Source organism: Stenotrophomonas sp. 115C5 (genome assembly GCF_056861055.1).
The window spans coordinates 116,384-172,360 of sequence record NZ_JBSPUQ010000002.1 but is presented as its reverse complement, the minus strand read 5'-3'; the positions used below and the strand labels follow the sequence as shown (position 1 = coordinate 172,360).

The window sequence follows — 55,977 nt, the reverse complement described above, 5'->3', positions numbered from 1 at the left end:
CAGCGCGATCCTGCCATTGCCCTGATGCGCTTGACCTACAAGCCCCACGGTGCCGATCCGGAGGGATGGAATCACTATGTCGATGCCACCATCGCCTTCCTCGATGATGATCTGCCGGCACTGAAACGGGCACGTGCGCGGCTCGCGAAACTCCCGATGCCCGCAGGCAGCGCGCGTGAGCAGGGCGATGATCGGCGATCCGCATGGCCACCGCGACTGCAGATCGTGGATTCACTGATCCGCTGCATGTACCAACCCTACGCGCTTGCCTCCCAATCCTGCCCGGAAGCCTAGTATCCGCCAGGCATGGCCCGGCGCTACCCGTGCGCCTCAGCCGATCACGCGCTTGAACGGCGGCAGCGCGTCGATGATGCGCTTGCCGTAGCGGCGGGTCAGCAGCCGCGAATCGAGGATGACCACGCGGCCGGTGTCGGTGGAGGTGCGGATCAGGCGGCCGGCGAACTGGGTCAGCGTGCGCAGCGCGTGCGGAATGGCGATCAGGTTGAACGCATTGAGCCCGCGTCCCTCGAACCATTCGCTGAGCGTGGCGGTCTGCGGATCGGTCGGCACCGCGAACGGCACCTGGGTGATCACCACCGTGGTGCAGGCCTCACCCGGCAGGTCGAGGCCTTCGCCGAACGAGTTCAGGCCGAACAGCACCGAGCCCTCGCCCGCCGCAACACGGCGCAGGTGTTCGTCGATCAGCCGGGTCTTGGACATCTCGCCCTGCACCAGCACCTGCTTGCGGCGCGCGGCCGACATCAGGCCGGCCACCTTCTCCATCTTCCAGCGCGAGGTGAACAGCACCATCGAGCCCTTGGCCCAATCCAGCTCGGTGTCGAGGTAGCGTGCCACTTCGCGCGGATGGCCTTCGCGGTCGTCCGGGGTGACCGGGAACCTGGGCACGATCAGTTCGGCCTGGTTGGGCAGGTCGAACGGCGACGACAGCGAGACCATCTCGGCCTCTTCGGGGATGCCGTTGTCGATCGCCAGCGACTGGAAATCGCCGCCGCCGGTCAGCGTCGCCGAGGTCATCACCACTGAATCCACTTCATCCCACAGCAGCTTGCGCAGCACGTGCGCGGCCGACACCGGCGAGCCGTGCAGCACCAGGTCGCCGTCGCGGGTGGCGGTGACCCAGCGCGCCATCGGCGGCGCGCCGTCCTTGTCCTCGCGGCGCCAGGCCTGCCACAGGTTGTACTGCTGCTCGATCATTTCCAGCGCCATGCCCAGGTTGCGCTGCAGGCGCTCGCGCGCGGCATCGTCCGGCTTGCCCTTGGCGACCTGCGCGGTGGCGGCATGCGCCCAGTTGTAGAGGCTGCGGGTATCGTCAGCCAGCGCCTCGATCGGCTCGCGCCAGGCCTCGGGCAGTCGCCCATTGGCCGCGCGCCACATCGGCTCTTCGTCCGCCGGCGCCGGCATCCACACGCGCTCGATATGATCGCGGAACGCGCGCAACTGCTTGGCCACGTTGCTGGCCACTTCGATCGCTTCGTTCGGCAGCAGGTTGCCGAGGCGGTCCTTGTCGACCGCTCGGTAGGCACCGGCGATCAGGATCTGCAGGCGGCCGGTGCGCTTGGCCATTTCATCCAGCGCCAGGCTGGCCGCGCCCTGGTCGATCGCCACGTTGCCGATGTGATGGCCTTCGTCCAGCACCAGCAGCATGTCCGACGGCGGCGCGATCAACGGCTGGCCGTTGTCGCTGTCGCCGATCGACAGCGCCGACAGCAGCAGCGCGTGGTTGGTAACGACGATCTGCGCATCACGCACGGTGTTGCGCGAACGCAGCACCGCACACTGCGCCGAATAGGCACAGCGGCGCCCGGCGCAGCCCGAGGCCGGCGTGGTGATGCGGCTGCGCAGGCCGGGGCTGATGGTCTCCGGTGCGTTGTCGATGTCGCCGTCCCAGCTGCCGTCGGTGAAGGCATCGGTCAGGCGCTTGGCGATGTCCATCTCGATCGGCGCCAGCGGCCGGTCGAACAAGGGCGCGTCGTCCTCGAACATGCCGCCCTGCGCGCCCTCACCCTGTGCCTCGGCAGCATTGCGCGTGCACAGATAGCGGGTGCGGCCCTTGGCCAGCGCCACGGTCGCTTCCAGGCCGGTGGCCTTGAGGAAATTCGGAATGTCGCGCTCGACCAGCTGCGACTGCAGCGCCACGGTGCCGGTGCTGATCACCAGCTTTTTCTTGCTGGCCAGCGCGATCGGTACACCTGCGGTGAGGTAGCCCAGGCTCTTGCCGACGCCGGTGGGCGCCTCGACCACGCCGACGCCGCCACTTTTCGACAGCGCACGCGACACCACACCGATCATCTGGCTCTGCGAGCGGCGGGTGGAGAAGCCGGGAGTATTGGCCTGCAGCGTGGTGTACGCCTTGCGGATCGCGTCCTTCAAGGCGTCATCAAGCGTGCGCGGAGCGGCGACGGTTTCGGTCACGCCGGGAAGTACCGTGGCTGGATCAGGCCGGTCATTGTCGCATGGCCAGCCACGTTCACCGCCGCTGGCACCCTGAACGGGCCAGCGACGACGTCTGGCGGCGGTCACGGTCCGGTAGCCGGACCGCCCAAGGGCCAGATACGCCGGGCATGGCCCGGCGCTACCGGTCAGGCCACCGGGATCGTACGGCTACGCAGCAGGCGCACCAGTGCCCACACCAGCAGCACCACGCCGATGGCCTCGACCATCGCCAGCGCGAAATGCAGCACGCCGAGGATGGCGCCCATGCCCGAGATGGCGCTGAAGTTGCCACTGCTGACCAGCCACATCGGCAGGATGCCCGCCGCCAGGCCGCCCAGGCTGGACAGCAGCAACAGCACCAGGCCGACCAGGGCGCCGGTGCGGGTGGCATCGCGCGGTGCGCCGACCACCCAGACCAGGCCGATGCACAGCGCGATCAGTACCGGCAGGCGCACGCCGACCATGCTCAGCACGGTCACCATCAACGTTGTGCTGTCCATCGATCAGTCCTCGCCGGCCAGCACCGCCGAGCCCTGCCGCAGCGACTGGTAGATCTCGTCGGTCTGCGGGCGCACGCCATGCCACTGCAGGAAGCTCTCGGCCGCCTGTTCGACCAGCATGCCCAGGCCATCCACGGTATTGCGGCAGTTCGCCGCACGCGCCCAGGCCAGGAAGGCGATGGCGGCCTCGCCGTAGTTCAGGTCGACGGCGGTGGTCATCGAATTGACCAGCGACAGCGGCAGCTTGAACTCGACGTCGCGGTCGCGGCCGGCCGAGGTGGCATTGACGATCAGTTCGAAGTCGCCCAGGTCACGCAGGTCTTCCCAGTAGCGGCTGATCGCGCGGCCCGGTTCGCCCATCGCGTCGATCAGTTCATCGGCGCGTTCCGGCGTGCGGTTGACCACCATCAGCTCGGTGATGCCGGCATCGAGGAAGGCCGGGGCGACGCTGCGCGCGGAGCCACCGGCACCGATCAGCAGCATGCGGCGGCCACGCAGGTCCAGGCCATGACGGTCGGTGAGGTCACGCACCAGGCCGATGCCATCGGTGGTGTCGCCATGCCAGCGGTCGCCCTTGCGCAGCAGCGTGTTGACCGAGCCGGCGCGGCGCGCACGTGCGGTCAGGGTGGTGCACACCGAGAATGCGGCTTCCTTGTGCGGCGAGGTGACGTTGGCGCCGACACCGCCGTCGGCGGCGAAGGCTTCCAGGCCGGCCAGGAACGCATCCGGGGCCAGGTCGATCGCGCGGTAATCCACCGCGATGCCTTCCTGGCGACCGAACGTCGCGTGGATCTGCGGCGACTTCGAGTGGGCAACGGGGTGTCCGAAGACGGCGTAACGGTCGGTCATGGAATCCTCAAGCTGGCTAGACTGATGCTCTTTCGTGCACGGACCCGGATGATGCGCATCACCCCGCCCCTGCTGGTGCTTGCCGCCAGTCTACTCTCTGCCCCCGTGGCGATGGCGTTGAACGAGTACGGCATCGAAGGCATGGGCGTGGTCTCCACCCGTGCCGACGAGGGCCGCGCCACGATCAGCGCCGATGGCCAGCGCATCGTCTTCGCCCGCCGCAGCGAAGCTGGCTGGGGCCTGTGGGAGGCGCGCGTGGTCGACGGCCGCTGGCAGCAGGCGCAGGCCTTGCCGGTAGGTGTGGCCGGTGAGGCCCGTGATCCCTACTTCAGCCGCGACGGCCGCTGGCTGCTGTTCGCGGCCGGCCGCGAGGGCAAGCTGGCGCTGTATCGGGCCGCGCTGGCCGCCGATGGCCAGCTGGACAGCGCGCAGGCCCTGGCCGGTGATGGCGGGCGCCGGGAAGAGCGCGGGCCGGCCCTGAGCGCGGATGGCCAGCGGCTGTTGTTTGCTCGGCAGCAGGGCGGTAGCACCGGCTGGGACCTGTTCGTCGCGACGTTGGATGCGCAGGGCCTGCGTGGCCCGGCCATCGCACTGACCACATTGAACAGTGCAGACGACGAGACCGACGGCGACTGGCTGGGCCAGGATGGCGCCGTGGTGTTCAGTCGTGGCAGCGGCGCGACCGCGCAAGTGTGGAGCAGCGGCTGTGCGTGGACCGGCGCGGCGCTGCAGCCATTGGGGCTGTCATTCAACCAGGCCGGCGGCTGGACCGGCGCGCCGGTGATCGACAACGCCAAGCCGGGCGAGATGATGGTCGCCAGCAGCGCGGCGAAGGCACCACGTGCCGGTGGCGTGGATGTGTACCGGCTGGCGGTGCCGAAAGTGGCGGCGGTTGCGGGGTGCGTGCCTGCCGCTCGGTAGATGCCAACCTTGGTTGGCATGCAGGAAAGTGCCAACCAAGGTTGGCACCCACCCGTCAGCGCGACAACACCTTGGCGCGCAACTGTTCGTATTCCAGTTCGCTCAGCTGGCCGTTGTCCTTGCGCTGGTTCAAGGCGGCCAGCTCGGCCTGAACGCTGTCCGGCAGGGCCTGCTCACGGGCCACGTGGCGGGCGGCGGAGAGCTGCTCCGGCGGGCGCTTGCCAGCCCGCCAGGCGGCGATGAAGACACCGACGATGATGGCGCCGAACACCAGCGTACCGATGCCCCAGATCAACCATTGCATCCATCCCAGTTCGGGTCCCATCGCGTATTCCTCCGTCTATCGTGGCGCTATTGTCAGCGCTCGCGCAGCCATCGCGCCACCTGCGGCGCGAAATAGGTCAGCACGCCATCGGCACCGGCCCGCTTGAAGCCCAGCAGCGACTCCAGCACGCAGGCGCGCTCGTCCAGCCAGCCGTTGGCGAAGGCGGCCTTCATCATCGCGTACTCGCCACTCACCTGATAGGCGAAGGTCGGCACGCCGAAGGTTTCCTTCACCCGGCGCACCAGGTCCAGGTACGGCATGCCCGGCTTGACCATCACCATGTCGGCGCCCTCTTCCAGATCCAGCGCGATCTCGCGCAGGGCCTCGTCGCCGTTGGCCGGGTCCATCTGGTAGGTCTTCTTGTCGGCCTTGCCGAGGCTGGCCGCGCTGCCCACCGCATCACGGAACGGACCGTAGAACGCCGAGGCGTACTTGGCCGAGTACGCCATGATGCGCACGTTGATGTGGTTGCCGACATCCAGCGCACGGCGGATCGCGCCGATGCGGCCGTCCATCATGTCCGACGGCGAGACGATGTCCACACCGGCCTCGGCGTGCGACACCGACTGCTTGACCAGCGCTTCGACCGTGATGTCGTTCAGCACATAGCCCTTGTCATCGATGATGCCGTCCTGGCCGTGGGTGGTGTACGGGTCCAGCGCCACGTCGGTCATCACTCCCAGCTCCGGGAAGCGCGACTTCAGCGCGCGGATCGCACGCTGCGCCAGACCGTCCTCGGCCCACGCCGCCGACGCATCCAGCGACTTCAGCGACGGGTCGATCACCGGGAACAGGTCGATCACCGGAATGCCCAGCTCCAGCGCTTCTTCGGCCACCTTCAGCAGCTCTTCGATCGACAGCCGCTCCACGCCCGGCATCGACGGCACCGCGGTGCGGCCGGCCAGCTCGTGCACGAACACCGGGTAGATCAGGTCGTCGGTGGTCAGCGTGTTCTCGCGCATCAGGCGGCGCGAGAACTCGTCATGGCGCATGCGGCGCGGGCGGTAAAGCGGGTGGGACATGGCAGGCTCCGAGGAGTGGCTATTGCAACAGGTAACCCTGCGGCAGCAGGGGTTCGGGCAATGGGCGTTCGCCGAGCGCGTCGAGCTGGTCGATCTCGATCGTGCGCACCAGCGCGTCCAGCGGCAGGTCGTTCGGCTCCAGACCGAACGGGTCTTCCATTTCTTCGCCCAGCTGGTCCAGGCCGAAGAAGGCATAGGCCAGCACCGCCGACAGCACCGGTGTGCCCCAGCCCAGCGAACTGGCCAGGCCGAACGGCAGCAGCACGCAGAACATCCACGCGCAGCGGTGCAGCAGCAGGGTGTAGGCGAACGGCAGCGGGGTGGTGAGGATGCGCTCGCAGCCGGCCTGGATCGACGACATCGCGTGCAGGCGCTCTTCCAGCTGGGTGTAGAGGATGGGATCGAGGTCACCGGCGCGCAGGGCCTGGGCCAGCTCGGCCGCGATCATCGACAGCAGCGCGTCGGGCACGTTCTCACGCTGCCCGAGTTGTTCGCGCTGGCGCTTGTCCAGCCACGGCAGGGCCATCAGCGCCACGATGCGCCCGCGCAGGCGACCGGCCAATGCATGGGCGAAGGCGGTGGTGAGGTAGGCGATGCGGCGGCGACGGCCGGTGTCATCGGCCAGCAGCAGGTTCACCTGGCGGGCCAGCGAACGCGATTCGTAGACCAGCTGGCCCCACAGCTTGCGACCTTCCCACCAGCGCTCGTAGCAGGCGCTGTTGCGGAAACTGAGGAAGATCGACAGCACCAGGCCAAGCAGGGTGAACGGCGTGACCGACACGCGTTCGATGCCGGTCGGGGGTGCCAGTTCCACCACCGCAGCCACGGCGATGGACAGGATCAGGATGGCCAGCACCTTGGGCGCGATCGCTTTGACGATCGAACCGCGCAGGATGTACAGCAGTTGCCAGCCGTGGGGACGGGGTCGGATGATCATGGGGCAGCCGCGCCGGGCGCGGATTCACAGGCACGCGGGGGGCTCGCGCAGCCATTCATTGTACGCCCCTGCCCGGCCATCGGCCGTGCGCCTGCGACGCCCTGTCGCACCCGGGCGCAGGCTCAGATCACGCCGCCACCCAGGCCGAGGCGGAGGATGCCGACCACCACCACGATGCCGTTCAGGACCAGGCCGGCCCAGGCCCGGCCACGCTTGCTCGGGTGGGTGAACAGGATGCCCAGCGCGGCGATGACCGCGCCCACCGCAGCGAACGGGATCAGGAACCAGTTGCCCCAGCCGAGCAGTGGAATCAGCGCCAGGATCATCCACAACAGCGCCAGTACGCCCCACAACAGACTGATCACACCCATGCCGCTCTCCCGCAGTTGGTTCCTGCCCCAACCATAGACGTTCCCGCCGCCGCCGCCTACTGCCATTGGCGGAGCTGTCACCCGCACCGTGCTAGCGTGCTGCGGTGCGTGCCCTGGCCCGGGTGTTGGCGCCGATTCAGAGTGGCCCGCCGATGATCGCAACCAGTCCTACAGGGGTCGTGCCATGAACATCCGTTGGGCCGCGTTGGCGGCCATCCTGCTGGTCGCCGCTGGCTGTGCCAGCACCTCCAAGGTGATGCTGGGCCGCGCCCGCGCACCGATCGATCCGGCGCTGGTGCAGATCTACTCGACGCCACCGGCCGGTTCCCAGGAAATTGCCCAGCTGGAATCGGCGTCCGCCGTCGGCTTCGGCACCCAGGGCCAGACCGATGCCGCTGTGGCACGCCTGAAGCGTGAGGCCGCCGCGCTCGGCGCCAACGGCGTGGTGCTGATGGGCGTGGGCAGCAGCGGCTCGCCGGTGGGCATGTCGGTGGGCGCCGGCACGTTCGGTTCGCACGTCGGTGGCGGCGTCGGCATCGGTATTCCGACGACGCAGAAGCGCGCCGCCGGCGTCGCGATCTGGGTGCCGAATCCGGCACCGCCGGCGCGATTGCCGACACAGGTGATCACCCCGCAGCGGTGACGCGGCAGCGTCACCGCGGGTAGTGCCGGCCAGCGGCCGGCATTACCCGTAATGCTCAGCGCTTGTACTTCGGCACGAACACCTTGTTCACCGCATCGGCCAGCTGGTCCGGCGGCAGCAGGCCCTGGTCGAGCAGGAAGTTGTTGAACGCCAGGCGGTCAAACTTCGCGCCCAGTGCCAGCTCCGTCTGCATGCGCAGCTCCAGGATGCGGGTGTAGCCGTAGAAGTAGCTGCCGGCCTGGCCCGGCATCCGCACCATGTAGCGGTCCAGTTCCTGGGTGGCCATCGCCTTGGACAGGCCAACCTGCTCGATCAGTACACGCTCGCCGTTGGCGCGGTCGGTCAGGCCGAGGTTGAGCATCGGGTCCAGCATCGCGCGCGCGGCACGCAGCAGGCGGAACTGCAGGGCGATCATCTGACCGTCCAGCGGCTCGTACGGCACCATCTCGGCCTCGGCATACAGCGCCCAGCCTTCCACGTTCACCGAATTGAACGCGAACATCGTGCGTGCCAGCGACACGCCACGTTCGACCATGGCGGTGAACTGCAGCTCGTGGCCGGGGCGGCCTTCATGCGCGCTCAGCGTCCATGCCGCCGCACCGAAGTTGAAGTCGTCGTATTGTGCGCCCGGTCCTGCGGCTGGGTTGCCCAGCGGCAGCACGAAGGTGCCCTGCTGCCCGGTGTTGTTGACCAGTGGCGCCGGCAGGAAATGCGGGGCCGGGCTGGCCGCGCTCTCGGCGGCCGAACCCAGGCGCATCTGCATGGCACGCTTGGGTACGTCGACGATGGCGTGTTCACGGATCAGCGGGTCGATCGCATCGATCACCTTGCGGTAGTGGCCTTCCAGATGGTCGTCGGCGATCTTGTCGGCCTTCAGTGCGCGGATCACCGCTACCGGATCGCTCGGGTCGGCCACCTTCAGGCCCTTGTCCTTCGCCACCAGCGGCGCCAGCTGCTGCATCGCCGAGCGGGTTTCCATGAACTCCAGCTGCGCGCGCTGCATCAGCAGCTTCGGATCGATATCGATGCCGACCTGCTTGAGCTGGTAGGCATACAGCGGCGCCGGCAGGCGTGCGTCGGCACGCGCCTTCGGCAGCACCTCCTTGCGGGTCCAGGCGGCGTAGTCCTTCATCTGCCCGGCCAGGGTCTTCATCGCTTCATCGGCACCGGCAATCTGGTACTTCTTCAGCAGCGACTCGATGCCGGTGATGTAGGTTTCGACATTATCCAGCGACTGCTGCACTTCGATCTTCGTCGGCTGCAGCAGGCTGCTGTCCTTCAGCCGTTCCTCGTAGCGCTGGCGGGCCAACGTGGTGAAGGCGGTGCCGCCCGGCTGCAGGCCGGCATAGGCCTTGAGGCGGTCGAGCGCCTTGGCCCGGCGCTCGGCCGGCACCTGGTCGGACAGCAGCAGGTTGAGGCCGCTGAACACGGTCTGCGGCGCATCACTCCACGGCAGCAGGTATTTCTCGTTGAGCTCGCTGCCTTCGATGTTCTGGCTGGCGGCGTGGATCATGATCTCCAGGTCCTGGCGGACGTTGGGATCCTTCTCGGTGACCAGCTTTGCCTTGAGTTCATCGCGGGCTTTGGCCATCGCGGCGCGATAGCGCTTGCCGTTGTCCGGGCCAAGGTCTGCGACCTTGTCGTCGTAGCCGGGAACGCCGAAGAAGCCGGTTTCCTCCGGCTGGAACGGGCCTTGTGCATCGAGCAGGATCTGCGCCAGCGCATTGCTGCGGGCAACCCAGGCCGGGCTGGCCGGAGTAGTGGCCTTGGCAGCCGGCGCAGCCAGGGCCGGCGGTGCGGACAGCAGAGGTGCGGCAGTCAGGGCCAGGGCAACGGCCAACGCGATTGGCTTCATGGTGCATTCCAGGACAGGGTTGCCCGCACCCTACGCGCTCTCGGCGATGCCGACAATCGGCTGGAGGTCACGGGCGGACCGGCATGAATGCGCCCGCCCGCTCGGGTATCCGGTCATGGCTCGGGGTAGAAATTGGCAATCACCCCTCGGGTCTCATTCAACACTCTGACGTTGTGATGGGTCTCTTTCGTCCCTGCGGGCAAACCGTTATGACTGAGGTCAGGTGACGACCAGAGATTTATCCGTCCACATGGTGCTCCGGAGCATTCATAGGACATCAGTGTCCTCCATCGTCCAGGCGCATTTTCCGGCGCCTTATAGCCATGGCCATAAGAAAATCTCGGGGGACGTACGGTGGCGTTCGCGGGCTCATGATCTGCACCGAACAGGTGCCCGATCTCGTGGGCAAGGCTGCTGGTCGTGGCACCGAGACAATTCCGTTCCACTACCGCGAATGCGGTTTCCTTCGTCGCAAGCACGCGCTGCGATTGCCCACAGACCGACCGTGACGGACCGGTATCAATGATCATCAGCACGATGTCTGCCTTCTCAATATCACGAACCTGATGCATGACGCCGAGTGCGCCTCTTCTTCCGGCAACCAGATCGTCAAGCGTCTGAGTAACACCGGTTTCCTGATAGCCGGAAAGGACGTTGGCGGCGCGCTCGAGTTCAACCTTGATTCCGCTATGAGAGAAACTCTCGTTGGCTAAACAGACGGCCTCCCGCATTTCTGCGAAGACCACCTCGCGGTCATCGCCGAGGGCCGTAGTTCCGTAGCCAAACAGAACACGTACTGTCGATTTCGCCTCTTGCTCAACGTCGTCAGAACTGACCGCATCGAGTGCATCCGGGCTGACATCGCGAACCGGTGCCTCGCGTGGAAGCCGGCGAAAATCCTTTCGAATCAGCACACCGTCTTGCAGTTCGTATCGAAAGCTCCCAATGTCAAAGATGGCCCTTAGTTGTCCGTCAGCAGCCTCGGTGATCCGAACCGCTCTCTCCGCATCCACGCACGAAGACGGTGCCTTAGATGTAGAAGTAGATGTAGATGTAGATGCCATCGTTCCGGTCCAACGAAGCCGGGCAGAGGGCATCGCGGCCACTGCTCCTGCATCCGTGCCCGCCGGGACATAGACCGGGTCTGGAGCCGCATTCAATCGCGGGCCTGCAGTGCGCTTCAATCGCACGATTGCATCGAAGAGATCCACTTCGATCACATTGTCGGACAATGCCTCTGGGTGAACGTCGACACGGCGAATCCAGTCGACAATGCTATCCTCGTGCTGCTTACGAATCTGCATACCGGGATCCCATCCGCCGACAGGAATCTCAATGAACTTGGATGCCGCCTGCGCAGGCCAGGATGCGCTACTGAATAGCACGGCGGCCAGAGAGAATAGAGCTGTTTTCATGATCTACTCGTAGTATCGGTGCCACATGGCATGACGAACGCTACGGCCTTGCTACTGACCACTTGGAGACTTTCGTCACATAGGCTGTGGGAGACAGCGATGTCGAGTAGCATGCGACAAAATCTCCCTATGCAAGCTCAGGATTGGTCAGATCTGAAGCGCTGAAATTCGGCCTCGCCATGCCAGCGATACTCAAATAACTGGCGCTTGCGACACCTGATAGTCTGGCCGCCGGTCCCTCACATCATTGCGCTCATTGAACACAGCGCGGCGCGTATCGCGCTTCACCAGCTGATCATCGTTGAGGGTATAGCGCCAGACGCCGTGCCTGAACCCCGCGCGTGCGCCCGAGGCACTCAATCTGATGCTTATGCGCTGCGGCTGGCTGAGCTTGGGTTTGCATCCGGGGACGTGCTTTTCGCCGTTCCCGTCCATTGCACGCTGGACATCGTGACAACTTCGCGATGGACGCCCTGCGCACCATCAGGGCGGTACATGACCTCTTCCGCGGTTTCGAACAAAGGGACGGAAGGATCGCGGACAAGGTGGAGAACAACGTCATACAGGTTGACGGTAATCTCGTCTGCGGCCGACGCAAGCTCATTCACTCGAACCAGACGCACCCATTCCACGGTGTCGCCACTCGCACGCAGGCGCTGCTCTGCCTGTACCACCGATGTATCGGCAAGCGCCTCCACGAATGGCTCAGCGGCCATGGTCTGCGAGAGCCATACCGGCGTGTAGAGCTGCAACGCCGCCAGCATCCTGATCGCTTCTATTCGAATTGCATGGACCTCCGGGACAGGACCGACGTCGGCTGCCTGGGGCAGCACGATACGTTTCGATCAATCTCTAGAGGAATGCGGGCAAGGTCGCAATGGTCAACCGCGACAGCCCCAGCCAAGCATGTGTGGCAGGGCATTCTCACGGCTCAGCACCCCGATGTAGGAGGTCCCGCTTACGACACGGCGACCAAGCCAAAGCCCCGCGCTGCGCGCGACAGTCGACTGACGGTCGGCGCTACTCCCGCCGCTTCAAGCGGAGGTCACAACGCCGCGGTCAGCGGGCATTCGCCGCGATCACGGCAGGCCTGCAACTCGCACTCTCCCGCAGCCTCGTCGTCATCCAGCGCGGTCAGATCGAAGGTCTGCTTGTCTTCGGCCAGTACATACATCACCGGGTAATCCCAGACTTCATCGCGACGGCTGCCCTGCACGAACAACCGGCCGTGCGCATGCGGTCCTTCCAGGGCCACGGTCAGGCCGACATCGCGCTGGCCGTTGATCGCGGTCTGCATGCTGCCCAGCGGCATCGATTCGATATGCAGCGGCTCGCCGAAGGCTTCCACCAGTTCGATGCTGCAGCCCGCGCGACGCAGCGCTTCGCGCATCGGCGGGCTCTCGCGTGCCGCCTCGCTCCAGCGCAGCACGCTCCAGGTCACCACGCCACCTGCGCCGCCCAGCACCAGCACCACCGTCAGCGGCATCGCCCAGCGCCAATGACGGCACCACCAACCGGCGGACGTCTGTCGATGGGCGGGAATCGGTGGTGGCAGGGTCATCGGCGGGCTCCTTCCCGGCTGCGGATCAGGGCTTCAGGCAACGTCCCAGGAAGGCTTCGGCCACGCGGTAGCGATGCAGGGCATCGGCGCCGGACAGGCCATGCTTGGCACCCGGGTAGGTCATCAGCTCGAACGGCTGTGCACGCTTCTGCAACGCGCTCATCAGGCTGGTCGAATTGGTGAACAGCACGTTGTCGTCGGCCATGCCGTGGATCAGCAGCAGCGGCGAGCGCAGGCCGTCGATATGGGTCAGCACGCGCGCTTCGCGGTAACCCGCTTCATTGCGCGCCGGCAGATCCATGTAGCGTTCGGTGTAATGGCTGTCATACAGGCCCCAGTCGGTCACCGGCGCACCGGCCACGCCACAGGCGTACTGGTTCGAGGCCTTGGCCAGCAGCATCAGGGTCATGTAGCCACCGTTGGACCAGCCCTGCACGCCGATGCGCGCCGGGTCCACCCACGGTTGCTGCTTCAGCCAGGTCACGCCGCGCAGCTGGTCGGTCACTTCCACCGTGCCCTGCTTGCCATACAGCGCACCACCGAAGTCGCGGCCACGTCGCGGGGTGCCACGATTGTCCAGCGAGAACACCACGTAGCCCTGCTGGGCCAGATACTGGTTGAACAGGTGGTCGCCACGGCCGGGCCAGCTGTCGGTGACGGTCTGGCTGGCCGGGCCGCCGTAGACGTACACCGCCACCGGGTAGCGCTTGGACGGATCGAAGCCGGCCGGCTTGATCAGGCTGTAGTTCAGCGGGGTCTTGCCATCGGCAGCCGTCAACGTGCCGAACTCGACCGGGCGCTGCGCATCGCGGTAGCGCGCATACGGATGCTTGGGATCGGCCAGGTCGTTCTCCACCAGCGTAGCGATCTTCTCGCCGTTGGCGCGGAACAGTTCAATCTGCGGCGGCGTAGTGCTGTTGGACCAGCTGTCAACGTAGACGCTGGCATTGCGGGCGAACGTGGCGCTGTGCATGCCCGGTGCCTTCGACAGGCGCTGCGGCTCGCCGCCCTGCAGCGACACCGCGTAGATCTGGCTTTCGCGCGAGGTCTCGATGCCGGCACGGAAGTAGGCCTTGCCGGCCTTTTCATCGACCGCCAGCAGTTCGTCCACCGGCCAGTTGCCGTGGGTCAGCGCGGTGGCCTTGCCCTTGCCGTCGATGCGGTACAGGTGCTGGAAGCCGGTGCGCTCGGACGACCACAGCACGCTGCCGTCTTCCAGGAAGCGCAGGCTGTTGTGCAGCGGCACCCAGGTCGGGCTGGTCTCGTGGGCGAGCACGCGCTGACGGTTGGAATCGAGCGCCACTTCCACCAGGTCCAGCTGCCTCTGGTCACGCGACTGGCGCTGGAAGCTCAAGTGCCGCGCATCGCGCCAATCGACGCGGGCCAGATAGATGTCCTGTTCCTTGCCGAGGTCGACCCAACGCGGCTGCGCGTCGGCGGCCGGTGCGATCACGCCCAGCTGCACGCGCACGTTGGCGTCGCCGGCGGCCGGGTAACGCTGTTCGATCACATCGGTGCGGTCGGCGTAGACCTCGTAGCGCTTCTGCACCGGCACCGGTGCCTCGTCGATGCGGGCGAAGGCGATGGCCGAATCATCCGGTGCCCACCAGTAGCCCGTGTGGCGGTCCATTTCTTCATCGGCGACGAACTCGGCCACGCCGTTGCCGATGGTGGTGCTGCCATCACGGGTCAGCTGCAGCTGCTTGCCACTGGCCAGGTCGATCACCCACAGGTTTCGGCCGCGGATGAAGCTGACAAAGCCGCCCTTGGGCGACAGCTTGGCGTCGGTGGCGAAACCTTCACCGTGAGTCAGCTGGCGTACCGCGGCCTGGCCCTGCTGCTTGAGGTCGTACAGATACAGTTCGCCGCCCAACGGGAACAGCAGGCGCTGCGCGTCCGGCGACCACTGGTAATCGACGATGCCGGTCATCGCGGCGATGCGCTGGCGCTCGCGGCGTGCCTTTTCCTCATCGCTGAGGGTCTCGGTGCCGGGCAGCACCACCTTGGAATCGACCAGCAGGCGGGTCTGGCCGCTGCCGATGTCATAGGTCCACAGGTCCAGCTGGTTGCGGTCGCTGTCCTTGCCACGCAGGAAACTGACCTGCGAACCATCGGGCGCCACCTTCGGCTTCATCAGGGTCGGGCCGGACAACGGCAGCGGGCCGGTGATGGCTTCCAGGGTCAGCTTTTCAGCGTGGGCGGCGGTTGTGGTGGCGAGCATGAGGGCGAGCGAAGCGAACAGGTGGCGCATGGAGGATCCCGGCAAACGGCAGGTCCACCCCGGCTCGGAGCACGGGGCGGTCGTTCCCCATCCTAACCAAGCCCGTGCAGGAAGGCAGCATGACCTTTTGCCCATAAGGCGTGCTGACGAGTGCCGACCAACGGTCGGCACCCACCGTACCGGGTCAGCGCTGGCCGAACAGGTGCTTGCGCTCTTCGTCGCTGAGCGGCTTGCCGGCGTTGGGGTTCACCTGCTGGCGCAGGGCATAGGCGCGCTGGGTGGCCGGGCGTGCGGCGATGGCGTCGTGCCAGCGCTTGAGGTTCGGGAACGCGGCGAAATCCACCGGCAGCTTGTCGTAGGCGCCGATCCACGGATAACTGGCCATGTCGGCGATGGTGTACGCGTCGCCGGCCAGGAACGCGTGCTGGGCCAGGCGCTTGTCCATCACCCCGTGCAGGCGGCGCACTTCGTTGTCGTAGCGCTCGATGGCATACGGGATCTTTTCCGGCGCGTACACGTTGAAGTGGCCCATCTGGCCGCTCATCGGGCCCAGGCCGGCCATCTGCCAGAACAGCCATTCCAGGGTGGTCACACGGCCGCGCGGGTCGCTGGGCAGGAACTGGCCGGTCTTTTCGGCCAGGTACAGCAGGATCGCGCCGGACTCGAACACGCTCTGCGGGGCGCCGCCATCGGCCGGGGCCTGGTCGACGATGGCCGGCATCTTGTTGTTGGGCGAGATGGCGAGGAATTCCGGCTTGAACTGGTCGCCCGAGCCGATGTTGACCGGGTGGATGCGGTACTCCAGGCCGGCTTCTTCCAGCAGCAGGGTCACTTTGTGGCCGTTCGGGGTGGGCCAGTAATACAGGTCGATCATGGCGGCGGCTCGGGGTGCGGAAAGGAACCTGAAGTCTAGTGCGTGAGTTGGGTTGGCACCGTCACGGCAGGCCGGTAACCTCGCCTCTCCCCCGCAACGCAGCATCCTCCGCATGAGTGCAAACCGCCCGCCGCTCTCCCCGCTGTCCACGCTGATCTTCGCCTCGCGCTGGCTGCAGCTGCCGCTGTACCTAGGCCTGATCGTGGCGCAGTGCGTCTATGTGTTCCTGTTCGGCAAGGAACTGTGGCACCTGATCTCGCATTCGGCCTCGATGGGTGAACAGCAGATCATGCTGATCGTGCTGGGCCTGATCGACGTGGTGATGATCTCCAACCTGCTGGTGATGGTGATCGTCGGCGGCTACGAGACCTTCGTCTCGCGCCTGCGCCTGGAAGGCCACCCGGACCAGCCGGAATGGCTGAGCCACGTCAACGCCAGCGTGCTGAAGGTGAAGCTGGCGATGGCGATCATCGGCATCTCCTCGATCCACCTGTTGAAGACGTTCATCGCCAGCGGTGCGCTGGGCGGCATCCCGCTTTGCACGCCGGAGCAGATGAGCGTGGCCGCTGCCAACATCGGTGTCGCCCGCTGCTCGATGCTGACCCAGGACGGCGTGCTGTGGCAGACCATCATCCACTGCGTGTTCATCCTCTCGGCGATCGGCATCGCCTGGACCGACAAGCTGATGTCCAACAGCCACAGCAAGTCGCACGACCACTGATGCGGCAACCGGCAGCGGCGCTTCGCCACTGCCCCGTGCCGGCCACCGCCCCTTGTACGCGGCGGTGGCCGGGATGCTAGATTGCACCCTCGCCGTTGCCGGCGGTGGCGTCGGGAAACGTCATCGTTCCGCGCCCGGACCCCAGGTCCCGGCCATGCGTATCAATGATTTACGTCACGTCGTCTTCTAGAGGGGAGCAGGATGTCGCACGTCTCAACGATCACCGCCGCGCGCCGGTGGCTGCCGGTTGCCCTGGCACTGGCACTGGCCGCCTGCTCGGGCAAGGAAGAATCCGCAGTGCCTGCTGCCGCCACGGCGCCTGCCGCTGCTGCACCCGCCGCACCGGTGGTCGCTGCCAAGGTGCAGTCGATGGGTACCGAGCAGCTGCGCGAGTCGGCCAGCCAGGCGCTGCGCGAGAACCGCATGTATGCACCGGCCGGCGACAACGCCATCGAGTACTACCTCGCCCTGCGTGACAAGACGCCGGACGACGCTTCGGTGAAGAGCGCACTGACCGATCTGCTGCCCTACACCCTGATCGCCGCCGAGCAGCACCTGGGCCGCGAGGACTACACCGAGGCGCAGCGCCTGGTGGCACTGATCGAGAAGGTGGATGCCTCCGCCCCCGCCCTGCCGCGCCTGAAGGAAGGCCTGGCCAAGGGCGTGGAAAACGCGGCCAAGCGCACCGAGACCGAAGCCGAGAAGGCAAAGAAGGACGCCGAGGACCGCAGCAAGCAGCAGATCGAACAGCAGCGCCTGGCCGAACAACGCACCAAGGAAGCCGACGCGGCCAAGCAGATCGCGGCGCAGCAGGATGCCGCACGCCGCGACAACGAGCGCCAGGAGGCCGAGCGCCAGGCCGCGGCCCGTCGCGATGCCGAACAGAAGCAGCAGCAGGCCGCCGCCCAGCAGGCCAGCGCCGCGCGCCAGGCAGCCGCCGTCGCAGCTCCCACCCTGCGCCCGGTCAGTACGCCAGCGCCGCGCTATCCGGCCGAAGCCCTGCGTTCGGGAACGTCGGGCGAAGTGCTGGTGGAGATCACCGTCGGCACCGACGGCTCAGTGGTCAGCGCCCGCGTGCTGCGCGCGACGTCCGGACGGACCTTCGACCGCGAAGCCCTGAACGCGGTCAAGCGCTGGCGCTTCGAGCCGGTCAACGCGCCGGTCACCACCCGCCGCACCCTGGTGTTCGCGCCGGGCGGCTGACCGCAAAAAAGGGGACGGAGGGGATTAAGTCGTTTCTGCCGCCTCCATGACGCCAAGGCCCGGTCCGTCCGGGCCTTGTCCGTTTCAGGCCGCGCCATCAATCAGGCGCTGCAGGGCAGGATCGCGCGCGACCAGCACCTGGAACAGGCCCAGCGCATGCAGGCCCGGCAGCAACGCACGCAGGTCGGCTTCGGCAGTGGCGCGGAAGGCGGGATCGCTGGACGGATCCCGCCAGTCACGAACGCTGGCCAGGAAAGCACCCACGCTGCCCTTGCGCACGGTGACGCCGTTCGCCTGCACGTCGTTCTGATGGTCGGGAAGAATGTCCTGTGGCTGCATGGGGAAGCGCTCCGTTGAAGTAGGCTCCAGTGTCGGGACGCGGACGCGACGTTTCTGCCGTATAACTGCCAACTGATATGGCAGATCAGACAACCACCGGATTACTCGACCCCGCGTTGGCCGAAACCGCCGACGGACCGGTGGTGCTGGCGGCCGGGCTGCGCCAACGCGGTATGCGTCGCACAGCCCGCCACCGGCATGCCCGTGGGCAGCTGCTGGGTGCGCATCAGGGGCTGCTGCGGATCGCCGCCGACGACCTGCACTGGCTGCTGCCCGCAGGTCACGTCGCCTGGATACCGCCCTTGCTGCCCCACGCGCTGCTGAGCGCAGACGGGTTCGATGGCTGGAGCCTGTACTTCAACGCCGAGGCCTGCCTGGACCTGCCCGCCACACCGCGCATTTTCCAGCCCAATGCACTGCTGCAGGCGGCGACAACACGTGCGCTGCGATGGCCCCATCAGCCACTGGATGCTGCACAGGCTCGACTGGCCGGTGTGATCGCCGATGAGATTGCCGCCAGCAGGCCCCTGCCGCTTGCCCTGCCACAACCGCGTGACCGGCGACTGCAGAAGATCGCCGCCGCACTGGCGCGCGCACCCGAAGACGGCCGCAGCATCGAGGACTGGGCCGCCAGCAGCGGCCTGTCCGGCCGCAGCCTTGCCCGCCATTGGCTGGCCGAGACCGGTCTGTCGCCAAGCCAGTGGCGGCAACGCCTGCGCGTGCTGCTGGCGCTGCCACACCTGCTGGCGGGCGAGCCGGTGATCAGCGTCGCGCTGTCGATGGGCTACGAGACGCCCAGCGCCTTCATCGCCGTGTTCAAGCGCGAGATGGGCGTGACGCCTGCGCGGTACTCCGGTAGCTGACGCATTCGACGCTCCCGCTGTCTGCCCTCTCGACCTAAGCTATTTGCGGAATTCAGGAGGAGAACAGATGAAGTACGACGACGCCAGTTGGCATTCCGGGGGTGACTTCCCTTCAGATCTTCCGGCTGAGGCCGGTGCCACTCACATCGGTATGTACCTGGCATGGCTGCTGCTACAGGGCATGGCAAGCGAAGAGCTCGCCGAGGACGCAGAAGAAGACCTGCAGGCGCTGCGGGAACGTAGTACGACGCCGGGCCTGTTCCTGCTTCAATGCAGCGACGGCAAATTCGTCGATGACCTGGTCAGCGATGAAGCCAACACGTTCACTGCTGTGTACTACGACCTCGAGAATGGCCAGTATCTCGAAGACTATGAGGAACAGCTGGGGGCCGAGCTCCTTTCGCTGTACCACGTCGCCGATACCTGGGAGAACTTCGATCGACTGGCACCGGCGATCGCCCAGCGCTTCGCCGCTTGGCAGGCAACGCGAACCTGAGAACAACGAGGCCCAGAATGACCGGGCCTCGTTTCATATACGCCGGCCATGGCCCAGCGCTACCCGTGGCGGTCAGCCGGAGATCGCCAGACGCTCATTGTGGTAACGCCGCACCGCGGCGAACCACAGCAGTGCGGCCAGGCCGAGGCTGGCGCCCAGGTAGATGGCCCAGACCGCCGGCGTGATCGTCTCGTGGCGGATCACCTTCAGCAGCATCTGGTTCTGCGACAGGAACGGCACGGCGTACTGCCACAGCTCGCTCTTCAGCGGGTAGGCCACCAGCGCGTAGCCGGGCATCATCGGCAGCAGCATCAGCCAGGTCATGTGGCTCTGCGCCTCCTTCATGCTCTTGGCCGCGGCCGACAGGAAGGTCAACAGCGAGGTGCCGATCATCAGCATCGGCAACATCACCAGCAGCATCTGCAGCATCGAACCGACATTCATGTTGAACTGGCGGCCGATGTTGCCGGGCGCGATATGTGCGCTCACCTTGAACGCGACCAGGGTCAGCAGCAGCGACACGAACCCGACCACGCAGGCGGCGGCGATCTTGCCGCTGACGATCGCGCTGCGCGAACCCGGCGTGGCCAGCAGCGGCTCCAGCGACTGCCGCTCGCGCTCACCAGCGGTGGCGTCCATCACCAGGTAGGCGCCACCGATGAACGAGGTGAGCGTGAGCAGCACCGGCAGCAGCATCGACAGGATCATGCCGCGCTTGGCTTCGGCACTGGCCAGGTCCTGGCGCGCCACGTCCAGCGGCCGCGCGACCTGTGCGTCGATGCCACGCGCCATCAGGCGCAGCGCACCGACCTGGCCATTGTAGGTCGCCAGTGCCGCCTCCAGGCGTGCGCTGGGCACTTCTGCGGCGCGACGGGTACTGTCCTTGATCACCTCCACCAGCGCCGGCTTGCCGTCGGCCCAGTCCTTGCCGAAGTCATCGCTGATGCGCAGTGCCACGTCGATCTGCTGGCTGCGGATGGCCTCGGCCAGGTCCTTCGGTGCCGGTGCGGTGTTCAGTCCCTGCGCGGCAAGGAAACGCACCAGATTAGGGGCGTTGTCCGCACCGATGGTCGGAATCTGCAGCGGTTGTTCAATCTGGGTGCGTACCCGGCTCTCGGCCAGCTTGCCCATGCCCAGCAGCAGCACCGGGTACAGCAGCGGCCCGAACAGCAGGGTCAGCAGCAGCGTGCGGCGATCACGGGAAAGATCGCGCAGTTCCTTGCGCATCACCGTCATCAGGGTCGACATCATGCTCATGCGTGCAGGCCCTCTTCGCTGCCGATCAGTTTCACGAACGCATCTTCCAGGTTGGATTCGCCGGCCTGCGCACGCAGTTCATCGGCGCTGCCGGCAGCCATCACCGTGCCCTTGGCAATGATCACGATGTGATCGCACAGCGCGGCCACCTCCTGCATGATGTGGCTGGACAGGATCACGCAGCGGCCCTCTTCGCGCAGACCCAGCAGGAAGCGGCGCAGTGCGCGCGTGGTCATCACGTCCAGGCCATTGGTCGGCTCATCGAGAATGACGTTGCGTGGGTCGTGCACCAGCGCGCGGGCAATCGCGGTCTTGGTGCGCTGGCCCTGCGAGAAGCCATCGGTCTGGCGGTCGAGGATATCGCCCATGTCGAGTGCATGTGACAGCACCTCGATGCGCTCGCGGATGCGCTCGGCCGAGAGACCATGCAGTTCGCCGAAGTAGGCGATGTTCTCGCGCGCGGTCAGGCGCTTGTAGACACCGCGCGCGTCGGGCAGCACGCCAAGGTGGCGGCGTACTTCCACCGGATTGCGCGCAGCATCGACACCATCGACGCTGATGCTGCCCTGGTCGGGGGTCATCAGCGTGTACAGCATGCGCATGGTGGTGGTCTTGCCGGCACCATTGGGGCCGAGCAGGCCGGTGATGCGGCCATCCTCGGCGCGGAAGCCGACGTTGGAGACCGCCTGGATGCGGCCCGTGCGGGTGTCGAAAGCCTTGTGCAGGTTGTCGGCGACGATCATGGTTCCCATCCGTTGAACGAGGTGAACGCCGGCACGTAGCTCAGCGTGTCCAGGCAGCCGGCATCCAGCGCCTTGGCATCGGTCTTGTCGATGAACTGGCCGAGCAGGCGCGGCATGCAGCCGGCGGTCAGCGTGCCGTGGCCCTGGCCGCGGGCGACCAGCGCGCGGCCATTGGGCAGGCCCTTGAGCACCTGCTCGGCATAGCGCGGCGGCGTCACCGGGTCCAGCTCACCGGACAGCAGCAGCGCCGGTACGTCACTGCGCAGCGGCACGGCATTGCCTGCCGGTGCCGGCCGGTGCGGCCATACCGGGCAGGCGGCGAAGAAGGCACTGGCCACGTCGTTGCCGAACAGGCGCTCGGGATCTTCGGCCGGTGCGTGGTAGCGCGGCGCATCTTCGCTGCAGATCACCGACCACTGCATGCCACGATTGATCTGGAAATCCATGCTGCGGTTCGCACCACGTGCCAGCGACGCCAGCGGTGCATAGCGGCCATGCGCGGCTTCATCGAGAACCAGCGGCAGCAGCGAGGAATACTGCGGCACATAGGAGAAGGCGAACGCCAGGCCGATCACGCTGTCCGGACTCAGTACATCCTGCCGGGTCTGGTTGGTGCCGGGGTCGCGATACTCCACCGAGACCGGCGCACGGCGCAGGGTCTCGACCACGCTGCGCAGCTGCGCGCGGGTGTCGGTCGGGAAGCGCTTGCTGCAGGCGGCATCCTTGCGGCACTGCGCCGATTGCAGGGCGATCGCATCCTCGAACGTCGTGGCGAAATCACCGCCCACCACCAGCTCATTCGGCACTACGCCATCGATGACGATGCTGCGCGTGTGCTGTGGATAGGCACCTGCATAGCGCTGGGCCACGCGCGTACCGTAGGAGCCGCCGACCAGGTTGATACGCTCGACGCCCAGCGCCTGACGCACCGCATCCAGATCAGCAATCGCCTCGGTGGTGGTGTAGAAGCGCGCATCGGCCCGCCCCTGCAGCGAAGCGGCGCAGCGCTCGGCGTAATCGCGCAACGACGCTTCAGTGGGTGCGGCATCCTCGTCCATGGCCAGGTCCTTGCCATCCGCGCCACGGCAGTTGAGGGGATTGGAGCCGCCGGTACCGCGCTGGTCGACGAGGAAGACGTCGCGCTGCTTGCGCACCTGGCGCAGCGCCGTATCGACGATGACCGCCACTTCGCTGGCGGCCTGGCCCGGACCACCGGCCAGGAAGAACACCGGATCTGGCTGGCTGGAGCCGCTGCTGCCCGATTCCAGCCAGGCGATGCGCAGGCCGATGCGTCGGCCATCGGGCCGGGCCCGGTCCTCCGGCACCTGCAGGGTGGCGCACTGCGCCTCCACGTTGGCGCTGGCGCCTTCGGTGGACAGCGTGCAGGGCTGGAAATCGATGCTGCCGAAGCGGCGGCTGGGTGCATCGCTGGCGCCTTCGGCGCCGGGTGACGGTGACTGGCTGCAACCGGCAAGCATCAGGCTGGCCAACGCTGCGGCCAACGCGAGGTGGTGTCTTTGCATCGTGCTCGTTTCCCCTGGAGGACGTTCCTGGCAACCACGACGGGCTGCCGCGGAAGATGTGACCCAACTTACACGGGCACGGCGTCGTCGGCGATGGGCAGACGCGAAATCTCCGCCGGCGTGGCGCAGGCCAGGCGATCGCGGCCCGCGGCCTTGGCCCGGTACAGCGCCGCGTCTGCCGCTGCCAGCAGCGTGGACAGGTCGCCGTGGCCGTCGTCCATGGCCAGGCCGATGCTGGCGGTGACCGCCACCGGCCCGGTGGTCAGCCGCGCCGGCTTCTGCTGCAGAGCGGTACGGATCGCCGCAGCCCACGCCATCGCTTCGTCCTGCGTGCTGCCGGCCAGCACCAGCACGAACTCCTCGCCCCCGTAGCGGCCCAGCAGCGTGTCCTGGCCTTGCAAACCGTGCTGCAGCAGCGCAGCGAAGTGGCGCAGTACCTGGTCTCCGGCCAGATGGCCCCAGCGGTCGTTGATCTGCTTGAAGTGATCGACGTCGACCAGCAACAGGGCCAGTGGCCGGCCCTGCCGACGCAGCCGCTGCAACTGTGCCTGGCCATCGGCCAGCACCGCGCTGCGGTTGAGCAGCCCGGTCAGCCCATCGGTGCGCGCCGCACGCCGCAGATCGACCAGCATGCGTTCGACCAGCAGCAGCACCATCGCAAAGCACCGCGCCAGTTCCAGCATCACGCCGGCAAGGTAGGTGACGAACATCGGTGTACCGGTGCGCATGATGTCCTCGCCGGCATCGGGTGCCACCGGCAGGAACAGGCGCACCGCGTACAGGGCCGCCTCGGCCAGGAACACCGCCGCCGCCAGGCGGCAGCTGGTGCGCTGCTGCACGGGGGCATGCCGCAGCAGCAAGCACGCGATCCAGCCATCGACCAGCAGCGTGAACACACTGAACACCTGCAGGCGCACGCCCAGGTCCGGCCACAGCACCAGGAAGGCGAAGATGCCGGCCATGAAGGCGGCCGCCATCAACAATGGACGCCACAGCGGCAGCGGCTGTTCCAGATGCAGCGCCACGCCGCGCAGCATCAGCACCGCGCAGCCGGCCATCGCCGCGTTCCCGGCCAGTATGGCCGGCGCCAACAGCAGGTAGGGTCGCAGCGCCAGCAGGGTCACACCCAGGGTCAGCAGCCACAGGCTGGCGGTCCACAGGCGCAGCACCGGTTGCCCGCGCAGCACCACCAGCAACAATGAGAACCCCACGGCAATGCCGATGCAGAGCAGGAAGCCAAGCACGGTAATGGTCGGGAAATCCAGGGACATGCGGCGCTCATCGGCCGGGGCGGCGCGCGCATCTTAGCGCCTTGTGGTGCGATCCCCCCGGCGCTTCCCGCCCCGATGGCGATGCGGGGTCTGAAAACGGCGAGCACGGCGGCCGGCGTATGCGCAGAATCCGCGGAAAACCAAGGAGACGCTCATGCAAGCGTGGTACCTCGGTGGCATCGACCACCGCCCGTTCCTGCACCTGTTCGAGAAGAGCGACACCGCGCTGGCTGCGCTGGGCATCCAGCGTCGCTGGGCCGGCGAAACAGGAGGACACCCCTGCCGGATCAGCCTGAGCGATCCGCCCGGTGGCAGCGAGCTGCTGCTGTTGTCCCATGTGCACCTGCCCCTGCACTCGCCCTATCACGCCTCGGGCCCGATCTTCGTGCAGCGTGGCGTGACCCGATGCGTGCTGCCGCCAGGTGAAGTACCGCCGTACGTACAGCGCCGGATGATCTCGTTGCGCGCCTATGACCAGGCTGCATGGATGCTGGCCGCAGAGATCAGCGCGGGCACGGACGTCTCCGCTCGGCTGGACGCGCTGTTTGCCGATCCTGCCGTGGCCTTCGTGCAGCTGCACAACGCGGCGCACGGCTGCTTCTCATGCCAGGCGGATCGCGTGGGCATGGCGCCGACGTAGCAGGATCTCCACGACGTGATCGTTGCCACGCCGAAGACGTGATCGTCAGCGCATCCGTTCAGTCCCGCGTGAAGCCTGCGGGAAGGGCTTCACACCCACAGTCACGGATCGGCATTTCCATGGTTCCGCACCCTGCGCTGCGACTCGATACTCGCCGTGGTGCCGCCGAAAGTCCGCCGTGCAGCGCAGCTCCTGCGGTCACCGCTCTCTTTCGACGACCACAAGGAAGCGCCATGTCATTCCGATCCACACCGCTGTTGCTGGCCACTTCACTGGCCGCCGCTGGACTGCTGCTGGCCGGCGATACATTTGCCCATGGCACCATGACCACGCCGATCAGCCGCGTCTATGCCTGCTTCCAGGGCAATCCCGAGAACCCGACCAACCCGGCCTGTGCCGCGGCCAAGGCCATCGGCGGCTCACAGGCGTTCTACGACTGGAACGGCATCAACCAGGCCAACGCCAACGGCAACCACCAGGCCGTGGTGCCCGACGGCAAGCTGTGCAGCGGCAACAACCCGACCTTCCGTGGCCTGGATGTAAACCGCAGCGACTGGCAGACCACGCCCATCCACGCCGATGCCAATGGCAAGTTCACCTTCGTGTTCAAGGCGACCGCGCCACATGCCACGCGTGACTGGCGCTTCTTCGTCACCCGCGAAGGCTGGCAGCCGGGCAGCCCGCTGGGCTGGGCCGATCTGCAGGAGTTCTGCACCCTGGGCAATACGCCGCTGTCGGCCGATGGCACCTACAAGCTGCAGTGCACGCTGCCGCAGCGCACCGGCCAGCATGTGATCTACAACACCTGGCAGCGCTCGGATTCGACCGAAGCGTTCTACACCTGCATGGACGTGCGTTTTGAAGGCGGTGGTGGTACGACACCGGCACCGCAATGGCAGGATGCTGGCCCGGTCACCGCACGCGGCGACCTGCCGGTGGGAACGACGCTCGCACTGCGCGTATTCAACGCCAACGGCAACGATGTCGAACGTGTGGAAACGACCTTGGGCAGCGGCCAGACGTCTGCCACGCAATGGCCATTGATTCTGGCGCGCAAGGTCAATGGCAGTGCACAGCATGCGCGTGTGGGCGTGCTTGCCAATGGCGTGATCACGCCGTCGGCGTCGGCCACCGACAATCGCGTGTACCTGAAGGACGGCAACCGCTTCCAGCTCGATACCAGGGTGCCGGACCCGGGTACGCCGTCGCCGGGCGGTGATTTCGACCACGTGTACCCGGCGGGCATCGGCAGCTATGTACCGGGCCAGACGGTGGTGAAGAGCAGCGACGGCAAGCTGTATGCCTGCCGTCCGTTCCCGGAGGGCGCGTGGTGCAACGTCAACGCCGAGGCGTACCGACCGGGTGTGGGTGCCGCCTGGCGCGATGCCTGGATCGCGTACTGAGACCGGGTACAGGGAACGGTGGCAGAGCGCCGTTCCCTGCATAGCGTGAGACGCGCCAGCGCGTGAGTGTGAAGCCGTTCCCATACGGAACCACGCGATGCTTTTTTCAAAGTAATCCGATGGATGCGGGCGGGCGGGATGCCGAGACTTCGCGGGGTTTCACCACCCACAGGAGATCTCCATGCATCTGTCACATCGGACTGTCATCGCGCTGTCTGTGATCGCAGGCATTGCCACCGCTGGCAGCGCTTTCGCCCACGGCACCATGTCCAAACCCTCCAGCCGCGTCTATTCCTGTTACCAGGGCAATCCCGAAAATCCGACCAACCCGGCCTGTGCCGCCGCCAAGGCCGTCGGTGGCGCCCAGCCTTTCTACGACTGGGCAGGCGTCAATCAGGCCAACGCCAATGGCAACCATCAAGCGGTGGTTCCAGATGGCGAGTTGTGCAGCGGCGGCAACAGCAAATACCGCGGCTTCGATCTGAACCGCAGTGACTGGCCGACCTCACCGATCCGCGCCGATTCGCGTGGACGCTACACCTTCGAGTTCAAGGCACCGGCCCCGCATGCCACCCGCGAGTGGAAGTTCTACGTGACCCGCGACGGCTGGCAGCCGGGCAGCCCATTGCGCTGGGCCGACCTGCAGGAATTCTGCACGGTGGGCAACGTGCCGGTCTCCGGCGACGTCTACAAGCTGGATTGCCCGCTACCCAAGCGCAGCGGCCAGCACATCATCTACAACACCTGGCAGCGCTCGGATTCCGGTGAAGCGTTCTATACCTGCGCGGACGTACGCTTTGAGGGGGGCGGTGGTGTGACCCCGCCGCCGCAGTGGCAGGATGCCGGCCCGGTCACCGCCCGCGGTGCGCTGGACGTGGGCACCACCGTGACCCTGCGCGTGTTCAACGCCCAGGGCAACGATCTGGAGCGCCCGGAGATCACCCTGGCCGCAGGTCAGACCGCTGCGAACCAGTGGCCGCTGGCGCTGGCCCGCAAGGTCAACGCCAGTGCACAGCAGGCGCGCGTAGGCGTGATGAAGAACGGCGTGATCACACCGGTCGCCTCGGCCACCGAGAACCGCGTCTACCTGAAGCCGGGCAACCTGTTCCAGATCGATACCCGTGTGCCGGGCCCGATCGATCCGCCGCCGGGCGACGACTACGACTTCGTGTATCCGGCCGGTATCGGCAGCTACACGCCGGGCGAAACCGTGGTCAAGGGCACCGACGGCAGGCTCTACGCCTGCCGCCCGTTCCCGGAAGGCGCGTGGTGCAACATCAATGCCGATGCCTATCGCCCGGGCACGGGCTCTGCCTGGCGTGATGCCTGGATCGCGTACTGAGGCAGGTTCCGGGGGCGGCCTGTGGCCGCCTCCGGTTCATCGGGTTGCCGGCCGGCGGCCGGCACTACCCGGGTTTATTTGCTGCTGACGTACTTCTCGCGGCGGATCTGCGGGTTGCCCAGGCCAGCCGCCTTGAGCAGCTCGGCGCAGGCATCGACCATGTCCGGGTTGCCGCACAGGTAGGCGATGTCGGTGGCCGGGTCCGGCGTGAAGGCGGCCAACGCCTGCTGCACGTAGCCATGCTGCACGTCCTGGTGAGCATCGGCCGGCAGTTCCCGCGACAGGCACGGAACATAACGGAAGTTCGGGTGCTTTTCGGCGAAGCTGTAGAAGTCTTCGCTGTACAGCAGCTCACCCGGGCTGCGCGCGCCCTGCAGCAGCACGATCTGCACGCCCCGTTCGGCCATCGCCGTTTCCAGCAGCGGCAGCATCGAGCGATACGGGGTAACGCCGGTACCGGTCGCGATCAGCAGGTAGCGGGCGTTGTGGTCGCCGGGGTTCAGGCAGAACCGGCCATAGGGACCGGACGCACTGATCTGGCCGCCCTGCTCCAACGCCTCGAACAGGGCCGTGGCGGCGCCACCGGGCACGAAACTGACCGCGATATCCACCGCCTCGCCCGGGCCCAGCGCGTGGTCGTGGATGGTCGCCAGCGAGTAGCTGCGCTTGGTTTCGGTGCCGTCGGCGTAGCTGAAATGGACCTGGATGAACTGGCCGGGCTGGAAATCCAGCGGCTGTCCATCGTCACGCACGAACTGGTAGTGGCCGACGGTCGGGGCCAGCATGCGGCAGCCGACCAGCTTGAGGGGGAATTGAACAGGCACGACTTTTCGGGACAGTGTGTAGCCGGGGCAAGCCCTCGGGGTCTTCTATAATAGCCCCTCCCCGCCCCTCTCCAGCGCCAGCCCATGGGCGCGAAGGCTTCGAGCTTGGCATCCCAGAACGATATGGCGCCCGCCCTGCGCGTGCGCGACCTGCGCAAGACCTACGACAATGGCACCCAGGCCCTGAAGGGGGTTTCCCTGGAAGTGGCCCCGGGCGACTTCTTCGCCCTGCTCGGCCCCAACGGCGCCGGCAAGTCGACCCTGATCGGTATTATCAGCTCCCTGGTCAACCTCAGCGAGGGCCAGGTGGAAGTGTTCGGCAGCGACCTGGTGCGCAACCGCAGCGCCACCATGCGCCTGATCGGGCTGGTGCCGCAGGAAATCAACTTCAACCTGTTCGAGAAGCCCTTCGACATCCTGGTGAACTACGGCGGATTCTACGGCGTGCCGCGCGAGGAAGCCGAGCAGCGCGCCGAAGAGGAACTCAAGCGCGCGCACCTGTGGGAAAAGGCCCAGGTGATGAGCCGCACGCTGTCCGGCGGCATGAAGCGCCGGCTGATGATCGCCCGCGCGATGATGACCCGCCCGCGCCTGTTGATCCTGGACGAACCGACCGCCGGCGTGGACATCGAGATCCGCCGCGACATGTGGCGCGTGCTGAAGGAGATCAATGCCGCCGGCACCACGATCATCCTCACCACGCACTACCTGGAAGAGGCCGAGTACCTGTGCCGCCACCTGGCGATCATCAACCATGGCCAGATCGTCGAGCAGGGGCCGATGCGCGCCCTGCTGGCCAAGCTGGACGTGGAAGGCTTCCTGCTGGACATTGACGGTGAGCTGCCGGCGCAGCTGCCGGTGATCGAAGGCGCGACGCTGACCGCGCCGGACCCGCACACGCTGGATATCGACATGCCACGCGCGATGGACCTCAACCGCGTGTTCGCCACGCTCAACGAGGCCGGCATCCGCGTGCGTTCGATGCGTACCAAGAGCAACCGCCTGGAGGAGCTGTTCGTGCGCCTCACCGGCAACCTGGAGAAGCCTGCATGAGCACCACCGAGCTGACCGACGGCCAGCGCAACCGCGTCGCACTGATGACCATCGTGCGCCGCGAAGTCGCCCGCATCATGCGCATCTGGGGCCAGACCCTGGTGCCGCCGGCGATCACCATGACCCTGTACTTCCTGATCTTCGGCAACCTGATCGGGTCGCGCGTGGGTGACATGGGTGGCTACACCTACATGCAGTTCATCGTGCCGGGCCTGGTGATGATGAGCGTGATCCAGAACAGCTACGGCAACATCAGCTCCTCGTTCTTCGGCGCCAAGTTCGGTCGTCACGTGGAAGAACTGCTGGTCAGCCCGATGCCGAACTGGGTGATCCTGTGGGGCTACGTGGCCGGCGCGGTGCTGCGCGGCCTGATGGTGGGCGTGATCGTGCTGATCATCGCGATGTTCTTCACCCCGGTGCGCATCCCGCACCCGCTGGTGATGCTGACCACGGTGATCCTGGGCGCGACGATCTTCTCGCTGGCCGGCTTCATCAACGCGGTGTATGCGAAGAAATTCGACGACGTGGCGATCGTGCCGACCTTCATCCTGACCCCGCTGACCTATCTGGGTGGCGTGTTCTATTCGGTGAAGCTGCTCCCGGGCTGGGCCGAAGCGGCCACGCACGCGAACCCGATCTTCTACATGGTCAATGCGTTCCGCTATGGCCTGCTGGGCAGCAGCGATGTACCGCTGCCGGTGGCCTACGGCCTGATGATCGGTTTCGTGGTGGTGCTGACGGCGCTGGCGCTGTGGCTGCTGCGCCGTGGCGTGGGCATGCGCAGCTGAGTTTTGCGTGCAGGGCCTGCGGCCCTGCACCCGCCGAATCAACGTCAACTTCAACGGCAAAAGCTGACTATCCGTGGGATGGCGGGGTGGATCCGGTTGCGGGGGACGCTGCAAGTACGTCCGTGTAAGCTCGGTCGCCGCATCCATGCGGCTCACGCCCCCGCGACCGGACCCACCCCGCCTTCGACAGATCTCCGCGATCTTTCGGAATGGCATGGCCGGTGCCTGGTAGGTGTCGACCTTGGTCGACACGATGGATCCACGCCATGCGTGGATGGAGCGTTCACGGCAAGGCCGATGCTCCGCTCTTCTCGTTCGGGATTGCGGCTAGGCTGTGGCGATGAAGATCACTTCCATTCCGTTGGACAAGGCCGTGTCGGACGGCCCCATCGATGCCTTCAGCCATATGTTGCTGGGCGATTCGCCCACGTTGGATGAGGTACTGGATTGCCTGGCGTCGCTGCACGTGGCCAATCCCCGCCATCGCTATCTGTGCACGCTCGACGATGTCGGTCAGTGCCGTTACACCAGCATGCACGCGTCTGACGACGAGCGCATCGCACTGTACGAGGACGAAGACCCGGCAACCCCCGAAGATGCGTTGGCGGCACGCGAGCGGTTGCTGGCGCATGTCGTCGCGCAGCTCGAACATTCCTCTCATCGGCTGGAATGGACCACCCTGCCGGGTACCTTGCTGTGCAATGACGCAGACATCGAGGCGCTGGTCACGGCCAATGCCGCACCCGACCTCATCGTCGACGAAGCCGTCTGCGTGCAGCAGGTGCCGGTGGACCGCGATGACCTGCTGATTGCCGCCCTGCCCAACGGCTACTTCAGCGCGGACTGGGACATCTTCCAGAACCACGCCCTGATACGGCACCTGCAGGAGCGCTACGACTACCGCCTGTTCGGACTCGGCGCATCGTGGCTCGGCTTCCAGCGTAACCGGGCGCCACCGCCAGCAGAGGCAAACGCGTTGGTCGCTGACCTGCAGCGTGTCTACGCTGCCGGAACGCACGACACCTGGTCACAACTGGCTGCAACGCTGGCCACCCGAACCACGCTTCTATTGGGATACACCGAAGACTTCAGCCAACAGCTTTCCTGAGCAGAGCCGCCGAGCGTGGGTCATGCGGGCCGTCCTGACCGGTATCCTTCGGACCGTCGGATGCGACGTTGGCAGAGGCGCGTACTTCTTCCACCACGAGGGGCACCGCCGTTGGCCGCAATCTCCGGCACAATCGGACTCATGATTCCCCCAGAGCACGGTGAACCTGCAATGCGCATCCTGATCCTTGGCGCCGGCGGTACCGGCGGTTACTTCGGTGGTCGCCTGGCCCAGGCCGGCGTGGACGTAACCTTCCTCGTACGCCCCGCGCGCGCCGCACAGCTGGACCGCGATGGCCTGGTCATCCGCAGCCCACTCGGCGATGCCAGCTTCCCGGTGCAGCACGTCACCGCCGATGCGCTGCCCGCATTGGCCGCGCGGAAGCCGTTCGATCTGGTCATTCTCAGCTGCAAGGCCTACGACCTGGACAGCTCGATCGACGCCATTGCTCCGGCCGTGGGCGCGAGCACCTCCGTGCTGCCGATCCTCAACGGCCTGCACCACTACAACGCGCTGGACCTGCGCTTCGGCCGCGACGCCGTGCTCGGCGGCCTGTGCTTCATCAGCGCCACCAAGGCACCCGATGGCGCCGTGCTGCATCTGGGCAAGCCGGCCAAGCTCACCTTCGGCGAGCGCGATGGCGGCGCGATCTCCGCGCGCGTGCGCGCCTTGGCTGCCGCCTGCTCACAGGCCAATCTTGATCACCTTGCCAGCGAGCACATCGGCCAGGAGCAATGGATCAAGTACACCTTCCTGACCGCGCTGGCCGCAGCCACCTGCCTGCTGCGCGCCGACATCGGCACCATCGTCGCCACCCACGATGGCGAGGCGATCGTGCGCGGCCTGTACGACGAATGCCTGGCGGTGGCCGAAGCCGCCGGTGAACCGATTCCCGATGCCGCGCAGGACACCGCACGCGGCACCTTGACCCAGGCCGGATCTGCCCTGAAGGCGTCGATGCTGCGCGATCTGGAAGCCGGTCAGCAAGTGGAAGCCGAACAGATCGTCGGCGACATGCTGGCGCGTGCACGTAAAGCCGACCAGGAAGGCCTGCTGCTGCAGGTGGCGTACAGCAGCCTGCAGGCCTACCAGGCACTGCGCGGCGCGTGAGCCTCCCGTTGCAGGCCAGCGCGCTGCCTACGCGGGTGCTGATCCTTGGCATGGGCTGGAGTGGGTGCGTGCTGGCCCAACATCTGCAGGCATCGGGCGTACGGGTCGTCGGCACCGCGCGCGACCCCTCGTCGGCACCGGACGATGGCCGGCTGCGGCATCAGCTGCGCGCCGACGCGCCACCGTCGTCAGCCCTGCTCGATGAGATTGCACAGGCGGAGGCCGTGCTGTGCAGCGTGCCGCCAGATGCCGAGGGCGACCCGGCACTGCGCCTGCTGCTGCCGGCACTGCAGGCCAGCCCGGCACTGCGCTGGGTGGGCTATCTGTCGTCCACGTCGGTGTATGCCGACCGGGCCGGCGGTTGGGTTGACGAGCGCAGCGCAGCCGATACCACTGAAGCACCCGGCGTGCAGCGCCTGCGTGCCGAAGTGCAATGGCGTGCACTTGCAGAAGAACGTGGCATCGCCTCGGCGGCGTTCCGCCTGCCTGGCCTGTACGGGCCCGGACGCAACGCACTGCTGCAGTTGGCCGAGGGCCGTGCCCGCCATGTGATTCGGCCGGGCCTGGTGTTCAATCGCCTGCACGTAGAGGATCTTGCGGCAGTGATCATCGCGGCGATGCAGCGACCGACCCACCAGGGCCTGTACCTGCCCAGCGACGACGAGCCGGCACCACCACAGGATGTGCTGGCCCTCGCCGCGCAGCTGGGCGGGTTTGCGATGCCGCCGGCCGTGGCCTGGGACGATCCAGCGCTGAGCCCGACGCTGCAGCGCTTCTACCAGAGCAACAAGCGCATCGACAGTCGTGGCACGCGTGCGGCGCTGGGATGGGCACCACGGTTTCCGACGTATCGGGAAGGACTGCAGGCGCTGGCCGCTTCGCTCGCCGGGCATGGCCCGGCGCTACCGGACAGCGCTTTGTAGAGCCGAGCCCATGCTCGGCTGCTCTTTGCGTCTTTCGCGCTGCGCGCGATAAGCCGAGCATGGGCTCGGCTCTACGTATCAACCCACCTCGGGCAGGCGGAAGAACGTGCGCGTGGCCGCCGTGGCATTGGCCGCCGTCACCGCCACGTCCTCGCCACGGTCGCGCGCCAGCTCTTCCACGATGTGCGAGAGGAACATCGGCTCGTTGCGGCGATCCTTCGGCATCGGCTTCAGCGTGCGCGGCAGCAGGTACGGTGCATCGGTCTCGATCATCAGGCGGTTGGCCGGGATGTTCTTCACCAGTTCGCGCAGGTGCGCGCCACGGCGCTCGTCACACAGCCAGCCGGTGATGCCGATGTACCAGTCCTGGTCCAGGTAGTCGAACAGCTCGTCGCGTTCGCCGGTGAAGCAATGCACCACCGCCGGACCGATGCGGCCTTCGAAGTTCTTCATCTGTGCCATGAAATCGGCATGCGCATCGCGCTGGTGCAGGAACAGGGGCTTGCCATTGTCTGCGGCCAGCTGCAACTGGCGCTCGAAGGCACGGTGCTGGGCCGGGCGCGGCGAGAAATCACGGAAGTAGTCCAGACCACACTCACCCACCGCCACCACTTCCGGGTGGGCATGCAGCGCGCGCATCTCGGCATCGCATTCCTCGGTGTATTCCACCGCGTGATGCGGGTGCACGCCGGCCGTTGCGTACAGGAAGCCCGGATGCTGCTGCGCCAGCTGCACCGCCAACGGCGAGTGCTCGCGGCTGGCGCCGGTGATGACCATCTGCACCACGCCGGCCTGGCGCGCGCGGTCCAGCACGGCGTCACGGTCGCGGTCGAAGGAGTCGTGGGTCAGGTTGGCGCCGATATCGATCAGGTGCATGGTCATCGCGGGGGAAAAGTGCCCGCGCATTGTACCTGCGCCCGCCGTGGCCCCTTATCCTTTGCACATGAACGCCCCGCTCTTCCCGATTTCCCCGCTGCTGCCACAGATCCAGCAGCACCTGGCCGCGCAGCCGCGGCTGGTGCTGGAAGCCCCGCCCGGCGCCGGCAAGACCACCCAGGTGCCGCTGGCGCTGCTGGATGCGCCGTGGCTGCAGGGCCGGAAGATCATCCTGCTGGAGCCGCGCCGGGTGGCCGCACGCAGCGCCGCGCTGTTCATGGCGCGGCAGCTCGGTGAAGAGGTCGGCGGTACGGTCGGCTACCGCATCCGCTTCGAGAACAAGGTTTCGTCGCGCACGCGCATTGAAGTCGTCACCGAAGGCATCCTGACCCGCATGCTGCAGGACGACCCGATGCTGGAAGAAGTCGGCGCGATCCTGTTCGACGAGTTCCACGAGCGCCATCTCAGTGGCGATCTGGGCCTGGCGCTGGCACTGGACGTTCAGGCCCAGCTGCGCGATGACCTGCGTCTGGTGGTGATGTCGGCAACACTGGATGGCGAGCGCCTGGCACGCTTCCTCGACGCGCCGCGGCTGAGCAGCGAGGGCCGCAGCTACCCGGTCGCGATCAGCCATTTCCCGGCGCGCCGCGATGAGGCGCTGGAACTGCAGGTGCGCCGCGCGGTGCAGCAGGCCTTGGCCGAACACCCCGGTGACCTGCTGGTGTTCCTGCCCGGCCAGCGCGAAATCGCGCGCGTGCAGGCCGGGCTGCAGGAATCGCTGGACGGCAACGTCGAAGTGCTGGCCCTGCACGGTGAACTGCCGGTGGAGCAGCAGGCGCGCGTGCTGCAGGCGGCCAGCGATGGTCGCCGCCGCGTGGTGCTGGCCACCAATGTCGCCGAATCCTCGGTGACGCTGCCCGGCGTGCGCGTGGTGATCGACAGCGGCCAGGCGCGCGAACCGCGCTACGACCCCAACAGCGGCTTCACCCGGCTGGACGTGGTGGCCATCGCGCAGGCCTCCGCCGACCAGCGTGCCGGCCGTGCCGGACGCGTGGCCGAAGGCGTGGCCTGGCGCCTGTGGCCGCAGTCGCAACGGTTGGAACCGCAGCGCCGCGCCGAGATCGACCAGGTGGAACTGGCAGGACTGGCACTGGAACTGGCGGCCTGGGGCAGCAGCGACCTGCGCTTCCTAGACCCGCCACCGGCCGGCCCGATGGGCGCGGCACGCGAACTGCTGCAGCGATTGGGCGCGCTGTCCAGCAGTGGCGCGATCACCGCACTTGGCCGGCGCGTGCTGGCGTTGGGCACGCATCCGCGGATGGCGGCGATGCTGCTGGCGGCGTCCGATGCACGTGCGCAGGCGCTCGCCGCTGATCTGGCCGCCCTGCTGGAGGCGCGCGACCCATTGCGCCAGGGCGGTGACGCGCTGGCGGCACGCTGGCGCGCACTGGCCGCGTTCCGCAATGGCCGCGCACCGGGTGACGCCAACCGCAGCGGTCTGGCCGCCATCGATGCGGCCGCCAAGCAGTGGCGACGTCGCCTGCGCTGCGAAACCACACCGCCGGCCAGCATCGAGGCCCATGAGCTGGGCGACCTGCTCGCACACGCCTTCCCTGATCGGATCGGTTTCCAGCATCCCAGCGATCCATTGCGCTACCTGCTGGCCAATGGTCGCAGCGCGCGCCTGCACGAACTGAGCGACCTGCGTGGCGAACCGTGGCTGGTCGCCAGCGAGCTTCGCTTCGAGGCACGCGATGCGCTGCTGCTGCGTGCCGCACCGGTGGACGAAGGCCAGCTGCGCAAGGCGTGGCCGGAGCGCTTCGTCACCGAAGATGTGGTCCGCTGGGACAGCGAGCGCCGCGCCCTGGTGGCCCTGCGCGAGACCCGTTTCGACCGCATCGTACTGGACAGCCGCTCGGCCGGCCGGGTCGATCCGCAGCACGCCGCGCAGGCGCTGACCGACGCGGTGGCCGAGCTCGGCCTGCAGGCGCTGCCATGGACCGAAGGCCTGCGCCAGTGGCAGGCACGGGTGGAATCACTGCGGCGCTGGATGCCGGAGTTGGATCTGCCCGACTGCAGCGACGCGGCCCTGCTGGCCAACCGTGCGCAGTGGCTGCAGCCCGCGTTCGCCGGCAAGAGCCGTCTGGATGCGCTGGACGAGTCCAGCTTCGGCGAGGCGCTGAAGTCGCCGCTGGAGTGGTCACAGCGGCAGCTGGTCGAACGCCATGCACCGACCCGCATCACCGTGCCGTCCGGACTGGAGCGGCCGATCACCTACGAGTTGGACAGCGAAAGTGGCGAGCCGTTGCCACCGGTGCTGGCGGTGAAGCTGCAGGAACTGTTCGGCCTGGCTGATACGCCGCGCATCGCCGATGGGCGCGTGCCGCTGACCCTGCACCTGCTGTCGCCCGGTGGCCGGCCGCTGCAGGTCACCCAGGACCTGCGCAACTTCTGGGAAAACACCTACGCCGAAGTGAAAAAGGAGATGAAGGGCCGCTACCCGCGCCATCCGTGGCCGGATGACCCGTGGACGGCCACGGCCACGCACCGGGCCAAGCCACGCGGGACCTGACCGGTCCTGCCGGCACCACCGGTTGCGGACCCTGCCTGATCCTGAATGGCTGCGGTAAAGTCACGCCACGTGCGGCCTCGACTGACATACCGTTTACGGGCAACACGCGACACTGGACTTCGACCCGAGGCAAAGGACCCCCGCATGAGCAAGCTGACCGTAATCACCGACCGCGCTCTGGAGCGCGCCCTGGAGCTGGCCCACACCGCCGGCGATGGCCTGAAGAGCGCCGGTGGCAGCCTGCGCAATGCGGACTGGATCAAGACCGGCGCCGCCATCGGCGCAGTGAAGACCGGCGGCAAGGCCGCGACCAAGTTCGTGCGCCGCAATCCGGCAGTGGCCGTGGCCGCAGCTGCGGTCGGTGTGGGCCTGCTCGGCTATGCGCTGTACCGCAAGCAGCAGAAGAAGAAGGCCGCCAATGGCCACGTGGTGAATGGGCAGGCGCAGCGCATCAATGCACGTGACCGCCGCAATGACACCGTGGTGGATGAGCACAGCGATATCGGCAGCGACGCCTGAGATCGTCGGCCGCTGCCAGGGCCGGGGTCCTTCCGCAGGAAGGGCTCCGGCCTTTTCATTTCAACCGATCTGCCGCCACTGGCCCGGCTGCAGGTCGTCCAGCCGGTAGGGTCCCATCGACACGCGGGCCAGCCGCAGCGTCGGCAGGTTCACCGCCGCGGTCATCCGCCGCACCTGGCGGTTGCGGCCCTCGCGGATCGTGATCGCCAGCCAGGCATCAGGCACGGTCTTGCGGAAGCGCACCGGCGGATCGCGTGTCCACAGCGACGGCGCCGGATCGAGGCGCTCGATCTTCGCCGGCAAGGTCGGCCCGTCATTCAGCTCCACCCCATCGCGCAGCCGTTGCAGCTGCTCATCGCTGGGCGTGCCTTCCACCTGCACCCAGTAGGTCTTGTCGGCCTTGTGCTTCGGGTCGGTCAACTTGTGCGCCAGCGTGCCGTTATCCGTCAGCAGCAGCAGGCCTTCGCTGTCATGGTCCAGGCGACCGGCGGCATACACGCGCGGCGGCAGGCCAAACCCGGCCAAGGTCGGCCGCGGCGGCACGCTGCGGTCGGTGAACTGGCAGAGCACGTTGAAGGGCTTGTTGAAGGCAATCAGCATTGCGGGCACGGCGGGTGGCAGATGGCGCATTGTCCCACGCCGCGCTGCCCGCTCGCCGGGCATGGCCCTGCGCTACCGGGCATCGCTTTGGCCGAGGCTGCGGCGGGATCAGCCGAAGACCTTCCACTCCAGCAGGAACGAGCCCAGCACCAGCGCGATGCCGCACGCCGCGATGACATTGGCCCGGCGCCGCAGGCGGACCGGTGGCGGATTCATGGCACGCGCGCGTTCCTCCAGCAGCGCACCGGCGAACAGCACGGCAAACCCCACCGTCGCCACCAGGTCGTAGGCATGGCCACCGTAGAACACGAAATCAATCAGCCGCGCCAGCACCAGCACGGCCACGGCGATGTAAAAAATCTTCTTCAACTATCCATGTCCTTGCATACGATCGAATTCCGGCGCATGGCCGGCCTTGGGACCAGCCATGCGCCGCGCTACGCGCGATGAGCCGAGCATGGGCTCGGCTCTACAGAGTCAGCATGCGCCAGCCCGGCACCCCTCTTACGGCTTGATGAAGCGCAGGGTCATGCGATCGCTCTCGCCGATCGCCTGGTACTTCACGTCGTCGGCCTTGTCGTGCTGGTTGGTCGGCGGCAGCGTCCACACGCCGTTCGGGTGGTCCTTGGTGTCGCGCGGGTTGGCGTTGACCTCACTGCGCGCATCCAGCTTGAAACCAGCCGCCTCGGCCATCGCGATCACCTGCTGCTGGCCGACATAGCCGGTGTCATCGTCGTCGGCCACATCGGTCTTGGCGCGATGCTCGACCACGCCGAGCACGCCGCCCGGCTTGAGCACGTTGAAGAAGCCCTGGAACATGCCCTGTGCCTGGCCGGCCTTGCGCCAGTTGTGCACGTTGCGGAAGGTCAGCACCACGTCGGCAGAATTGGCCGGGCCGAACACCGGCTTGGCCGGATCGTAGGCGACCACGGCAGTCTTGCCGAACTGCGCCGGTGCGCCGGCGTACTTCTTTTCCAGGCTGTCGCGGCTGCGCTGCTGGTAGTCACGGCCGCGGCCTTCGGGCACGGCCATCGGGTCGACCACGGCGGCGACGTATCGGCCCTTGTCATGCAGCAGCGGCGCCAGGATCTCCGAGTACCAGCCGTTGCCGGGGGTGATCTCGATGACGGTCTTTTCCGGAGCCACCCTGAAGAACGACAGCGTCTGCGCCGGATGACGGAAGCCATCGCGCTTGACGTTGTTGGCATCGCGGGTGGGCGCCTTCACCGCCGCGTCGATGGCCGGCGAGACCTCGATCTTCGCCGGCGCTACCGTGGCCGGTGCGGCGAACGCAGGAACAGCAGCAAGCAGGGCCGAAGCAAGCAGCAGTCGGCAACCACGCAGGGACGAAGCAGGCATCATCGGGACGACTCCAGCGGAAGATGCGGCGAGACTAGCAGTCGCAGCGTCCCAGGTGTTCACAAAACGTTAGCTGCGTGCGCGCCGCGGAACACTGTTTTGTGGTCGTCGCCGCAGCACGGTCACACATCGCGTTCTATTCTGGAGCACTTCCCCCAAGGAGTCCGTGCCCATGACGGCAACCCGCGAACTGGGCCGTTCCGGCCTGCATGTACGTCCGCTCGCCTTCGGTGGCAACGTGTTCGGCTGGAGCGCCGATGAAAAGGCCAGCTTCGCCCTGCTCGATGCCTTCGTCGACGCCGGCTTCAATCTGGTCGACACCGCCGATGTGTACTCGGCCTGGGTGCCCGGCAATGTCGGCGGCGAATCGGAGACGCTGATCGGCAAATGGTTCGCGCGCAGCGGCAAGCGCGACAAGGTGGTGCTGGCGACCAAGGTGGCCAAGTGGGCCGAACGCCCCGGCCTGACCCCGGACAACATCAATGCGGCGGTCGAGGATTCGTTGCGCCGCCTGCAGACCGACGTGATCGACCTGTACCAGGCGCACGAGGACGATGAGTCGACGCCACTGGAGGCGACGCTTGCGGCATTCGGCCGCCTGATCGAGGCCGGCAAGGTGCGTGCGATCGGCGCCTCCAACTACAGCGCCACGCGCCTGGCCGACGCGCTGAAGGTCTCCACCGACTACAAGCTGCCGCGTTACGAAACCCTGCAGCCGGAGTACAACCTGTACGACCGCGCCGGCTACGAGAAGGAACTGGAACCGCTGGTGCAACGCGAACAGATCGGCGTGATCGGTTACTACGCCCTGGCCAGTGGCTTCCTCAGCGGCAAGTACCGCACGCCGGCCGATGCAGCCAAGAGCCCAGCGCGTGGCGAGACGGTGGTGAAGCGCTATCTGAACCCGCGCGGCCTGCGCATCCTGCAGGCGCTGGATGACGTGGCCAGCAAGCACGCCGCCAGCGCCGCACAGATCGCACTGGCATGGCAGATCGCACGGCCGTCGATCACCGCGCCGATCGTCAGCGCCACCAGCGTCGAGCAGCTGCACGATCTGCTGGCAGCGGCCAACCTGTCGTTGAGCGTGCAGGACGTCGCGCAGCTGGATGCCGCCAGCGCGGAAGCCTGAGTTGTAGTGCCGGCCGCTGGCCGGCATTGCACAACAGCGAAGAAAATAATTGAACAAAATAGTTGCGCGCGACTAAATCGTGGTTTATCGTGCGCACCTCGTTTCAACAACCACTGGAAAACTCCCTTGAACGCGCATTCCGTCGCCACCGCCAAACTGCTGCCATGCCTGCGCATGGACGGGCTGGCGCGCGCGTTCGGCAAGGAAGACCAGCTGACAACGGCCTGATACCCGCCCTGCGGAGATCGGCCACCCCGATCTCCGAGGCCTGACGACGCCCTCGGAACGCACGTCCCGGGGGCGTTTTCGTTTGCGTCGGCACAAGGACCCGCGATGCCAGAACTGCACCCCGCGCGGCAACCCGCCGCTCACTGACCCAGGTTTCTTCGCCGCACCGGAGGATTTTCTCCGCGTGCATGGCAACGCCTGGACATTATCTGCATCGCACCCAAACATTATCGCTCGCGATAATGTCGGTGGCCTGCACCCTCGACTACCAACGGTCCCATTTCAACCACGGGCTGGTGCGCGCGGCATTGCCGTGGCGTATGCCGGAGGTCGCGGACATGCCATCGCCTGGATCGCCTGCTGGAGGCAGGCGCCGGTTCGCCGGCACGCGGTTCGATTCCGCGCGGTCCCCAACTGGATAGCTCAGCTTGGTCAGAGCAACGGATCCGTAATCCGTCTGTCGTGGGTTCGATTCCCACTCCAACCACATGACCTGTCACGTCATGACTTGAAGCAACACCCGGGGCGCAAGCCCCAGCGGCCATCGTCGCCGTCCACCGTCATTGCCTTCGGGCAGGAACGTGGAAGGCAACGGACCGCACGCCGGGCCTCGGCCTGTCACCACTACCTGCCCCACTCTGCTCCGGTGCTGTCTGCCGGCAGCGATGGCCGCAAGGGTGATGACGCACCGAAGGCTCCGCGCGCGGACCGTCGGCCGATGGCCGCCCTCTTCCGCTGCCTGCACGTGGTGTGCAGGCGGCCTCGCCACGACCTGATCGACCCGGGTCATGGTGATTCATCCGCATCGGGTCGAACCACCAGAGCCATACAAGGAGAGACTCCCATGTTCTGGACCATCAAGGTCGTGATCGGCGACGGCGAGCGCGGCCTGGTGTATCGCAACCGTCGTTTCCAGCAGATCCTGCTGCCGGGCGTGCACCGCCTGTCGCCGTTCGGCGGCCGGCCGCACGTGGACATCCACAACGCATCGAAGGGCGCGGCCTACACCGGCAGCGACCAGGACAGCCTGATCGAAGCGCTGGGCGCACAGCTGGACACGCACTTCGTACTGGCCAACGTCGGCGCCGGCGAGGTCGGCCTGTTGCTGCGCAACGGCCGCATCGACGAGGTCCTGCCGCCGGGCAGCCGCCGTCTGTACTGGCGCGGTTCGGTCGACACCCAGGTCCGCGTGATGGCGCTGGGTGACGAGCCGCGCATCCCGCTGGACGTGCAGCAGCGCCTGGGCCAGCTGGGCATGCTGCCGCGTGTCGCGGTGATCAGCACCGTGCCGAGCGAGTCGGTCGGCCTGCTGTTCATCGATGGCACGCTGCGGCAGACGCTGGATGCCGGTCTGCACGCGTTCTGGAACTTCAACGGCAACGTGTCGGTGGAGCGTGTGGAACTGCGTGCACGTTCACTGGACGTGTCCGGCCAGGAGCTGCTCAGCCGCGACAAGGTGACCCTGCGGGTGAACCTGGCCGCGACCGTGCAGGTGGTCGACCCGGTGCGTGCACACCGCACGCTCAGCAATGCCGATGAGTTCATCTATCGGCAACTGCAGTTCGGCCTGCGCCAGGCGATCGCCGCACGCAGCCTGGACGAGCTGCTCGGTGACAAGGCGGCGCTGGACGGCGAGATCGCCGCCCATGTGCAGGCCGCGATCGAGGGCCACGGTGTGCGCCTGCTCGGCGTCGGCATCAAGGACGTGATCCTGCCGGGCGAGATGAAGGAGATCCTCAACGGCGTGGTGCTGGCCGAGAAGCAGGCCCAGGCCAGCGTGATCCGTCGCCGCGAGGAGGCCAACGCCACGCGTTCGCAGCTCAACACCGCAAAGCTGATCGAGGACAACCCGGTGCTGATGCGCTTGAAGGAGCTGGAGGCGCTGGAGAAGGTCACCGAGAAGATCGACACGCTCACCGTGTTCGGCGGCCTGGATGGCGTGCTGAAGCAGCTGGTGACGATCAGGTAGGGGTCGCGGCGGCGCAGGGACGCGCCGCCGGCCCATCAAGGACATTCAAGAAGACATGGACACTCAGCAGAACTATCAATGGCTGCACGCCGAGGGCACCACGCCGATCAAGGGCTGGGTCAACGGTGTGCCGCTGGAAGCGCAGGCCCACGAGCAGCTGCGCAACATCGCCGCGATCCCGTTCGTCGGGCCGTGGGTGGCGGTGATGCCGGACGTGCACCTGGGCAAGGGCGCGACCGTGGGCTCGGTGATTCCGACCCGTGGCGCGATCATTCCGGCCGCGGTCGGCGTTGACATCGGCTGCGGCATGGCGGCGGTGCGTACCACGCTCCGTGCCAACGACCTGCCCGATGACCTGCGGCAACTGCGCAACAGCATCGAGCGCAGCATCCCGGTCGGCAATGGGCGCGGCGGCGAGCATCACCGCATGCCCGACAGCATCCACACCCGTTTGGTGCAGTCGGGGCTGGCCGCCGGCCTGGAGAAGATCAAGGACAAGCACCGCCGGATCCGCACCGACAAGCTGGACCGCCAGCTGGGTACGCTGGGCGGCGGCAACCACTTCATCGAACTGTGCCTGGACGAGACGGATACGGTGTGGGTGATGCTGCACAGCGGCTCGCGCGGCACCGGCAACCTGATCGGCACCTACTTCATCGAGAAGGCGCGCGAGGAACTGGCCCGCCGCGTGCTTGGCTTCCACCTGCCGGACAAGGACCTGGCGTTCTTCATGGAAGGCGAGCCGCTGTTCGATGACTACGTTGAAGCGGTGTCGTGGGCGCAGGACTACGCCCGGCAGAACCGCGAGGCGATGATGTCGCGCGTGCTGGCCGAAATGCGCCACCGGCTGCCGAAGTTCCAACTGGCGGCGATGGCGGTGAACTGCCACCACAACTATGTGCAGAAGGAAACGCACCACGGCCAGGAACTGCTGGTGACGCGCAAGGGCGCGGTCAGTGCGCGTGAGGGCGAGCTGGGCATCATTCCCGGCAGCATGGGCACGCGCAGCTACATCGTGCGCGGCAAGGGCAACGCGGACAGCTTCCACAGCTGCAGCCACGGTGCCGGCCGGGCGATGAGCCGTGGCACGGCGCGCCAGCAGATCACGCTGGCCCAGCATCGCGAGGCCACCGCACACGTTGAGTGCCGCAAGGACAGCGGCGTGCTGGACGAGTCACCGGCCGCGTACAAGTCGATCGACGATGTGATGGCCGCGCAGCTGGACCTGGTCGACGTGGTGCACACCTTGCGGCAGGTGCTGTGCGTGAAGGGGTAATGGAACGGTGCCGACCAAGGCCGGCATCTACCAGAGCAGATGGTCAGCGCGGCACGCTGTCCTCGGCCACCAGCGCATGATGCACGCCAATGCCCGCGCGCACGCCCTCGGCAGCGGCCAGCGTGATGTTGCCAACCGTGGTTGCATCGCCCGCGGCATACACGTTCGGCACCGAGGTCTGCTTCATCATGTCGACCTCGATCAGCACGCCCAGCGGGCTCTCGACCAATGTGCAGCCCAGTTGCTGTACCAATGGCGTGGCCATCGCCTGGGTGGCCGGCACGAACAACGCACGCTGGGCGATGCGGCGGCCGTCGGCCAGCTCCACTTCCAGCCAGGTCGGCTGGTCGCCCTGCACGCCCAGCACCGGCGAGGTCTCGATCTGCACGCCGCGCTGCTGCATGGCCGCCCGTTCCTCATCGGTGATCGGCAGGCCCTGGCTGAAGAACGTGACATTGCCCCAGTCGGCGAACAGCGGCGCCTTGCTGGCGGACATCGGATGGCCGCCGAGCAGGCCGATGGCACCACCACCCACTTCATAGCCATGGCAGTACGGGCAATGCAGCACGGTGCTGCCCCAGCGCTCGGCCAGGCCCGGCAACGCCGGCAACTGGTCGGCAATACCGCTGGCCAGCAGCAGCTTGCGCGCGGCCAGGACCTGGCCATCGGCGGTATGCACTTCCACGCCTTCGGCGCGGGCGGCGGCCTGCACGGCTTCAGCATGCAACCAACGCACTGTGGGATAGTCCAGCAGCTGCTGTCGCGCGGTCTTCAGCAGCTCGGCCCCGCTGATGCCATCCAGCCCCAGCACGCCGTGCGAATGGCTGGCGAAGCGGTTGCGCGGCAACCCGGCGTCGATGACCGTGACCGGGCGGCGGGCACGGGCCAGGATCAGGCCGGCGGCAATGCCGGCATAGCTGCCGCCGACGATGAGCACATCAGGATTCATGGTGACCTTCCAGGGAGCGGTGATGGGCGAGATGGCGGGCGAAGTCGGCGCCGAGCTGGTCCAGCGTGGTCGCCTGCAGCCGCTGTTCGAGAAGGCGCTGTGCTTCGCGCGCCCCTTCGAGCAGGGCGCTGTTGACCAGCTGCTGGATCGGGCAGCCGCCGCCGGAATCGCGGGCGCCGACCTGCACCAGCGGTGGTGCGCCCACGGCCAGATAGATGTCATGCAGGGTGATCGTTGCGGCATCGCGTGCCAGCAGGCTGCCGCCGCCGTGGCCGCGGGTGCTGCGCACCAGGCCGGCCTTGTGCAGCTGTGCCAGCAGGCGACGGATCACCACCGGATGCGTCGGCAGGCACGACGCCAGCTGCTCGGACGTACGCGGGGCAGCGTGGCCCACCAGATGCGCCATCACGTGCAGGGCGTCGGAAAGCGGGTTTGCTGATTTCATGTAACAACAATAGTTACATTTAAACCACCTGTCGAGAGTCCGTATTCGTTCCATATGGACACATTTGTCCTATTAAACATCTCCTTCACATCGCTAAACGGAACGCGAATGTGATCGTTGTCGCACTTCAGACGCACAGGGCACGGGTCGATACCGCATTGCCCCTTCCCGAGAGTCCCTTCCATGAAAGCGTCTGTCCGTGCTCCGCGCCTGCAGTCCAAGCTGCTCGGCGCGGTTTCTGTTGGTCTGGCCGTGGTCCTGCTGTGCGCACTGGCGGGCTTGGCCTCCGCCTGGTTGAAGCTGTCCACCGAGGTTCCACCCGAAGTCGCGCACAGCCGCGATGCAGAACGCCTGCAACGCGAGTTCCGCGGCCAGGTGCAGGAATGGAAGAACGTATTGCTGCGCGGCCGCGACGATGCGCTGCGCCAGCGCCATCTGGATGCCTTCGACAGCGAGGGCCGCCTGGTCGAGCAGCTGGCCAAGGGCCTGGTGACCAGCCCGGACGCGCGCACGCGTGATCTGGCACAGGCCTTCATCGGCCTGCATGCGCAGCTGCAGAAGGACTATCACGCTGCCCTGCAGGCATTTGCAGAGGCCGGCTACGACCCCGCCGCCGGCGACAACCTCGTGCGCGGCAAGGATCGCCCGGTGGCGACGGCACTGGATGCGCTGAGCACGCACGCCACGCAGGTGGCCGAAGCAGCGGTGGCCGCGCGTTCTCAGCAGGCACGGCAGACGTTGTTGCTGTGCGCGGCGCTGACCGTGCTGGCCGCGGTGCTGCTGCTGATGGGCCTGGCCTGGTGGCTGCGGCGCGCGGTGGTGCAGCCGGTACTGGCGGTGGAAGCCGCTGCACGTGCAGTGGCTGCCGGCGACCTGCAACACGTGGTGCAGGTGCACAGCCGCGACGAGATCGGCCGCCTCGCGCAGGCCATGCAGGCGGTGCAGTCGACACTGCGCGGCGTGCTGGATGCACAGGCCGCGATGGCGCAGGCGCATGAGGCCGGCACCATCAGCCACCGCATGGACGCCAGCGCCTTCCCCGGCGCGTTCGGCACGATGGTGGCCGACAGCAACGCGCTGGTCGATGCGCACATCCAGGTGAAGCTGCGCGCGATCGCGATCATGGGCCGCTATGCCGTCGGCGACCTCAGCCAGGACATGGAACGCCTGCCCGGCGAGAAGGCCGTGATCACCAACGCATTGGATACGGCCAAGGCCAATCTCGGTGTGATCAACGGCGAGATCCGCCGCCTGGCCGAAGCGGCGGCCGCCGGTGACTTCAGCCAGCGCGGCGACAGCGCTCGTTTCGAGCATGATTTCCGCGCGATGGTCGACGGTTTGAACCGCCTGATGCAGACCACTGAACTGAACCTGGGCGAGGTCTCCAGCATGTTGCGTGCGATTGCCGATGGCCGTCTCGGCGCGCGCATGCACGGTGATTTCCAGGGCGTGTTCGCGCGTATCGCCGGTGACGCCAACACCACCGCCGCGCAGCTGGCGACCATCGTCACCGACATCAAGCACGCCTCCGGAAACATCCACACGGCGGCGGCGGAGATCGCCGCCGGCAACAATGATCTGTCGCGCCGCACCGAACAGCAGGCCGCCAACCTGGAAGAGACGGCGGCATCGATGGAGGAACTGACCTCCACCGTGCGCCAGAACGCCGAACACGCGCGCCAGGCCAACCAGCTCGCGATCGGCGCGCACACCGTTGCCTCTCACGGCGGCAGCGTGGTCGGCCAGGTGGTGACGACGATGGGCGCGATCGAAACCTCGTCACGGCAGATCGCCGAGATCATCAGCGTGATCGATGGCATCGCCTTCCAGACCAACATCCTGGCGCTGAACGCTGCGGTGGAAGCCGCGCGTGCCGGCGAGCAGGGCCGTGGCTTCGCGGTGGTTGCCAGCGAGGTCCGCACGCTGGCGCAGCGTTCGGCGGCGGCGGCGAAGGAGATCAAGTCGCTGATCGAAGCCTCGGTGGAACAGGTGGGGCACGGTGCACAGCGCGTGCGTGAGGCCGGTGACACCATGGCCGAGATCGTGGCCTCGGTGCAGCGCGTGACCGACATCATGGCCGAGATTTCCGCCGCCTCGCAGGAACAGAGCGCGGGCATCGAACAGGTCAGCCAGACCGTGATCCAGATGGACGGCACCACCCAGCAGAACGCTGCGCTGGTGGAGGAAGCCAGCGCCGCGGCACGCAGCCTGGAACAGCAGGCGAACCGGTTGATCGAGGCGGTGGATGTGTTCGACCTGTCGACCACGGCGGATGCGAAGGGCGGGTTGGCGCGCGCGGCCTGATTGGTCCGGTTGCCGGCCAGCGTCAGATGGGTAGCGCCCGACCGTTGGTCGGGCGATGGCAGGTGCAGTGCGGACCAACGGTCCGCACCCACCCGAATCCGATCAGCGCAGGTAACCGCTCTGCGCCATTGCTTCACCCAGGTAATCCAGGAACGAGCTGATCCGCGCCGATACCGCCGTGTTGCGGTAATACACCGCGTGGATCGGCTGGTACACATCCAGCGTCTGCGCCGCCAGCACCGGCACCAGGGTGCCAGCAGCGCGGTCGCGATCGGTGACGAAGTCGGACAGGCAGGTGATACCGACACCTTCCACCGCCAGGCGGCGTAGTGTTTCGCCGCTGGACACCGCGATATCCGGATGCACCCGCAGCAGGCCATCGGAATCGCCCGGCAACGGCCAGCGGTTGAGTGACTCCGGCTCGTTGAAGCTGAGCAGCGTGTGCTGGCCCAGCGCGGCGACGCTGGCCGGTTCGCCGTGTGCAGCCAGGTAGGCCGGGCTGGCCACCAGCCGCAGCTGGCACCGCCCCAGCGGCCGCGCATGCAACGTGGAGTCGGCCAGTGGCCCGATCCGGATCGCCAGATCGGTGCGCCGCTCGAGTAGGTCGATGTAGCGGTCGGAGCTGTTCAACTCCAGCTGCACTTCCGGGTAGCGCGCACGATAGCCGCTCACCAGCGGCGCGATCACGTGCAGCACGAACGGCATCGCCGCATCCACGCGCAGGCGCCCTGCCGGGCGCTCGCGGCGCGCCGCCATCTGTTCCTCGGCCGATTCCACCGCATCGATGATCGCCCGTGCATGGCGCAGGAACGCCTCGCCCTCGGCAGTCAGGTGCAGGCGGCGGGTGGTGCGGGTCAGCAGGGTGATCCCCAGCTTGTCCTCCAGCCGCCCCAGCGCACGGCTCACGCCCGAGGGCGTCTGCCCCAGCTGCTCGGCAGCTGCACTGATCGACCCGCTGTCGATCACCGCGAGGAAGGCCTGCATTTCGTCGAGAGTGGTCTTCATGCCGCCATTATTGACTGAGCGGCAATAGTGATTGGCGTGAAGACTGGTTTTTCGGCAAAGGTGCGCCGCGCACACTGCGCGCCTTCCTTCCCTCCGGAGCCGGCCATGATCCGTGGCATCCCCCTCGCCCTGCTGGCGTTGACCCTCGGTGCCTTCGCCATCGGCACCACCGAGTTCGTCATCGTCGGCCTGATTCCCACCATTGCCGCCGATCTGCAGGTCAGCCTGCCCTCCGCAGGCCTGCTGGTCTCGCTGTATGCCCTCGGGGTGGCCATCGGTGCGCCGGTGCTGACCGCGCTCACCGGCCGCGTGCCGCGCAAGACCCTGCTGGTGGCGCTGATGGTGCTGTTCACGCTTGGCAACGTCATCGCCTTCCTGGCGCCGGGCTATACCTCGCTGATCATCGCCCGCATCCTCACCGGCTTGGCCCACGGCGTGTTCTTCTCGATCGGTTCGATCATCGCCACCGCGGTGGTGCCGAAGGAGAAGGCAGCCAGTGCCATCGCCATCATGTTCACCGGCCTGACCGTGGCGCTGGTGACCGGTGTGCCGCTGGGCACTTTCATCGGCCAGCACCTGGGCTGGCGTGCCACCTTCCTGGCGGTAGCCGGCCTCGGCGTGATCGCTCTGCTCGGCGCGCTGCTGTTCGTGCCGCGCAGCGTGCCGCAGAGTGCGCCCGCCAGTTTCCGCCAGCAGCTGGCTGTGCTGGCCCAACCCCGCCTGCTGCTGGTCTATGCGATGACCGCACTTGGCTACGGCGGCACCTTCCTGGCCTTCACCTATCTGGCGCCGATCCTGCAGGACGTCACCGGTTTCTCCGCCAATGCGGTCAGCCTGGTGCTGCTTGTGTACGGCGTGTCGGTCGCGATCGGCAACCTGTGGGGCGGGCGCATGGCCGACCGCATGGGGCCGGTGCCCGCGCTGAAGCGCATCTTCGCCCTGCTGGCCGTCGTGCTGTTCATGCTCACCTTCACCGCCTACACCACCTGGCTGATGCTGCTGACGGTGCTGGCACTGGGTGCGGTGGCCTTCGGCAACGTACCCGGCCTGCAGGTGTATGTGGTCAAGCAGGCGCAGCGCTATGCGCCGCAGGCCACTGACGTGGCCTCGGGGCTGAACATCGCCGCCTTCAACATCGGCATCGCGCTGGGCGCCTCGCTCGGCGGGCTGGTGGTGGAGAACATCGGCCTGATGCACACGCCGTGGCTGGGCGCACTGGTGGTGGTAGGCGCGTATGCATTGACCGTGCTCAGCGGCCGCCTGGACCGTCGTGATGGCATCGATGATCGCGCCGATGGCATCGCCGTGGCCGCGCATTGATTCATGCAATGCAGCGTTGCCGGCATGCATACGGCACCTGCCCTACCCTCTTTCCTTTGCGACTCCCTCCCCCTTGGAGCTTCCCATGACTGTTCCCGCTTTTGGCCTTGGTACCTTCCGCCTGAAGGACCAGACCGTGATCGACTCGGTGCGCAATGCACTGGACGTCGGCTACCGCGCCGTTGATACCGCGCAGATCTATGGCAACGAAGCCGAAGTCGGCCAGGCCATCGCCGAGTCCGGCGTGCCGCGTGATGACCTGTACCTCACCACCAAGGTGTGGATCTCCGAGTTCAAGCATGATGCGCTGCTGGCCAGCCTGCGTACCAGCCTGGAAAAGCTGCGCACCGATCGCGTCGACCTGGCGCTGATCCATTGGCCCTCGCCGAACGACAAGGTCGATGTGCCGATGGAGGAGTACCTGCCGGCGCTGGCCGAAGCCAAGGCGCAGGGGCTGACCAGGGCGATCGGCATCTCCAACTTCACCATCGCCCAGACCCGCAAGGCGATCGAGATCCTCGGCGCCGATGCGATCGCCACCAACCAGATCGAGATCCATCCGTACCTGCAGAACCGCCTGCTGGTGAAGTTCCTGCAGGACAACGGCATCCACACCACCGCCTACATGAGCCTGGCCTATGGCGAGGTGATCAAGGACCCGGTGATCCAGGCCATTGCCGGCCGCCACCAGGCCACGCCCGCGCAGATCGCACTGGCCTGGGCACTGCAGCAGGGCTTCTCGGTCATTCCGTCCTCGACCAAGCGCGAGAACCTGGCCAGCAACCTGGACGCGGCCGCGATCCGGCTGACCGACGAGGACATGGCGCAGATCGCCAAGCTGGATCGTGGGCACCGCCTGGCCAACCCGGAAGGTATTGCGCCGGCCTGGGATTGAAGAGCGGCCGCCGGGGCGGGGCCCCCGCCGACCCGGAACGCGGGGGTGGGCCCCGGCCCGCCCCCGGGGGGCCTTGATGTCGGGCCGCCGGGCCGGGCCGGGCGGGCCCGGATACGCGTGGGTAGCGCCGGGCCATGCCCGGCGGATCCATCAGGCCTGCAACAACCAGCCTCGCATCGCCGCACTGACCTCGTCCGGCTTTTCCATCGGGGCAAGGTGCCCGCAATCGGGCACCACCACCAGCTGCGAGTGCGGCACCAGGGCGTGCATTTCCTCGCTCACTGCCAGCGGCGTGATGCGATCATTGGCGCCACAGATGATCAACAGCGGATCACGGTAGCCGGCCAGCACGTCATGGCCGTCGCGGCGTTCCAGCGCGCTCTGGCGCAGGAACACCTCCGAACCCAGGCGGGCGGTCATGTCGCGCACGCGCTGCACCAGCACGTAGTCGTCCAGCCGCGAGGCATCGATGTAGCTGCGCATCAGCGTATCGCCGAACCCGCGGAACCTGCCCGGCAGGCGCACGCTGGCGCGCTGGCTGCGGCGCTGCTCGGCGCGCTCCGGTGAGTCGGCGTGGATCGAGGTGTCAACCAGCGCCAGCTGCAGTACGCGCTCCGGGGCGATGCGCAGGATCTGCTGGGCGACGAAGCCACCCAACGAGAAACCGGCCAGGGCGAAGCGCTCCGGCGCCTGCGCCAGCACATCCTCGGCCACGGCCTGCAGGGTCTCGCCACGGGTCTGGTCGCCTACGGTGCAATCGGCAATGTCGGCCAGATCGGCCAACTGCGCGCGCCACAGCTCGGCGTCGTTGAGCAGGCCGGGCAGCAGCAACAGGGGAATACGTTCGGTCATGCGGGTATTGTCGCGCCGGTGCGGTGACGGAACCATGCCGCAACGGGCGAACGGGCTTTTGCGCTTTATAGTCGAGCCATGCTCGACTGCTCCACAGCCCGTCGAGCATGGCTCGACTCTACAGAAGACCCTACGACACGGACGCGGCCATGGCAGACCCCTACAACAGCGGCAACCCGACGACCTCGCTGGCACGCTTCGACGATTCACTGGTCACCACGGCCTTCGAGCTTCCCGGCCACCGGGTCGTGCGCAACCTGGGCGTGGTGCGCGGCATCACCGTGCGCTCGCGCTCGATCGTCGGCAATTTCCTGGGCGGCATCCAGACCCTGTTCGGTGGCAACATCACCATCTACACGGAGCTGTGCGAACAGGCCCGCGAGGAAACCTACCGCGACATGGTCAAGCACGCGCGGCAGCTGGGCGCCAACGCGATCATCGGCATGCGCTATGACGCTACCGATGTGATGACCGGGCTGACCGAGGTGCTGTGCTATGGAACGGCAGTGGTGGTGGAGCCGGTGCGCTGACGTTGCAGTGCCGAGCCGATGCTCGGCTCAGGCGCGCCCGTGAGATGCAAGGCAGCCGAGCGTGGGCTCGGCTCTACAGAGGGGTCTCAGGCACTTCGACCTGCTGCACCGGCAGGGTCACCATCATCACCGTCGGGTCGTCCGGGTCCAGCTTGGTCTTGAAGCCCAGGCTCTGGCACATCGCCAGCATGGTGCTGTTCTCGCGCAGCACCTGGCCTTCGACCACATCCAGGCCCAGCCACTTGGCGTACTCGATCATGATCGCCATCAGCCGCCAGCCGATGCCGTGCCCCTTCAGATCCGAGCGGATCAGGATGCCGTACTCGCCACGGTGGTAATCGGCATCGGCGTGCAGGCGCACCGCGCCCAGCATTTCGCCGCTGCGTGGCTCGATCGCCACCAGTGCAATCGAGCGTGCGTAGTCGAGCTGGGTCAGGCGCGCGATGAACTCGTGGCTGAAATGCTTCACCGACTGGAAGAAGCGCAGGCGCAGGTCCTCGTCGCTGACACGGGCGAAGAATGCGCGGAACAGCGCATCGTCTTCCGGACGCACCGGACGCACGAAGGCGCGGCCGCCATCGGACAGTTCGATGGTGCGCTCCCACTCCTTCGGGTACGGGAACACCGAGAAGCGCGGATGACCGCGGCCCTTGTGCAGAATGCGCGACGGCGCCACAGCCACACGTGCGTCGAGCGCGAGGATGCCCTTGCCGTCGACCAGCAACGGATTGATGTCCAGCGTGCGCACTTCGGGAATGTCCGCGGCCAGCTGTGCCAGCTTGACCAGCGCCAATGCCAGTGCGCGCTCGTCAGCGGCAGGCACATCACCGTAGGCCTTGAGGATGCGCGAGGCGCGGGTCTGGCCAATCAGCTCGTGGGCGAGGCGCAGATCCAGCGGCGGCAATGCCAGTGCCTTGTCATTGATCACTTCAACTGCGGTACCGCCACGGCCGACCACGATCACCGGGCCGAACGTCGCGTCATCGGCGATGCCGACAATCAGTTCACGCGCCTTCGGGCGCACGATGGTCGGCTGCACCAGTAGGCCATCGATGCGCGCATCCGGCCGCAGCTGGCGCGCACGCGACAGGATCGCGTTGGCCGCGCTCTGCACCGCCGGCAGCGTGGACAGGTTGAGGCGCACGCCATCCACTTCCGACTTGTGCGGAATATCGGGCGATAGAATCTTCAGTGCGACCGTGGCACCGCGCTCCAGCAGCGGCTGCGCCAGGTCCATCGCCTCGTGCGCATCGCGCGCGTGCATCACCGGCGCGGACGGAATGCCATAGGCCTTGAGCAGTTCATGCGTGGCCAGCGGGTCCAGCCACTGCTGGCCGTTGGCCAGCGCTGCATCAACCAGGGCACGCGCGGCCGCCGCGTCAACGTTGAAGTCCTGCGGCAGGCTGGGTGGCGTTTCCATCAGGGCGTTCTGCGCTTCGCGGTAACGCACCAGATGCTGGAAGCCACGTACGGCCTCCGCCTCGGTCGGATAGGTCGGCACCCGCGCCGCGTTGAGCGTGGCGGTGGCCTGGTCATCGTTGCCCAGCCACACCGCGAACACCGGCTTGTCGCGATGATGGCGCGGGCGCAGGCCGAGCGTGCGGGTCAGCGCCTGCGCAGCGTCTGCGGACGAGGTGAACGCGGTGGGCACGTTGACCACCATCACCGCGTCGTTCTCGTTGTCGGCCAGCAGCGCTTCGATGGCCGCGGCATAGCGGTCACCATCGGCGTCCACCACGATGTCGACCGGATTGCTGCGCGACCAGCCCTGCGGCAGCACCGAATCGAGCTTTTCAATCGTGCTGTCGGACAGAGTGGCGAGCGTGCCACGCAGTGCGATCAGCTGATCAACAGCCAGTCGGCCGACACCGCCACCATTGCTGAGAATCGCCAGCCGACGACCAGGGAATGTACCCAGCCGCCCCAGCGACTCCGCAGCAGTGAACAGTTCGTCCAGCGCGCTGACGCGCAGCAGGCCGGCGCGGTTGAAGGCTGCACCGTACACGTCGTCGGCGCGGGCCAGTGCCTGCACATGGGTATCACGACTGCCCGGCTGCACGCGTTCGGCGCGGCCGGACTTCACCACCACCACCGGCTTGGCGCGGGCGGCGGCACGCGCGGCCGACATGAACTTGCGCGCGTCCTTGATCTGCTCGACATAGAGCAGGATGGCGCGGGTGCGGTAGTCGGTGGCGAAGTAGTCGAGCAGATCGCCGAAGTCGACGTCCATCGTGTCGCCCAGCGAGACCACCGCGGAGAAGCCGACCGAGCGCGCTACGCCCCACTCCACCAGCGCGGCGGCGATCGCCGAGGATTCGGAAATCAGGGCGAGGTCGCCTGCCTGCGGGAAATGTGCGGCGATACTGGCATTGAGTCGCGCGTGCGGCGCGATCACGCCCAGGCAGTGCGGCCCGAGGATGCGCAGGCCATGCTTGCGCGCCACCGCCTCTACCTGTGCGGACAACGAACCCGGGCCTTCGCCCAGGTGCGCAGTGAGGATGATCGCCGCCTGCACGCCGCGCTCGGCGGCGGTACGCACCACCTGCGGCACGATCGCCGCCGGTGCGGTGATCACCACCAGGTCGGGCACCCAGTCCAGGTCCTTCAGCCGCTTGATCGTGCGGATGCCATCGATCTCGGCATGCCGCGGGTTGATCCACGCCACCTTGCCGGGGAAGCCGGTGCCGCGCAGATTGCGCATCACCGCACGGCCGGCCGAACGCTCACGCGGACTGCCGCCGATCACCGCGACCGACTGCGGACGGAACACAGACTGCAGGTGGTAGGTACTCATGCGCCTACGGTACCCAAAAAAGGGGACGGAGGGGATTAAGTCGTTTGTGGCACAAACGACTTAATCCCCTCCGTCCCCTTTTTTGTTACAGCAGCGTGCCGTGCAGGATCATCGCGGCGATGCTGAAATAGATCACCAGGCCGGTGACATCCACCAGGGTGGCCACGAACGGGGCCGAGGCGCTGGCCGGGTCGAAGCCGAACCGCTTCAGGATGAAGGGCAGCATCGAGCCGGACAGCGAACCGAAGGTGACGATGCCGACCAGCGCGGCGCCGATGGTGATCGCCAGCAGGATCCAGTGCTCGCCGTAGTCATGCAGGCCGCCCAGCTGCCAGATCACGATGCGCACGATCGCCAGGCAGCCGAGGATGGCACCCAGCACCATGCCGGTCGGAATCTCGCGGATGGCCACCTTCCACCAGTCGCGCAGGCGCAGTTCACGCAGCGCCAGGCTGCGGATCAGCAGCGAGGTGGCCTGCGAGCCGGAGTTGCCGCCGGAACTCATGATCAGCGGAATGAACAGGGTCAGCACCACCGCGCGCGCCAGTTCGTCCTCGTAGTGCTGCATCGCGCTGGCGGTCAGCATCTCGCCCAGGAACAGCACGCTCAGCCAGCCGGCGCGCTTGCGCAGCATCTCGAAGAAGCCGATCTGCATGTAGGGCTTGTCCAGCGCTTCCATGCCGCCGAACTTGTGCGCGTCCTCGGTGGATTCCTCGATCAGCGCATCGAGCACGTCGTCCACGGTGACGATGCCCAGCATCTGCTGCTGGTCGTCGACCACCGGAATCGCCAGCAGGTCG

Annotated in this window: 53 protein-coding genes and 1 tRNA gene (2 of these 54 only partly in view); 25 read left to right on the top strand and 29 right to left on the bottom strand. The window is 66.9% G+C overall.

Features of this window, described 5'->3' with window-relative positions; genetic code table 11:
* Positions 1-294, top strand: the 3' portion of a protein-coding gene (locus AC13FN_RS04220) for a hypothetical protein (RefSeq protein ID WP_049435806.1). The gene continues 273 nt to the left of window position 1, outside the view; only the last 294 of its 567 coding nucleotides appear in the window; the start codon falls outside the window, past its left edge; the stop codon is at positions 292-294.
* A 36-nt stretch (positions 295-330) separates the two neighbouring features.
* On the opposite strand, the gene dinG is transcribed toward AC13FN_RS04220, so the two are convergent.
* From dinG to aroE, 3 genes are all read right to left on the bottom strand, one after another.
* Positions 331-2,433: an ATP-dependent DNA helicase DinG gene (gene dinG / locus AC13FN_RS04215; protein WP_049435808.1), complete on the bottom strand. Its 2,103-nt coding sequence runs from the start codon at positions 2,431-2,433 to the stop codon at positions 331-333.
* Between the two features lie 167 nt (positions 2,434-2,600).
* Positions 2,601-2,954: a hypothetical protein gene (locus AC13FN_RS04210; RefSeq protein ID WP_281055759.1), complete on the bottom strand. Its 354-nt coding sequence runs from the start codon at positions 2,952-2,954 to the stop codon at positions 2,601-2,603.
* Between the two features lie 3 nt (positions 2,955-2,957).
* On the bottom strand, positions 2,958-3,803 hold the full coding sequence (gene aroE, locus AC13FN_RS04205) for a shikimate dehydrogenase (RefSeq protein WP_049435812.1): 846 nt from the start codon (positions 3,801-3,803) through the stop codon (positions 2,958-2,960).
* A gap of 48 nt (positions 3,804-3,851) precedes the next feature.
* Between aroE and AC13FN_RS04200 the strand changes: the two genes are divergently transcribed.
* A complete protein-coding gene (locus AC13FN_RS04200; RefSeq protein ID WP_217014562.1) occupies positions 3,852-4,724 on the top strand; it encodes a TolB family protein in 873 nt (290 codons plus the stop codon).
* Between the two features lie 55 nt (positions 4,725-4,779).
* Here the strand turns inward: AC13FN_RS04200 and AC13FN_RS04195 are convergent, their stop codons facing one another.
* The 4 genes from AC13FN_RS04195 to AC13FN_RS04180 all read right to left on the bottom strand — a co-directional run bounded on the left by AC13FN_RS04195 (position 4,780) and on the right by AC13FN_RS04180 (position 7,379).
* Entirely contained in the window at positions 4,780-5,049 is a 270-nt protein-coding gene (locus tag AC13FN_RS04195) for a hypothetical protein (protein WP_043399449.1), read from the bottom strand.
* A gap of 32 nt (positions 5,050-5,081) precedes the next feature.
* On the bottom strand, positions 5,082-6,071 hold the full coding sequence (gene hemB, locus AC13FN_RS04190; protein WP_312661464.1) for a porphobilinogen synthase: 990 nt from the start codon (positions 6,069-6,071) through the stop codon (positions 5,082-5,084).
* 19 nt (positions 6,072-6,090) lie between these two features.
* Positions 6,091-7,008, bottom strand: coding sequence for a bestrophin family protein (locus AC13FN_RS04185; protein WP_010482217.1), 918 nt, complete (start codon positions 7,006-7,008; stop codon positions 6,091-6,093).
* A 122-nt stretch (positions 7,009-7,130) separates the two neighbouring features.
* Entirely contained in the window at positions 7,131-7,379 is a 249-nt protein-coding gene (locus tag AC13FN_RS04180) for a hypothetical protein (protein WP_006475755.1), read from the bottom strand.
* A 184-nt stretch (positions 7,380-7,563) separates the two neighbouring features.
* On the opposite strand from AC13FN_RS04180, the gene AC13FN_RS04175 reads away from it, so the two are divergent.
* On the top strand, positions 7,564-8,022 hold the full coding sequence (locus AC13FN_RS04175) for a hypothetical protein (protein ID WP_010482223.1): 459 nt from the start codon (positions 7,564-7,566) through the stop codon (positions 8,020-8,022).
* A 55-nt stretch (positions 8,023-8,077) separates the two neighbouring features.
* Here AC13FN_RS04175 and AC13FN_RS04170 read toward each other — a convergent pair whose 3' ends face one another.
* From AC13FN_RS04170 to AC13FN_RS04145, 6 genes are all read right to left on the bottom strand, one after another.
* Positions 8,078-9,877, bottom strand: a complete 1,800-nt coding sequence (locus AC13FN_RS04170; RefSeq protein WP_281055760.1) for a DUF885 domain-containing protein — start codon at positions 9,875-9,877, stop codon at positions 8,078-8,080.
* 113 nt (positions 9,878-9,990) lie between these two features.
* Positions 9,991-11,292, bottom strand: a complete 1,302-nt coding sequence (locus AC13FN_RS04165) for a M12 family metallo-peptidase (protein WP_482984562.1) — start codon at positions 11,290-11,292, stop codon at positions 9,991-9,993.
* Positions 11,293-11,660: 368 nt separating this feature from the next.
* The gene (locus AC13FN_RS04160) at positions 11,661-12,125 is read right to left on the bottom strand and encodes a hypothetical protein (protein ID WP_054172775.1); all 465 of its coding nucleotides are present in this window, start codon (positions 12,123-12,125) and stop codon (positions 11,661-11,663) included.
* 212 nt (positions 12,126-12,337) lie between these two features.
* Positions 12,338-12,853 (bottom strand): cytochrome c oxidase assembly factor Coa1 family protein, encoded by a 516-nt coding sequence (locus tag AC13FN_RS04155; protein ID WP_029379809.1) that lies wholly within the window; start codon positions 12,851-12,853, stop codon positions 12,338-12,340.
* A 25-nt stretch (positions 12,854-12,878) separates the two neighbouring features.
* Positions 12,879-15,104: a S9 family peptidase gene (locus tag AC13FN_RS04150; RefSeq protein ID WP_049435818.1), complete on the bottom strand. Its 2,226-nt coding sequence runs from the start codon at positions 15,102-15,104 to the stop codon at positions 12,879-12,881.
* 154 nt (positions 15,105-15,258) lie between these two features.
* On the bottom strand, positions 15,259-15,948 hold the full coding sequence (locus AC13FN_RS04145) for a glutathione binding-like protein (protein ID WP_054172779.1): 690 nt from the start codon (positions 15,946-15,948) through the stop codon (positions 15,259-15,261).
* A gap of 112 nt (positions 15,949-16,060) precedes the next feature.
* Here AC13FN_RS04145 and AC13FN_RS04140 point away from each other — a divergent pair, with 112 nt between their 5' ends.
* Positions 16,061-16,669 (top strand): TIGR00645 family protein, encoded by a 609-nt coding sequence (locus AC13FN_RS04140; RefSeq protein WP_071228550.1) that lies wholly within the window; start codon positions 16,061-16,063, stop codon positions 16,667-16,669.
* A gap of 201 nt (positions 16,670-16,870) precedes the next feature.
* Entirely contained in the window at positions 16,871-17,872 is a 1,002-nt protein-coding gene (locus AC13FN_RS04135) for an energy transducer TonB (protein ID WP_197646118.1), read from the top strand.
* Between the two features lie 84 nt (positions 17,873-17,956).
* On the opposite strand, the gene AC13FN_RS04130 is transcribed toward AC13FN_RS04135, so the two are convergent.
* On the bottom strand, positions 17,957-18,211 hold the full coding sequence (locus AC13FN_RS04130; protein WP_197646120.1) for a hypothetical protein: 255 nt from the start codon (positions 18,209-18,211) through the stop codon (positions 17,957-17,959).
* A gap of 77 nt (positions 18,212-18,288) precedes the next feature.
* Here AC13FN_RS04130 and AC13FN_RS04125 point away from each other — a divergent pair, with 77 nt between their 5' ends.
* Positions 18,289-19,074: a helix-turn-helix domain-containing protein gene (locus AC13FN_RS04125; RefSeq protein ID WP_482984561.1), complete on the top strand. Its 786-nt coding sequence runs from the start codon at positions 18,289-18,291 to the stop codon at positions 19,072-19,074.
* 67 nt (positions 19,075-19,141) lie between these two features.
* The gene (locus tag AC13FN_RS04120; protein WP_197646124.1) at positions 19,142-19,570 is read left to right on the top strand and encodes a DUF7832 domain-containing protein; all 429 of its coding nucleotides are present in this window, start codon (positions 19,142-19,144) and stop codon (positions 19,568-19,570) included.
* A gap of 72 nt (positions 19,571-19,642) precedes the next feature.
* On the opposite strand, the gene AC13FN_RS04115 is transcribed toward AC13FN_RS04120, so the two are convergent.
* From AC13FN_RS04115 to AC13FN_RS04100, 4 genes are all read right to left on the bottom strand, one after another.
* Positions 19,643-20,827: an ABC transporter permease gene (locus AC13FN_RS04115; RefSeq protein ID WP_482984560.1), complete on the bottom strand. Its 1,185-nt coding sequence runs from the start codon at positions 20,825-20,827 to the stop codon at positions 19,643-19,645.
* Entirely contained in the window at positions 20,824-21,570 is a 747-nt protein-coding gene (locus tag AC13FN_RS04110) for an ABC transporter ATP-binding protein (protein WP_012512433.1), read from the bottom strand. The genes AC13FN_RS04115 and AC13FN_RS04110 overlap by 4 nt, the downstream gene beginning before the upstream one ends.
* On the bottom strand, positions 21,567-23,093 hold the full coding sequence (locus AC13FN_RS04105) for an alpha/beta hydrolase (RefSeq protein WP_482984559.1): 1,527 nt from the start codon (positions 23,091-23,093) through the stop codon (positions 21,567-21,569). The genes AC13FN_RS04110 and AC13FN_RS04105 overlap by 4 nt, the downstream gene beginning before the upstream one ends.
* Positions 23,094-23,161: 68 nt before the next feature.
* Positions 23,162-24,364 (bottom strand): GGDEF domain-containing protein, encoded by a 1,203-nt coding sequence (locus tag AC13FN_RS04100; protein ID WP_043399481.1) that lies wholly within the window; start codon positions 24,362-24,364, stop codon positions 23,162-23,164.
* Positions 24,365-24,518: 154 nt separating this feature from the next.
* Between AC13FN_RS04100 and AC13FN_RS04095 the strand changes: the two genes are divergently transcribed.
* From AC13FN_RS04095 to AC13FN_RS04085, 3 genes are all read left to right on the top strand, one after another.
* Complete coding sequence (locus AC13FN_RS04095) at positions 24,519-25,004, top strand: DUF1203 domain-containing protein (RefSeq protein WP_049412357.1); 486 nt, start codon at positions 24,519-24,521, stop codon at positions 25,002-25,004.
* Positions 25,005-25,237: 233 nt separating this feature from the next.
* On the top strand, positions 25,238-26,407 hold the full coding sequence (locus AC13FN_RS04090) for a lytic polysaccharide monooxygenase (RefSeq protein ID WP_049435826.1): 1,170 nt from the start codon (positions 25,238-25,240) through the stop codon (positions 26,405-26,407).
* Between the two features lie 181 nt (positions 26,408-26,588).
* Positions 26,589-27,749, top strand: coding sequence for a lytic polysaccharide monooxygenase (locus AC13FN_RS04085; protein ID WP_482984558.1), 1,161 nt, complete (start codon positions 26,589-26,591; stop codon positions 27,747-27,749).
* A 74-nt stretch (positions 27,750-27,823) separates the two neighbouring features.
* Here AC13FN_RS04085 and AC13FN_RS04080 read toward each other — a convergent pair whose 3' ends face one another.
* Positions 27,824-28,573 carry a ferredoxin--NADP reductase gene (locus AC13FN_RS04080; RefSeq protein WP_100064770.1) on the bottom strand — a complete coding sequence of 250 codons (750 nt, stop codon included), beginning with the start codon at positions 28,571-28,573 and terminating at the stop codon, positions 27,824-27,826.
* An 84-nt stretch (positions 28,574-28,657) separates the two neighbouring features.
* On the opposite strand from AC13FN_RS04080, the gene AC13FN_RS04075 reads away from it, so the two are divergent.
* The 5 genes from AC13FN_RS04075 (at position 28,658) to AC13FN_RS04055 (ending at position 33,555) form a co-directional block, all read left to right on the top strand.
* The gene (locus tag AC13FN_RS04075; RefSeq protein ID WP_482984557.1) at positions 28,658-29,626 is read left to right on the top strand and encodes an ABC transporter ATP-binding protein; all 969 of its coding nucleotides are present in this window, start codon (positions 28,658-28,660) and stop codon (positions 29,624-29,626) included.
* Positions 29,623-30,414 carry an ABC transporter permease gene (locus AC13FN_RS04070; protein ID WP_010482250.1) on the top strand — a complete coding sequence of 264 codons (792 nt, stop codon included), beginning with the start codon at positions 29,623-29,625 and terminating at the stop codon, positions 30,412-30,414. The genes AC13FN_RS04075 and AC13FN_RS04070 overlap by 4 nt, the downstream gene beginning before the upstream one ends.
* 340 nt (positions 30,415-30,754) lie before the next feature.
* Positions 30,755-31,522 carry a hypothetical protein gene (locus AC13FN_RS04065; RefSeq protein ID WP_217014578.1) on the top strand — a complete coding sequence of 256 codons (768 nt, stop codon included), beginning with the start codon at positions 30,755-30,757 and terminating at the stop codon, positions 31,520-31,522.
* A 171-nt stretch (positions 31,523-31,693) separates the two neighbouring features.
* Positions 31,694-32,632, top strand: coding sequence for a 2-dehydropantoate 2-reductase (gene panE / locus AC13FN_RS04060; protein ID WP_482984556.1), 939 nt, complete (start codon positions 31,694-31,696; stop codon positions 32,630-32,632).
* On the top strand, positions 32,629-33,555 hold the full coding sequence (locus tag AC13FN_RS04055) for an NAD-dependent epimerase/dehydratase family protein (protein ID WP_482984555.1): 927 nt from the start codon (positions 32,629-32,631) through the stop codon (positions 33,553-33,555). The genes panE and AC13FN_RS04055 overlap by 4 nt, the downstream gene beginning before the upstream one ends.
* Positions 33,556-33,633: 78 nt before the next feature.
* On the opposite strand, the gene AC13FN_RS04050 is transcribed toward AC13FN_RS04055, so the two are convergent.
* Positions 33,634-34,431 (bottom strand): TatD family hydrolase, encoded by a 798-nt coding sequence (locus AC13FN_RS04050; RefSeq protein WP_460134363.1) that lies wholly within the window; start codon positions 34,429-34,431, stop codon positions 33,634-33,636.
* Between the two features lie 67 nt (positions 34,432-34,498).
* Between AC13FN_RS04050 and hrpB the strand changes: the two genes are divergently transcribed.
* Together hrpB and AC13FN_RS04040 are read left to right on the top strand one after the other, a co-directional pair.
* Positions 34,499-37,003: an ATP-dependent helicase HrpB gene (gene hrpB, locus AC13FN_RS04045; RefSeq protein ID WP_054172796.1), complete on the top strand. Its 2,505-nt coding sequence runs from the start codon at positions 34,499-34,501 to the stop codon at positions 37,001-37,003.
* Between the two features lie 144 nt (positions 37,004-37,147).
* A complete protein-coding gene (locus AC13FN_RS04040; protein ID WP_019336760.1) occupies positions 37,148-37,522 on the top strand; it encodes a hypothetical protein in 375 nt (124 codons plus the stop codon).
* Positions 37,523-37,582: 60 nt separating this feature from the next.
* Here the strand turns inward: AC13FN_RS04040 and AC13FN_RS04035 are convergent, their stop codons facing one another.
* The 3 genes from AC13FN_RS04035 to AC13FN_RS04025 all read right to left on the bottom strand — a co-directional run bounded on the left by AC13FN_RS04035 (position 37,583) and on the right by AC13FN_RS04025 (position 39,484).
* Positions 37,583-38,122, bottom strand: a complete 540-nt coding sequence (locus tag AC13FN_RS04035) for a pseudouridine synthase (RefSeq protein ID WP_482984554.1) — start codon at positions 38,120-38,122, stop codon at positions 37,583-37,585.
* Between the two features lie 108 nt (positions 38,123-38,230).
* Complete coding sequence (locus tag AC13FN_RS04030) at positions 38,231-38,491, bottom strand: hypothetical protein (protein WP_049435959.1); 261 nt, start codon at positions 38,489-38,491, stop codon at positions 38,231-38,233.
* A gap of 135 nt (positions 38,492-38,626) precedes the next feature.
* Complete coding sequence (locus AC13FN_RS04025; protein WP_049435961.1) at positions 38,627-39,484, bottom strand: class I SAM-dependent methyltransferase; 858 nt, start codon at positions 39,482-39,484, stop codon at positions 38,627-38,629.
* 169 nt (positions 39,485-39,653) lie between these two features.
* On the opposite strand from AC13FN_RS04025, the gene AC13FN_RS04020 reads away from it, so the two are divergent.
* From AC13FN_RS04020 to AC13FN_RS04005, 4 genes are all read left to right on the top strand, one after another.
* Entirely contained in the window at positions 39,654-40,610 is a 957-nt protein-coding gene (locus AC13FN_RS04020) for an aldo/keto reductase (RefSeq protein WP_482984553.1), read from the top strand.
* A 643-nt stretch (positions 40,611-41,253) separates the two neighbouring features.
* Positions 41,254-41,325, top strand: a tRNA-Thr gene (locus AC13FN_RS04015).
* Positions 41,326-41,682: 357 nt separating this feature from the next.
* The gene (locus tag AC13FN_RS04010; RefSeq protein WP_049435963.1) at positions 41,683-42,807 is read left to right on the top strand and encodes a slipin family protein; all 1,125 of its coding nucleotides are present in this window, start codon (positions 41,683-41,685) and stop codon (positions 42,805-42,807) included.
* Between the two features lie 55 nt (positions 42,808-42,862).
* A complete protein-coding gene (locus AC13FN_RS04005; protein ID WP_482984552.1) occupies positions 42,863-44,083 on the top strand; it encodes an RtcB family protein in 1,221 nt (406 codons plus the stop codon).
* A gap of 43 nt (positions 44,084-44,126) precedes the next feature.
* On the opposite strand, the gene AC13FN_RS04000 is transcribed toward AC13FN_RS04005, so the two are convergent.
* Together AC13FN_RS04000 and AC13FN_RS03995 are read right to left on the bottom strand one after the other, a co-directional pair.
* On the bottom strand, positions 44,127-45,032 hold the full coding sequence (locus AC13FN_RS04000) for an NAD(P)/FAD-dependent oxidoreductase (RefSeq protein ID WP_482984551.1): 906 nt from the start codon (positions 45,030-45,032) through the stop codon (positions 44,127-44,129).
* Positions 45,022-45,477 (bottom strand): Rrf2 family transcriptional regulator, encoded by a 456-nt coding sequence (locus tag AC13FN_RS03995; protein ID WP_134958883.1) that lies wholly within the window; start codon positions 45,475-45,477, stop codon positions 45,022-45,024. The genes AC13FN_RS04000 and AC13FN_RS03995 overlap by 11 nt, the downstream gene beginning before the upstream one ends.
* A 183-nt stretch (positions 45,478-45,660) precedes the next feature.
* Here AC13FN_RS03995 and AC13FN_RS03990 point away from each other — a divergent pair, with 183 nt between their 5' ends.
* The gene (locus AC13FN_RS03990; RefSeq protein WP_482984550.1) at positions 45,661-47,781 is read left to right on the top strand and encodes a methyl-accepting chemotaxis protein; all 2,121 of its coding nucleotides are present in this window, start codon (positions 45,661-45,663) and stop codon (positions 47,779-47,781) included.
* 102 nt (positions 47,782-47,883) lie between these two features.
* Here the strand turns inward: AC13FN_RS03990 and AC13FN_RS03985 are convergent, their stop codons facing one another.
* Complete coding sequence (locus tag AC13FN_RS03985; RefSeq protein WP_043399523.1) at positions 47,884-48,786, bottom strand: LysR family transcriptional regulator; 903 nt, start codon at positions 48,784-48,786, stop codon at positions 47,884-47,886.
* A 105-nt stretch (positions 48,787-48,891) separates the two neighbouring features.
* Between AC13FN_RS03985 and AC13FN_RS03980 the strand changes: the two genes are divergently transcribed.
* Together AC13FN_RS03980 and dkgB are read left to right on the top strand one after the other, a co-directional pair.
* Positions 48,892-50,106 (top strand): MFS transporter, encoded by a 1,215-nt coding sequence (locus tag AC13FN_RS03980; protein ID WP_482984549.1) that lies wholly within the window; start codon positions 48,892-48,894, stop codon positions 50,104-50,106.
* Positions 50,107-50,191: 85 nt separating this feature from the next.
* Positions 50,192-51,001, top strand: a complete 810-nt coding sequence (dkgB, locus tag AC13FN_RS03975; RefSeq protein ID WP_482984548.1) for a 2,5-didehydrogluconate reductase DkgB — start codon at positions 50,192-50,194, stop codon at positions 50,999-51,001.
* Positions 51,002-51,151: 150 nt separating this feature from the next.
* Here the strand turns inward: dkgB and AC13FN_RS03970 are convergent, their stop codons facing one another.
* Positions 51,152-51,853 (bottom strand): alpha/beta fold hydrolase, encoded by a 702-nt coding sequence (locus AC13FN_RS03970; RefSeq protein WP_482984547.1) that lies wholly within the window; start codon positions 51,851-51,853, stop codon positions 51,152-51,154.
* Positions 51,854-52,002: 149 nt separating this feature from the next.
* On the opposite strand from AC13FN_RS03970, the gene AC13FN_RS03965 reads away from it, so the two are divergent.
* Entirely contained in the window at positions 52,003-52,383 is a 381-nt protein-coding gene (locus tag AC13FN_RS03965; protein ID WP_049426729.1) for a YbjQ family protein, read from the top strand.
* 73 nt (positions 52,384-52,456) lie between these two features.
* Here AC13FN_RS03965 and AC13FN_RS03960 read toward each other — a convergent pair whose 3' ends face one another.
* Together AC13FN_RS03960 and mgtE are read right to left on the bottom strand one after the other, a co-directional pair.
* Complete coding sequence (locus AC13FN_RS03960) at positions 52,457-55,177, bottom strand: bifunctional acetate--CoA ligase family protein/GNAT family N-acetyltransferase (protein ID WP_197645407.1); 2,721 nt, start codon at positions 55,175-55,177, stop codon at positions 52,457-52,459.
* 85 nt (positions 55,178-55,262) lie between these two features.
* A protein-coding gene (mgtE, locus tag AC13FN_RS03955; RefSeq protein ID WP_049435974.1) for a magnesium transporter crosses the window boundary here: on the bottom strand, positions 55,263-55,977 show its 3' portion. It continues 656 nt past the right edge of the window; 715 of the gene's 1,371 nt are visible here — the last part of the coding sequence; its start codon lies off the right edge, out of view; its stop codon occupies positions 55,263-55,265.

Coding starts and splice junctions, on each gene's coding strand:
- AC13FN_RS04210 (WP_281055759.1), bottom strand. CDS start 2,954: ATGGACAGCACAACGTTGATGGTGACCGTGCTGAGCATGGTCGGCGTG.
- aroE (WP_049435812.1), bottom strand. CDS start 3,803: ATGACCGACCGTTACGCCGTCTTCGGACACCCCGTTGCCCACTCGAAG.
- AC13FN_RS04200 (WP_217014562.1), top strand. CDS start 3,852: ATGATGCGCATCACCCCGCCCCTGCTGGTGCTTGCCGCCAGTCTACTC.
- AC13FN_RS04195 (WP_043399449.1), bottom strand. CDS start 5,049: ATGGGACCCGAACTGGGATGGATGCAATGGTTGATCTGGGGCATCGGT.
- hemB (WP_312661464.1), bottom strand. CDS start 6,071: ATGTCCCACCCGCTTTACCGCCCGCGCCGCATGCGCCATGACGAGTTC.
- AC13FN_RS04185 (WP_010482217.1), bottom strand. CDS start 7,008: ATGATCATCCGACCCCGTCCCCACGGCTGGCAACTGCTGTACATCCTG.
- AC13FN_RS04180 (WP_006475755.1), bottom strand. CDS start 7,379: ATGGGTGTGATCAGTCTGTTGTGGGGCGTACTGGCGCTGTTGTGGATG.
- AC13FN_RS04175 (WP_010482223.1), top strand. CDS start 7,564: ATGAACATCCGTTGGGCCGCGTTGGCGGCCATCCTGCTGGTCGCCGCT.
- AC13FN_RS04170 (WP_281055760.1), bottom strand. CDS start 9,877: ATGAAGCCAATCGCGTTGGCCGTTGCCCTGGCCCTGACTGCCGCACCT.
- AC13FN_RS04165 (WP_482984562.1), bottom strand. CDS start 11,292: ATGAAAACAGCTCTATTCTCTCTGGCCGCCGTGCTATTCAGTAGCGCA.
- AC13FN_RS04155 (WP_029379809.1), bottom strand. CDS start 12,853: ATGACCCTGCCACCACCGATTCCCGCCCATCGACAGACGTCCGCCGGT.
- AC13FN_RS04150 (WP_049435818.1), bottom strand. CDS start 15,104: ATGCGCCACCTGTTCGCTTCGCTCGCCCTCATGCTCGCCACCACAACC.
- AC13FN_RS04145 (WP_054172779.1), bottom strand. CDS start 15,948: ATGATCGACCTGTATTACTGGCCCACCCCGAACGGCCACAAAGTGACC.
- AC13FN_RS04140 (WP_071228550.1), top strand. CDS start 16,061: ATGAGTGCAAACCGCCCGCCGCTCTCCCCGCTGTCCACGCTGATCTTC.
- AC13FN_RS04135 (WP_197646118.1), top strand. CDS start 16,871: ATGTCGCACGTCTCAACGATCACCGCCGCGCGCCGGTGGCTGCCGGTT.
- AC13FN_RS04130 (WP_197646120.1), bottom strand. CDS start 18,211: ATGCAGCCACAGGACATTCTTCCCGACCATCAGAACGACGTGCAGGCG.
- AC13FN_RS04125 (WP_482984561.1), top strand. CDS start 18,289: ATGGCAGATCAGACAACCACCGGATTACTCGACCCCGCGTTGGCCGAA.
- AC13FN_RS04120 (WP_197646124.1), top strand. CDS start 19,142: ATGAAGTACGACGACGCCAGTTGGCATTCCGGGGGTGACTTCCCTTCA.
- AC13FN_RS04115 (WP_482984560.1), bottom strand. CDS start 20,827: ATGAGCATGATGTCGACCCTGATGACGGTGATGCGCAAGGAACTGCGC.
- AC13FN_RS04110 (WP_012512433.1), bottom strand. CDS start 21,570: ATGATCGTCGCCGACAACCTGCACAAGGCTTTCGACACCCGCACGGGC.
- AC13FN_RS04105 (WP_482984559.1), bottom strand. CDS start 23,093: ATGCAAAGACACCACCTCGCGTTGGCCGCAGCGTTGGCCAGCCTGATG.
- AC13FN_RS04100 (WP_043399481.1), bottom strand. CDS start 24,364: ATGTCCCTGGATTTCCCGACCATTACCGTGCTTGGCTTCCTGCTCTGC.
- AC13FN_RS04095 (WP_049412357.1), top strand. CDS start 24,519: ATGCAAGCGTGGTACCTCGGTGGCATCGACCACCGCCCGTTCCTGCAC.
- AC13FN_RS04090 (WP_049435826.1), top strand. CDS start 25,238: ATGTCATTCCGATCCACACCGCTGTTGCTGGCCACTTCACTGGCCGCC.
- AC13FN_RS04085 (WP_482984558.1), top strand. CDS start 26,589: ATGCATCTGTCACATCGGACTGTCATCGCGCTGTCTGTGATCGCAGGC.
- AC13FN_RS04075 (WP_482984557.1), top strand. CDS start 28,658: ATGGGCGCGAAGGCTTCGAGCTTGGCATCCCAGAACGATATGGCGCCC.
- AC13FN_RS04070 (WP_010482250.1), top strand. CDS start 29,623: ATGAGCACCACCGAGCTGACCGACGGCCAGCGCAACCGCGTCGCACTG.
- AC13FN_RS04065 (WP_217014578.1), top strand. CDS start 30,755: ATGAAGATCACTTCCATTCCGTTGGACAAGGCCGTGTCGGACGGCCCC.
- panE (WP_482984556.1), top strand. CDS start 31,694: ATGCGCATCCTGATCCTTGGCGCCGGCGGTACCGGCGGTTACTTCGGT.
- AC13FN_RS04050 (WP_460134363.1), bottom strand. CDS start 34,431: ATGCACCTGATCGATATCGGCGCCAACCTGACCCACGACTCCTTCGAC.
- hrpB (WP_054172796.1), top strand. CDS start 34,499: ATGAACGCCCCGCTCTTCCCGATTTCCCCGCTGCTGCCACAGATCCAG.
- AC13FN_RS04040 (WP_019336760.1), top strand. CDS start 37,148: ATGAGCAAGCTGACCGTAATCACCGACCGCGCTCTGGAGCGCGCCCTG.
- AC13FN_RS04035 (WP_482984554.1), bottom strand. CDS start 38,122: ATGCTGATTGCCTTCAACAAGCCCTTCAACGTGCTCTGCCAGTTCACC.
- AC13FN_RS04025 (WP_049435961.1), bottom strand. CDS start 39,484: ATGATGCCTGCTTCGTCCCTGCGTGGTTGCCGACTGCTGCTTGCTTCG.
- AC13FN_RS04020 (WP_482984553.1), top strand. CDS start 39,654: ATGACGGCAACCCGCGAACTGGGCCGTTCCGGCCTGCATGTACGTCCG.
- AC13FN_RS04010 (WP_049435963.1), top strand. CDS start 41,683: ATGTTCTGGACCATCAAGGTCGTGATCGGCGACGGCGAGCGCGGCCTG.
- AC13FN_RS04005 (WP_482984552.1), top strand. CDS start 42,863: ATGGACACTCAGCAGAACTATCAATGGCTGCACGCCGAGGGCACCACG.
- AC13FN_RS04000 (WP_482984551.1), bottom strand. CDS start 45,032: ATGAATCCTGATGTGCTCATCGTCGGCGGCAGCTATGCCGGCATTGCC.
- AC13FN_RS03995 (WP_134958883.1), bottom strand. CDS start 45,477: ATGAAATCAGCAAACCCGCTTTCCGACGCCCTGCACGTGATGGCGCAT.
- AC13FN_RS03990 (WP_482984550.1), top strand. CDS start 45,661: ATGAAAGCGTCTGTCCGTGCTCCGCGCCTGCAGTCCAAGCTGCTCGGC.
- AC13FN_RS03985 (WP_043399523.1), bottom strand. CDS start 48,786: ATGAAGACCACTCTCGACGAAATGCAGGCCTTCCTCGCGGTGATCGAC.
- AC13FN_RS03980 (WP_482984549.1), top strand. CDS start 48,892: ATGATCCGTGGCATCCCCCTCGCCCTGCTGGCGTTGACCCTCGGTGCC.
- dkgB (WP_482984548.1), top strand. CDS start 50,192: ATGACTGTTCCCGCTTTTGGCCTTGGTACCTTCCGCCTGAAGGACCAG.
- AC13FN_RS03970 (WP_482984547.1), bottom strand. CDS start 51,853: ATGACCGAACGTATTCCCCTGTTGCTGCTGCCCGGCCTGCTCAACGAC.
- AC13FN_RS03965 (WP_049426729.1), top strand. CDS start 52,003: ATGGCAGACCCCTACAACAGCGGCAACCCGACGACCTCGCTGGCACGC.
- AC13FN_RS03960 (WP_197645407.1), bottom strand. CDS start 55,177: ATGAGTACCTACCACCTGCAGTCTGTGTTCCGTCCGCAGTCGGTCGCG.